The sequence below is a fragment of the Acetobacter orientalis genome (assembly GCF_000963965.1).
In the GTDB taxonomy this organism is placed as follows: Bacteria; Pseudomonadota; Alphaproteobacteria; order Acetobacterales; family Acetobacteraceae; genus Acetobacter; species Acetobacter orientalis.
The window spans coordinates 54,734-106,418 of record NZ_BAMX01000003.1 but is presented as its reverse complement, the minus strand read 5'-3'; the positions used below and the strand labels follow the sequence as shown (position 1 = coordinate 106,418).

47 protein-coding genes and 1 tRNA gene are annotated in these 51,685 nt (G+C 52.1%); 16 read left to right on the top strand and 32 right to left on the bottom strand.

The features are described 5' to 3' along the window. Positions 1–3 precede the first annotated feature (3 nt). The 5 genes from Abor_RS01610 to Abor_RS01590 all read right to left on the bottom strand — a co-directional run bounded on the left by Abor_RS01610 (position 4) and on the right by Abor_RS01590 (position 3,173). The gene (locus Abor_RS01610) at positions 4–333 is read right to left on the bottom strand and encodes an SLC13 family permease (RefSeq protein ID WP_048840080.1); all 330 of its coding nucleotides are present in this window, start codon (positions 331–333) and stop codon (positions 4–6) included. Further along, positions 330–1,616, bottom strand: coding sequence for an MFS transporter (locus Abor_RS01605; RefSeq protein ID WP_048840079.1), 1,287 nt, complete (start codon positions 1,614–1,616; stop codon positions 330–332). The genes Abor_RS01610 and Abor_RS01605 overlap by 4 nt, the downstream gene beginning before the upstream one ends. A gap of 191 nt (positions 1,617–1,807) precedes the next feature. After that, the gene (locus Abor_RS01600; protein ID WP_006560236.1) at positions 1,808–2,191 is read right to left on the bottom strand and encodes a type II toxin-antitoxin system VapC family toxin; all 384 of its coding nucleotides are present in this window, start codon (positions 2,189–2,191) and stop codon (positions 1,808–1,810) included. Further along, a complete protein-coding gene (locus Abor_RS01595) occupies positions 2,188–2,526 on the bottom strand; it encodes a type II toxin-antitoxin system Phd/YefM family antitoxin (RefSeq protein WP_181014192.1) in 339 nt (112 codons plus the stop codon). The genes Abor_RS01600 and Abor_RS01595 overlap by 4 nt, the downstream gene beginning before the upstream one ends. Positions 2,527–2,534: 8 nt before the next feature. Next, complete coding sequence (locus tag Abor_RS01590; RefSeq protein WP_048840077.1) at positions 2,535–3,173, bottom strand: tyrosine-type recombinase/integrase; 639 nt, start codon at positions 3,171–3,173, stop codon at positions 2,535–2,537. A gap of 866 nt (positions 3,174–4,039) precedes the next feature. Here Abor_RS01590 and Abor_RS01585 point away from each other — a divergent pair. The 3 genes from Abor_RS01585 (at position 4,040) to Abor_RS01575 (ending at position 10,341) form a co-directional block, all read left to right on the top strand. Further along, positions 4,040–6,070: an SIR2 family NAD-dependent protein deacylase gene (locus Abor_RS01585; RefSeq protein ID WP_186806682.1), complete on the top strand. Its 2,031-nt coding sequence runs from the start codon at positions 4,040–4,042 to the stop codon at positions 6,068–6,070. Positions 6,071–6,075: 5 nt separating this feature from the next. After that, positions 6,076–6,936, top strand: coding sequence for a hypothetical protein (locus tag Abor_RS01580; protein ID WP_048840075.1), 861 nt, complete (start codon positions 6,076–6,078; stop codon positions 6,934–6,936). 1,005 nt (positions 6,937–7,941) lie between these two features. Next, complete coding sequence (locus tag Abor_RS01575) at positions 7,942–10,341, top strand: DUF927 domain-containing protein (protein WP_158319710.1); 2,400 nt, start codon at positions 7,942–7,944, stop codon at positions 10,339–10,341. A gap of 1,221 nt (positions 10,342–11,562) precedes the next feature. Here Abor_RS01575 and Abor_RS01570 read toward each other — a convergent pair. The 3 genes from Abor_RS01570 to Abor_RS01560 all read right to left on the bottom strand — a co-directional run bounded on the left by Abor_RS01570 (position 11,563) and on the right by Abor_RS01560 (position 15,163). Then, complete coding sequence (locus tag Abor_RS01570) at positions 11,563–13,191, bottom strand: DUF6538 domain-containing protein (RefSeq protein ID WP_048840073.1); 1,629 nt, start codon at positions 13,189–13,191, stop codon at positions 11,563–11,565. Positions 13,192–13,736: 545 nt separating this feature from the next. Further along, positions 13,737–14,426, bottom strand: a complete 690-nt coding sequence (locus tag Abor_RS01565) for a TVP38/TMEM64 family protein (protein WP_048840072.1) — start codon at positions 14,424–14,426, stop codon at positions 13,737–13,739. Beyond that, positions 14,423–15,163, bottom strand: a complete 741-nt coding sequence (locus Abor_RS01560; protein WP_048840071.1) for a glycosyltransferase family 2 protein — start codon at positions 15,161–15,163, stop codon at positions 14,423–14,425. The genes Abor_RS01565 and Abor_RS01560 overlap by 4 nt, the downstream gene beginning before the upstream one ends. Before the next feature lie 151 nt (positions 15,164–15,314). Between Abor_RS01560 and Abor_RS01555 the strand changes: the two genes are divergently transcribed. Next, a complete protein-coding gene (locus tag Abor_RS01555) occupies positions 15,315–16,697 on the top strand; it encodes a hypothetical protein (protein WP_048840070.1) in 1,383 nt (460 codons plus the stop codon). Positions 16,698–16,933: 236 nt separating this feature from the next. Here the strand turns inward: Abor_RS01555 and Abor_RS01550 are convergent, their stop codons facing one another. The 3 genes from Abor_RS01550 to Abor_RS01540 form a co-directional block, all read right to left on the bottom strand. Next, the gene (locus tag Abor_RS01550; protein WP_048840069.1) at positions 16,934–18,307 is read right to left on the bottom strand and encodes a site-specific integrase; all 1,374 of its coding nucleotides are present in this window, start codon (positions 18,305–18,307) and stop codon (positions 16,934–16,936) included. Between the two features lie 252 nt (positions 18,308–18,559). Then, the gene (locus Abor_RS13090; protein ID WP_244877853.1) at positions 18,560–20,368 is read right to left on the bottom strand and encodes a hypothetical protein; all 1,809 of its coding nucleotides are present in this window, start codon (positions 20,366–20,368) and stop codon (positions 18,560–18,562) included. 24 nt (positions 20,369–20,392) lie between these two features. Continuing rightward, the gene (locus Abor_RS01540) at positions 20,393–20,746 is read right to left on the bottom strand and encodes a MobC family plasmid mobilization relaxosome protein (protein ID WP_048840099.1); all 354 of its coding nucleotides are present in this window, start codon (positions 20,744–20,746) and stop codon (positions 20,393–20,395) included. Between the two features lie 342 nt (positions 20,747–21,088). On the opposite strand from Abor_RS01540, the gene Abor_RS01535 reads away from it, so the two are divergent. Beyond that, a complete protein-coding gene (locus tag Abor_RS01535) occupies positions 21,089–21,769 on the top strand; it encodes a SinI family restriction endonuclease (RefSeq protein WP_048840068.1) in 681 nt (226 codons plus the stop codon). Here the strand turns inward: Abor_RS01535 and Abor_RS01530 are convergent. The 8 genes from Abor_RS01530 to Abor_RS01490 form a co-directional block, all read right to left on the bottom strand. Beyond that, positions 21,766–23,235 carry a DNA cytosine methyltransferase gene (locus tag Abor_RS01530; protein WP_219809786.1) on the bottom strand — a complete coding sequence of 490 codons (1,470 nt, stop codon included), beginning with the start codon at positions 23,233–23,235 and terminating at the stop codon, positions 21,766–21,768. The genes Abor_RS01535 and Abor_RS01530 overlap by 4 nt on opposite strands. Before the next feature lie 166 nt (positions 23,236–23,401). Beyond that, positions 23,402–25,027: a site-specific integrase gene (locus Abor_RS13085; protein ID WP_244877852.1), complete on the bottom strand. Its 1,626-nt coding sequence runs from the start codon at positions 25,025–25,027 to the stop codon at positions 23,402–23,404. 94 nt (positions 25,028–25,121) lie between these two features. Next, positions 25,122–25,204, bottom strand: a tRNA-Leu gene (locus Abor_RS01515). Positions 25,205–25,293: 89 nt separating this feature from the next. After that, positions 25,294–25,995: a M48 family metallopeptidase gene (locus Abor_RS01510; RefSeq protein ID WP_048840067.1), complete on the bottom strand. Its 702-nt coding sequence runs from the start codon at positions 25,993–25,995 to the stop codon at positions 25,294–25,296. 100 nt (positions 25,996–26,095) lie between these two features. Beyond that, on the bottom strand, positions 26,096–26,557 hold the full coding sequence (locus Abor_RS01505) for a YcgN family cysteine cluster protein (RefSeq protein ID WP_048840066.1): 462 nt from the start codon (positions 26,555–26,557) through the stop codon (positions 26,096–26,098). Between the two features lie 28 nt (positions 26,558–26,585). Continuing rightward, the gene (locus Abor_RS01500; RefSeq protein ID WP_126621191.1) at positions 26,586–26,993 is read right to left on the bottom strand and encodes a hypothetical protein; all 408 of its coding nucleotides are present in this window, start codon (positions 26,991–26,993) and stop codon (positions 26,586–26,588) included. 55 nt (positions 26,994–27,048) lie between these two features. After that, the gene (locus Abor_RS01495) at positions 27,049–28,119 is read right to left on the bottom strand and encodes an extracellular solute-binding protein (protein ID WP_052946334.1); all 1,071 of its coding nucleotides are present in this window, start codon (positions 28,117–28,119) and stop codon (positions 27,049–27,051) included. A gap of 45 nt (positions 28,120–28,164) precedes the next feature. Beyond that, positions 28,165–29,286, bottom strand: coding sequence for an ABC transporter ATP-binding protein (locus Abor_RS01490; protein WP_048840064.1), 1,122 nt, complete (start codon positions 29,284–29,286; stop codon positions 28,165–28,167). Between the two features lie 70 nt (positions 29,287–29,356). Here Abor_RS01490 and Abor_RS01485 point away from each other — a divergent pair, with 70 nt between their 5' ends. The 6 genes from Abor_RS01485 to Abor_RS01460 all read left to right on the top strand — a co-directional run bounded on the left by Abor_RS01485 (position 29,357) and on the right by Abor_RS01460 (position 33,462). Beyond that, positions 29,357–29,659, top strand: a complete 303-nt coding sequence (locus tag Abor_RS01485) for a hypothetical protein (RefSeq protein ID WP_048840063.1) — start codon at positions 29,357–29,359, stop codon at positions 29,657–29,659. A 39-nt stretch (positions 29,660–29,698) separates the two neighbouring features. After that, positions 29,699–30,124 (top strand): phage holin family protein, encoded by a 426-nt coding sequence (locus Abor_RS01480; protein ID WP_048840062.1) that lies wholly within the window; start codon positions 29,699–29,701, stop codon positions 30,122–30,124. 147 nt (positions 30,125–30,271) lie between these two features. Further along, the gene (locus Abor_RS01475) at positions 30,272–30,769 is read left to right on the top strand and encodes a MarR family winged helix-turn-helix transcriptional regulator (RefSeq protein ID WP_048840061.1); all 498 of its coding nucleotides are present in this window, start codon (positions 30,272–30,274) and stop codon (positions 30,767–30,769) included. 19 nt (positions 30,770–30,788) lie between these two features. Then, the gene (locus tag Abor_RS01470; RefSeq protein WP_048840095.1) at positions 30,789–30,983 is read left to right on the top strand and encodes a DUF1656 domain-containing protein; all 195 of its coding nucleotides are present in this window, start codon (positions 30,789–30,791) and stop codon (positions 30,981–30,983) included. Between the two features lie 29 nt (positions 30,984–31,012). Next, positions 31,013–31,924 carry an HlyD family secretion protein gene (locus Abor_RS01465; protein ID WP_048840060.1) on the top strand — a complete coding sequence of 304 codons (912 nt, stop codon included), beginning with the start codon at positions 31,013–31,015 and terminating at the stop codon, positions 31,922–31,924. A gap of 23 nt (positions 31,925–31,947) precedes the next feature. After that, positions 31,948–33,462 carry an efflux transporter outer membrane subunit gene (locus tag Abor_RS01460; protein WP_048840059.1) on the top strand — a complete coding sequence of 505 codons (1,515 nt, stop codon included), beginning with the start codon at positions 31,948–31,950 and terminating at the stop codon, positions 33,460–33,462. Positions 33,463–33,865: 403 nt separating this feature from the next. On the opposite strand, the gene Abor_RS01455 is transcribed toward Abor_RS01460, so the two are convergent. From Abor_RS01455 to hpnC, 8 genes are all read right to left on the bottom strand, one after another. Further along, positions 33,866–34,378, bottom strand: a complete 513-nt coding sequence (locus tag Abor_RS01455) for a RidA family protein (RefSeq protein ID WP_048840058.1) — start codon at positions 34,376–34,378, stop codon at positions 33,866–33,868. A gap of 1 nt (position 34,379) precedes the next feature. After that, on the bottom strand, positions 34,380–34,814 hold the full coding sequence (locus tag Abor_RS01450; RefSeq protein ID WP_048840057.1) for a c-type cytochrome: 435 nt from the start codon (positions 34,812–34,814) through the stop codon (positions 34,380–34,382). Beyond that, a complete protein-coding gene (locus Abor_RS01445) occupies positions 34,814–36,412 on the bottom strand; it encodes a flavin monoamine oxidase family protein (protein WP_048840056.1) in 1,599 nt (532 codons plus the stop codon). The genes Abor_RS01450 and Abor_RS01445 overlap by 1 nt, the downstream gene beginning before the upstream one ends. A 359-nt stretch (positions 36,413–36,771) precedes the next feature. Continuing rightward, complete coding sequence (locus tag Abor_RS01440; protein ID WP_048840055.1) at positions 36,772–37,476, bottom strand: phosphorylase family protein; 705 nt, start codon at positions 37,474–37,476, stop codon at positions 36,772–36,774. Positions 37,477–37,479: 3 nt separating this feature from the next. Continuing rightward, positions 37,480–39,450 carry a squalene--hopene cyclase gene (gene shc, locus Abor_RS01435; RefSeq protein WP_048840054.1) on the bottom strand — a complete coding sequence of 657 codons (1,971 nt, stop codon included), beginning with the start codon at positions 39,448–39,450 and terminating at the stop codon, positions 37,480–37,482. 57 nt (positions 39,451–39,507) lie between these two features. Continuing rightward, positions 39,508–40,806, bottom strand: a complete 1,299-nt coding sequence (gene hpnE / locus Abor_RS01430) for a hydroxysqualene dehydroxylase HpnE (protein ID WP_048840053.1) — start codon at positions 40,804–40,806, stop codon at positions 39,508–39,510. Positions 40,807–40,831: 25 nt separating this feature from the next. Continuing rightward, positions 40,832–41,722 carry a presqualene diphosphate synthase HpnD gene (hpnD, locus tag Abor_RS01425; RefSeq protein ID WP_048840094.1) on the bottom strand — a complete coding sequence of 297 codons (891 nt, stop codon included), beginning with the start codon at positions 41,720–41,722 and terminating at the stop codon, positions 40,832–40,834. Positions 41,723–41,795: 73 nt separating this feature from the next. Next, entirely contained in the window at positions 41,796–42,656 is an 861-nt protein-coding gene (gene hpnC, locus Abor_RS01420) for a squalene synthase HpnC (RefSeq protein WP_048840052.1), read from the bottom strand. A gap of 189 nt (positions 42,657–42,845) precedes the next feature. Between hpnC and Abor_RS01415 the strand changes: the two genes are divergently transcribed. After that, on the top strand, positions 42,846–43,181 hold the full coding sequence (locus tag Abor_RS01415) for a YegP family protein (RefSeq protein WP_048840051.1): 336 nt from the start codon (positions 42,846–42,848) through the stop codon (positions 43,179–43,181). 71 nt (positions 43,182–43,252) lie between these two features. Here the strand turns inward: Abor_RS01415 and Abor_RS01410 are convergent, their stop codons facing one another. Next, complete coding sequence (locus Abor_RS01410) at positions 43,253–44,473, bottom strand: glycosyltransferase (protein WP_048840050.1); 1,221 nt, start codon at positions 44,471–44,473, stop codon at positions 43,253–43,255. Positions 44,474–44,492: 19 nt separating this feature from the next. Continuing rightward, positions 44,493–45,488, bottom strand: a complete 996-nt coding sequence (hpnA, locus tag Abor_RS01405) for a hopanoid-associated sugar epimerase (RefSeq protein WP_048840049.1) — start codon at positions 45,486–45,488, stop codon at positions 44,493–44,495. Positions 45,489–45,697: 209 nt separating this feature from the next. Between hpnA and Abor_RS01400 the strand changes: the two genes are divergently transcribed. Then, the gene (locus Abor_RS01400) at positions 45,698–46,759 is read left to right on the top strand and encodes a lysylphosphatidylglycerol synthase domain-containing protein (protein ID WP_048840048.1); all 1,062 of its coding nucleotides are present in this window, start codon (positions 45,698–45,700) and stop codon (positions 46,757–46,759) included. A 6-nt stretch (positions 46,760–46,765) separates the two neighbouring features. After that, positions 46,766–47,695, top strand: coding sequence for a prephenate dehydrogenase/arogenate dehydrogenase family protein (locus Abor_RS01395; RefSeq protein ID WP_048840047.1), 930 nt, complete (start codon positions 46,766–46,768; stop codon positions 47,693–47,695). Positions 47,696–47,903: 208 nt separating this feature from the next. On the opposite strand, the gene Abor_RS01390 is transcribed toward Abor_RS01395, so the two are convergent. From Abor_RS01390 to Abor_RS01380, 3 genes are all read right to left on the bottom strand, one after another. Continuing rightward, positions 47,904–48,752 (bottom strand): tetratricopeptide repeat protein, encoded by an 849-nt coding sequence (locus Abor_RS01390; protein WP_048840046.1) that lies wholly within the window; start codon positions 48,750–48,752, stop codon positions 47,904–47,906. 3 nt (positions 48,753–48,755) lie between these two features. Then, the gene (gene ykgO / locus Abor_RS01385; protein ID WP_003625637.1) at positions 48,756–48,881 is read right to left on the bottom strand and encodes a type B 50S ribosomal protein L36; all 126 of its coding nucleotides are present in this window, start codon (positions 48,879–48,881) and stop codon (positions 48,756–48,758) included. Positions 48,882–49,041: 160 nt separating this feature from the next. Beyond that, the gene (locus Abor_RS01380) at positions 49,042–49,992 is read right to left on the bottom strand and encodes a hydrogen peroxide-inducible genes activator (protein WP_048840045.1); all 951 of its coding nucleotides are present in this window, start codon (positions 49,990–49,992) and stop codon (positions 49,042–49,044) included. Between the two features lie 213 nt (positions 49,993–50,205). On the opposite strand from Abor_RS01380, the gene Abor_RS01375 reads away from it, so the two are divergent. Both Abor_RS01375 and Abor_RS01370 read left to right on the top strand, forming a co-directional pair. Then, positions 50,206–50,748, top strand: coding sequence for a peroxiredoxin (locus tag Abor_RS01375; RefSeq protein ID WP_048840044.1), 543 nt, complete (start codon positions 50,206–50,208; stop codon positions 50,746–50,748). 311 nt (positions 50,749–51,059) lie between these two features. Then, a complete protein-coding gene (locus Abor_RS01370; protein WP_048840043.1) occupies positions 51,060–51,590 on the top strand; it encodes an alkylhydroperoxidase, AhpD family in 531 nt (176 codons plus the stop codon). Positions 51,591–51,685 lie beyond the last annotated feature (95 nt).

Below are 51,685 nucleotides of genomic sequence, written 5' to 3'. Positions count from 1 at the left end.
TGATTACTGAACAAATCTCTCTCCGGTAAACCCGGGGCAGTTCACTGCCGTTGAACCTGCGGCATGATTGACCGCCCAGGTCGCGATCCAGTCGAACAGCCCGTTTGCACGCGCCGTTTCACTGAGCAGCATCATGCCGATCAGAAACAGATAGACGTCGCCGCCCTTCAGGAGGCCGGTCTCCGCCATGGTCAGGGGGATCAGCCCCGTAAGCACGAGGGCTGCCGCCCCTATGACGGCCCATACCCACTCCGGGACCCGGAACGGTTGGATTATGACACCGGCCGTCGCCAGAGCCGCGATTGCCCAGATCGCCTCTTGGTGAAAGGTCATGCCGACACCTGATCGGCAGAGCGTAGGATCGATGCCGAGCCTATCCAGAGCCCCAGTGATAAGATTGCAAAACAGCCCAGACAATAAAACGCCACCGGATATCCGAGATCTTCGGCAAGCCATCCTCCCAGAGCCGGAGAAAGGCTTGCTCCAATGCCCTGCGCCGTCATGACCACACCCTGTCCGATATTGATGCGTCCGGTTCCGTTCAGCAGTCTGGCCACCAGACCCGGCACGGCGACACTCTGAAGCCCCGCACCGATCCCATCGAGGATCTGCACCGGCCACACCCCCCAATGCTGGATGAAGCTTCCCGCGATCAAACCACGCAGCGGTAGGGCGGCAAACGATATCAGCAGGACGATCCAGTACCCACGGTTCCTGACGACACGTATGGCCAGCAGGCTCACGACGATCATCACAGCCTGTGCGACCATCACAGTCATCGCCGTGAACATGGCGGGATTACCTTTGCCTGCACTGACGACCGCCATGCCGTAGAGCGGGAGCATCGCGGCATTTCCGAGATGGAAGAAACACAAACAACTCGCCAGAATGAGAAGAGGCTTGTGTCGCAGAAAGGATCGTAACCCCTCGGTCGTCCCCTCATCGTGAGCGGGTTCATCGTCCAGTCCGCGTGCAGCTTTATGATCTATGGATTTTTCCGGGATCAGGAGCACCGCAGAAATGGCGAACAGACCGAAGGCGACTTCAAGAAAGAAAATCGCTGAGAGGCCAAACTGCCATCCCAGCCAGCCGGACAGTCCGGCCCCGGCCATATTGCCGGCGTGGTTCCAGGCCTGGTTACGGCCAATTTGTGTGTTGAAGCCTTTCTGGCGCACGATCCCGAGCGTTATGGCCGCCATCAGAGGGCCAATCCCAGCTCCGGCCAAAGCAGTTGCAAGTTGACTGACCGTCACAACGAACGTTGCTTGCGAGCTTAGCAGAAGCAGTGAAGCAGAAATCGTGCAGAGCGCTGCCACAATGACGAGCAACCGCTTTTTCGTCGTGTGATCAATCAGCGCGCCCGCGGGAATGGTGGCGAGCATTCCGGCAACGCCACCCACGGTCATGACGGTTCCGATCGGTCCCGTCTGCCAGCCGTGACGCTGAAGAAAAACGCCCAGAAAGGGCCCTATCCCCGCCTGGACGTCCGCCATGAAGAAATTGAGAGCGCATAAGGCAAACAAGGCCCGATTGAGCCTCGGAATAGCAGGAGTTTCGTCAGTAATGCCTGTAGTGGTGCGGGGCGGGGTCATCACGTTCTCTTCGTTCAGCAGCAAACTTTAACTGCGTTCGAAAGAATAAGTTACAAAACTATTTTTCCCATGCTTTTTGTTGAATTTATTGACGTGATTATCGATGTTCACTCTTCGGATAAAGTCGTTCAATCAGGAAAATGTCCGCTCTCGGAAAATGCTTTTCTACGCTTTTACGTCTTGAGTGAGGGCGTGTTCTGACGGCAGTTTCTGCTTCACGAACAGCGTATTCTCTTGATGGGGTAATGATCCATTTGTCCGTCTTCCGAAAGAAATGTGGCGTGTTCAGCTTGCGCCTGCGCCATAAGGAGATGGTCAAACGGATCACGATGATGCAGAGGCAAAGACATCAGGATCTGCAGGTGTTCGGGCTGTATTTGTAATAGAGAGAAACCTTCTTCAGGAATGGCTGCCAGAATATCGTTCATATCCGCATCCAGCTTTCCGATACGGATTTTGATCGCAATTTCCCAGAGTGACACGATACTCACCAGAATATCGTGAACCGGGTCTGCGATGATTTCCCGTGCAGTCTCACCCAGCCGGTCGGAGTCCGAAAGCCACCACAGCAACGCATGCGTATCAAGCAGAACCTTCACAGGTCGCGTTCCATGCTTTCAAGAAGGTCCGTCGGTGTCTCATCAAAATCTTCGCTTATTCTGATCCGTCCGCGCAATGCGCCAGGTTGACGACGGGGGCGATAGGAAGAGGCTGGCGGCCGCAGTTCGGCTACGACCTGGTCATGAGACGTCACCAAGATCGTACTGCCCTGCCTGACCTGACGCAGATACGCTGTCAGGTTTCCCCGGAACTCCCGAACACCGATTTTCTGTGGTAATGGTGCGTTGTCTGAAAGATGCTGGCTCATGGCCTCCTCCCCATGTGTCATCATAACATGTACACATAGGGAGGAGGTAGAGAATTCCTGAGGCATATTCGATTTCAGAGATCAGTGGCTTCCGACAGTGCCAGAGCGTCCTCGACATCCACCCCAAGGTATCGAACCGTACTATCCAGTTTTGAATGACCCAGCAGGATCTGCACGGCCCGGATATTACCGGTTCGTTTGTAAATCATGGCAACCTTAGTCCGGCGGAGCGAATGAGTTCCATATTCCCCGGCGATCAATCCCACCGCCTGAACCCATTGATCCAGAAGCCGGGCGTATTGCCTTGTGCTCAGGTGAGCTTTGGCGCTGAGGCGACTTGGAAAAACATACTCATTCAAGCCACCACCTCGATGTTCCAGCCACGCCCGCACGCTTTCCCGCGTTGTTTCTGTAATTTCGAATTGCACAGGTCGCCGGGTTTTCTGCTGGACGACCATGGCTCGGTGGCGCACCTGACCACTGGTAACGATGTCGCCGATACGAAGGCTGACAAGATCGCAGACTCTGAGTTTGCTATCGAGAGCAAGATCAAACAAAGCTCTGTCTCTGACACGCTGTTCGCTCCCCAGCCAGAACCGAATAGCCCAGACGTGCTTTTCTTTGAGCGCCCGCTTGGCGCCAACCATTTTTCCTGCATTCCAAGGCACGGACGCCTTCAGCGTAGGCGATGGAAAACGCGTTTTCTTTTCCATGATACTTTCTCCTGATCAGCTGCACATGCAGCAATCAGAAGTCTGGAGGAGGACATCGGCGGATAACGAGAATTATTGCCGACCGTCCGCTTTTCGGAAACTGGAACGGCTCTTCTTTTGACCGAGATGAGGCGACTGCTGCCTGTCTGCTCCTGTATCATTGAGCAGACAGGCCGATCAGGGGGGGGTAAACGGAAGGTCGGCTTTGTGTCGGGTGATCGGTAAAACCGGACATTTACATGGACGACACTCGCGAACGCTTCACCCCATTTCAGGCGTTCAAATAGCCCATGAGACTTTCTGGAAGCCGACATTTTGCTCATAAAACTGCCAAGTACCAGCCAATTGATTCAGTGTAAGTGTTCGAGTCCTACCTGGTCCGCCGATTGCCCTCCATAGCCCGATATTGCCGCCGATCACCGTACACCACCGTTTCCGAGCTATTTTCCGATACTTGTGTGCCCAGGCCGACAGTGCAGCAGCTTTCGAGCAGAGCTGGTCGTTCATCGGCCTCGCCCGGCACGGTAGCTTCCGCCGGAACCTGCCACTCGTGCAGTACGGGGGTCGTCCGTAGAACCTTGTTCTGGGCAAACACCGGGGGCTGATTAAAGATAGGTGCGGGGCATGCCACGGAACTCACTTGCGGGTTGCAGCCCTAGCGTGGCATCCTCCAGTCGATGCCCAAAATTACAATCCCACCTGCACTCATCGACGCCGTAAAGGGAACTCGAGTTATCCCTTTTTTAGGAGCGGGAGCGTCAAAAGAGGCGGTTGACCTGCGCGGTAACCGCCCACCTGATGCCGACCAGCTCCGAGATGCGTTGGCGCAACATTTCTTCGGGAAGCCAATACCCAATAGAGATTTGATGACTGTTGCGGAGATGGCAATCCGCAACAGTGCTGGCCAATCGCTCGTGTTCGAGGAGGTGCGGAAGATCTTGGCGCCTTTTGAGCCGAGCGACGCGCATCGCGCTCTCGCCGACTTCAACTGGCGGATGATCGCGACGACTAATTATGACCTCTTGATCGAGCACGCGTACGCTGATGTGAAGGCGCGTCGGCAAAATCTCGTGAGATTTGTCAAAGACGATGAACCGGTGGAGGCCCGGCTCCAAGAGGCTGAGCGGCCTTTGGCGTACTTAAAACTGCATGGATGCCTCGATCATATCCATGACCGCGACATCCCCCCGATCCTGACGAAAGAAAGCTATTCCAGATACAAGGCAAATCGCACGCGGCTGTTTGGTAGGGTGGTGGACTACGCCCACGAGTCCACATTGCTGTTCATCGGGTATCGCCTCGACGATCCACATATCAGGAACCTAATTTACGACATCGGTGTAGAGAAACGGCCCCGTTGGTTTATGGTAACACCGGATGCCGAAGACTATGATGTAGATTATTGGGCCACGCAGAATGTTGGCATCATAAAGTGCCGCTTTGGCGAGTTCATGCACGCCCTCTCGGATGAGATACCGCCGCTTTTCAGGCAACTAGCCTCATCGACACAGACGGTCGACTTCCCGATCCGTAAACATTTTCAGAGTAACGAGCCGGAAAGTGAGAAGTTAAGGCAGGCCTTCGTCAAAGACCTCACTTATATCCACGCAAACATGGCGATTGAGGAGCAATCCCCCGAGCAGTTCTATCAGGGCTACGACACCGGCTGGGGTGGAATCGTGAACCGTCTCGATGTCCGACGTAAAGTCGAGGATGACCTCTTGTTCAAGACGCTTCTTGAAAACGAGAATCCTGCAGGGCCGAGTTTTATCATGCTCCGTGGTGCTGCTGGCGCAGGTAAGACGATCGCGTTAAAAAGGACAGCGTTTGAGGCTGCAACCGCGTCGGGCGCACTCGCCGTGTGGCTCGAGGAAGGCGGCGCGCTGCACTTCGACGTTATCGCGGAAATATACGATCTGAGCCGTCAGCCCATTTACCTGTTCATCGACCAAATCGGCTTCCGCGTGCATCAGGTCCTCTCCTTCCTCAGAAGCGCATGCGTGCGTTCGTTGCCGGTAATCGTGATCGGTGCCGAGCGTGATGCGGATTGGAACAGCTACTGTGGGGCGCTGGACATGGAGTTCCCCCCTGAATTTCTGAGGGTCAGTAATTTGTCCATGTCGGAGGTTGAGGGCTTGCTCGACCTGCTAGCTCGGCATGCCTGCCTAGGACTGCTTGGGAGGCTTTCGCGCGATGATCAAATCAGGGCCTTTATGGACAAAAATAGGGCGGATAGGCAGTTGCTCGTCGCCCTTCACGAGCTAACTCTGGGGAAACCTTTCGAGAAGATCATCCTTGAAGAGCACCAAAGGATCTTTCCGGAGCAGGCGCAGCAGCTATATCTAGACATCGCTACCATGCACCAGTTCTCGGTTAACGTCCGCGCTGGAATCATTTCTCGCATTTCAGGAGTTGCGTTCGAGGACTTCCAGGCTCAGTTTCTTGAGCCATTGCGGGGCATCGTTCGAGTGGAGAAGGATCCCTACTCGGGAGATCTTTGCTACAAGACGCGCCATTCGCGCGTGGCTGCGATCGTCTTCAAGGAGACCTGCCTGGATGACCAAAGCAAGGCGATGCAGTTGAAGCGCATCGTCGAAGGCCTTGATGTTGGGTATTCCGTCGACAAACGAGCGCTTGAGGAGATCTGTCGAGGTCGATCTCTCGCCGATGCCTTCGCATCTATCGACCAAGCTAGACAAGTCTATGAAGCGGCGATAACAGCCGCACCCAAGCAGGCATTCTTGTATCAGCAATGGGCGTTGCTGGAAGCGCATCATCGAGAAGGTTCTCTGACGGATGCCGACCGGCTCGCTGGCGAGGCGCATGATCTCGAGCCCCGCAACAAAACGATTATCCATACTCAAGCAGAGATCGATCGGAAGCGCGCGAGCGACTGAACGAAATGCCGGCGAATGACCGGTTTGCAGTGTCAAGTCGACTCAAGCTACTCGTTGACGAGGTCGTCGACTTGGCGAACAAGGCGGATGCCACCGGAAGCCCGCATGATGCGGTCGCTTATGCGGAGAAGGTTAAGGCCACGGAAGGTGCGATCCTGCGCGCTCAGCAGAACTTCCCTGATGACGCTGATATTGACCAGGTGGAGGCTCGCTTCCGTCAAGAGGTAGATGAAGAGGACAAGGCGTTGCGCGCGCTTGAACAGGCTTTGGCGGCTGGCGCCCGAGGCTCAAGCACGGCGATCAAAGTGGCGCGGTTGTATGATGCTCGAGGCCGATCTTTGGAGGCGTTTAAGACTCTTCAAGCGGCTTTGGGTCGGAACCCAGACGATAGGCCAACGCACCATGCTATGGCGATGCACCTCATGAACGGCGAAGCACCAGACTTGACGCAGGTCGAAGACCACCTCGGACGAAGCTTCTCCAGAGGAGATCGAAATTATGAAAGTAGATTCGATCTTGCTCAACTTCTATTTCTTAGCGGTAAGATTGAGGCCTGCGAGAATTTATTCTCCGAGATTGAGCAGGGTGCTCCGGATGATTTCCGCCGAGGGACTTCGCGAACCGATAATGTGTTTACCAAAAGACTGAACCGTCATTCTGGAAGAATTACTTCGCTTAGGCCAGGATATGCCTTTCTGCGGAGCTCCGCATACCCGAGCGACTTACTCGCGCATCGATCAATGTCAGACGCGGATGTGTTCGATGAGTTGATGATTGGCGACGAGGTAAATTTCAAAATCCGCTTCAATCGACAAGGTCCGACCGCGGTCGATATGCAAATGGGTCGAGTTGCGGTTCGAGCGTAACTAGCGGAGCCTTAGCTTTTCGCTAGATTCCAGTAATGCACACAACTCGGTGGCAGCCATAAGCAATCTTTGAACAAAGTCCCGCCTGACTGCTTCCAGCGCGACCCGTCCGCCGAGATTCGAACCTCGACAGGGTAGAATGTGTGCACAAGTCCGCTATCCGTCTTTCCGCGAGAACATCGGATGATTCATGTCAGCTTTCGGTAAACCCTCCCAACCGCCTAGATGACCGGCATGAGGCGAAAGCAGAGCTGTAGGATTAGGGAGAAGAGGGCGCACAGTTAGTTAGCGTCACTTTACTCTTATCTGTGCAGGTTGCCTTCGCGGCTTGGTCGTTAATGTAAACGTCACTCAGTTGATGGGCACATGACCCGACGACAGCCTTAAAGCACATTGATTACATAACGGTTAGTTTTTGCGTTCTGTAGAGTCTCAGGTGGGCAGCTGAGTTCACCGTGAGCAAAGCAACTTTTTTGCAGGCTTTACAAAAATAAATTTCAGCACTTTGGGAGTCCACGTGTTTAGGGGCTATGTAGGCCTCATTTTCAGTATTGGCAGGTAGTTGGGAAGACTGTTTTCGAGCAGATATTTTCACAATTGGAAAATATTTTCCTTGTAAAATCTATTTCGTTTTTCATAAGCAATTTGAACATGGTGAGAGCACTCTCATGAGGAGAAAGCTCACAAGACGCTCTGGAGGCAACATGATCTATGTGGTTTCTGACTTCGTAAGACGTCCCAGAATACGACTGTTCTAAAAACTCATTATTCTGGAAAGAAGAGTAATGGGGCAGAGCAAGATTTTGGAATGGAATAGCTTCAAGGTGCAAACTTCAAGCTATTCTCAATCAGCGATCTAAAAACTGAGCGAGAGCGTGATTATTCCAAAATCTTGAAGTGATCAAGACCTTATATTTTGGAAAACCGATGACACAACATTCAAAAAAGAGGCGCAGAACGCACTCTCCCGTCAATCTTGAGAGGGAGGAAGAGGGGACGCACCGCTTGACGCGCACTCATACAGTGGTCTCAATCACTGGTAAAACATACACACTGAAAGCAACAGACGAACAACCTGCTGGTTGTAGCGGTGAGCAGTATCTTTATCGTAACAACGCGAGCCGTTTGCTGGCGTTTGTGTCTGTGTTGCCTGATGGTCGGAAAGAGACGCGCTACCACTGCGAGTGCAGTGATGGCGACGCTGTCAGCACAGGCTGGTATCGGCAGGAAGAGATACTCCCTCGGCCACCTCGGTTCCTTTACGGTCTGGACAAACTTGCTGCGTCTCAAGACAAGCCTGTTGTTCTGGTAGACAATGAAGGGCTTGTTGAGAGAGCGCAGGCGCTGTTCTCAGAGGCCGTCATTGTCAGCTTGATGTCTGGTGCAGGCCGCGTGAATATTGAGCCGTTGGAGGGCCGGGAGGTGTATCTCCTTGGTCACGACATTGATGAGGCAGGCAGGGCGTTAACAGGCTCCTGTGCAAGCTTAAAAGTGCTGAACTGCTTTCTTGAAAATCTCAGTAACAGCAATAGTAGCAGAGTGTGGGGCATGTTGCAGGAAACTGCTCAGGACTACGTTGACCCCGGCGCTACAGTGTTCAAACGCGGCTATGAGATGCGCCCTGATGGTTTGTATTATGCAAGGCGTAACGAAGAAGGTGAAATCATTTCGGAAACAGAGACGCCGATCGCTTCACCTTTTAAAATTCTGTCGAACATCGAGTTCGAAGAATCTGGACGCACTGTTTATTACAAGCGTATAAGATTTTTAAACATGCTTTCTGGAAAACATGATTATAAAAACTATTCTTTTCCACTCAGGGAGAAAGCTACAGAAATTGTGAAAGAGCTTGCAGAGCAGGGGATGTTGATTGACTCTGAGCATGAGAAAAAGTTTGAGTCCTTCATGTCAACGGTTCAAGCCGGTGGTGAAAATGCTATCGGCTTTAAGAAAGCAGGCTGGCGTGAAGCCTCAGGTCACACTGTTTTCTTGCTGCCGAACGGCGAAGTAGTCGGCAGTGCAACGGGTCGGCGCGAGTATGTGCCCGTGCTTGATATGACTTGTTCTGACCGTTTTAAACAGCGCGGCACACTGGAAGAATGGCGGGAGCATGTTGCTAAAAAAGCTGTCGGCAATAAACGTTTGATACTCGCTTTGTGTGCAGCTTTTGCTTCACCCCTGATTAAATTCCGTGAAAGCTTCAAGAACCTAGGCGGATTTCATTTTGTCGGCCCGTCTTCAATCGGTAAGTCGACGCTGTTAACTGCTGCGGCAAGTGTATGGGGGCCGGGACGGGGTGGCACGGACGGACAAGTGCGGTCTTGGAAGTCAACAGGCAACGCTTTTGAGAATACGGCAGAAGCAAGCTCTGACACGTTTTTAGCCCTTGATGAGTTGGGGCAAGCACCGGCTCGGACAATAGGCGAAACGGTTTACGCCCTCGCTAACGGTGTTGGTAAAGAGCGTATGTATTCTGATACAAAGAGTAGAAAAGTAAAAGAATGGCACTTAATGTTTGTGTCATCTGGCGAGCTTACGCTTGAGGATATGCTGGAAAAGGCAGGACATAAAATCAAGGGTGGTCAAGAACTGAGGTTCACAAATATCGTTGCGGATGCTGGCGCTGGCTTTGGTGTGTTCGAGAAGCTGAATGGCGCTTTAAGCAGCAAGGACTTTGCTGAACAGATGAATGCAAATGCCGCTAAGTATTATGGCACGGCTGCACGGTGTTTTCTGAAAAGACTGGCTGCTGATGTTGACTCAGGTCGGATAGAAGAACTCATTGAAAGGCACGAAAGAGAGAGCGAGTCATTTTTGGCGCTGACAGCAGATCAGATCAAGATTGGTCAGCTTGCGCGGATTAAAAACAAGTTCATGCTTGCTGCAATCGCAGGCGAGTTAGCTTTTGAGTATGGCATACTCAGTCAGGATATTGGCTTTTACAAAAACGACTGTCTGCTGGCTTGCAGGGAATTGATGTTTGAATGGATAGAGAAGAATAACGTCACTTCAACATCTGAAGAGCGGCAAGCGCTTGACGCTATTTCTAACTATTTGCTGGCGAACGGATCACAGTTTCAAGACATCAAGGGGCCGGACGGTGATGAAGATAATCCGAGAATCATACGGGACTTGAACGGTTATTGCGAAGATACAGCGACATGTCGTCAATATCACATCTTCACTGATGTTTTTAAGAAGAAGATATGCGCTGCGAATTCTATCAATGTTGACTATGCGTTGAAAATGCTGGCTGACAAAGGTTTGCTTATAACAAGCAGTGATGGCGATAATGTTAAACGATTCACGAATAGGATTTCTGCGAAAAACGAATACTTTGAAAGCAAAAGAATGAGAGTTTACACGATCACAGACAAAATTTGCGATCCTGACTGCTTCGGGTAAAGGTTGGTAGACAAAAGGGGACTTCGGCTCCCTTTTTTGCGTCTGGTAGGGTGGGGTAGGCCAAGCCAAGCCAAGCTGTTAACAGGTGTGGTGTTTTGGCTAAAATGGTCGTTTTTTACGGTTCTTTCTCAATTTATCATTACGATAGCAAATCACTGGCCCACTCAAAGGCTTGCTGGCCCACAGGTTTTTTGGGTGTGGCCCAGATTTTTTGATTAAAAAATGGTGGTTTTCTGCGGTTTTTTTGACCTCTGGCCCAGATGGCCCACTTGGCCCACAGAAAAACAATAGGTTTAAAGAGATAGTGTAAAAAGAAGACATTTGGTGTCTCTTTAGGACATTGAATGTCCCTTTATGACAAGAGGGTAATAAGGTGACATGAATGTCCTTTTTTGCGGGAAAAGTCGCGCGAATTCTTAACCCCCTGTTTTTTCGTGGGCCATCTGGGCCAAGTGGGCCAGTGATGCGGTTTCGTAACGATTTTTATGGCGGGATTGAACCGGGGGAAATAGGGGAAAATGGCGGATTTCTGAGGTTATTTATCTATTTTACTTGAGAAAAATAATAAGAATAAGGTCTGAAAACTATGGCCCAGAGCGGTTAATTGCTGGCCCACAAGGGGTAAAAACTGGCCCACTCGGGGTGCGGATTGGCCCACTTGTGGGATTTTTTTTGGTTGTGGGGCCAGATTTTGGTCTCAGATGTGCCTTGCGGCGCAGGTGTTTCGCAAAGAGCGAAGGGGTGGCAGGCTCGCTCCGCATCGCTTTTTTGTGTTGTTAACAGGTTATTGGGTCGTTAACTGGCTGTTGAGTTGGGTTAAAGCGAGGCGGAGCGAGCCTGCCAGTCACTGCTTGCAGAGACTGCTGCGCCGCACGGCGTCTCTCGGTATCCTCGCCGTGTGGCGCTCTCCGGTATCCCCCACCGCAGGTGGCTTACCGGCTTCCTGTGTGGTTACTGGATTGGATACTATGGATAAGACCGGTCAAAAATGGCGGTTTCCGGGGGCGCACGCTTACTGTCGTTTATCTGGATCGAATTGGTTGTGCCTTGCTTACAGCCCTGCCGGTATCCAGTGCTCATCCTTACCTATTCCCCCGCCACAAGGCGTTCCCCGGCATTCCCCGCCGCAAGTGGCCGGTTGTATCCCGCTTACATAATGATACTACGACACATAACGCACACGCACGATAACAAACGCGACTAACACAGCGATAACCAAACTCACCACCGCAAATCCCCCAAGCCCTCATCGTAGCTCAGAGCATCAGCGACCCGTTTCAGATTCTTCACTTCAATGCCTGACATATAGCTGGTCGTACCCTGTGAGCGATGTGTTGCCTCATGACCAAGGAACGCATCTATCCAGAGTTCTCGTATGCCCGCTTCCTGATTACGCAGCTTGGTGGATACCGTGTGTCTGAAGGAGTGGAAGGACACTTCTTCTGGCATACCGAGACGGCGCTTATGCTTAGAAAAAGCCTGTGCGAAGTCGTTCCCGCGCACACCATGAGGCGCAATCGCCAGTTCATCAAAGAAGTAGAGTCCGCTGTTCTTGAAACTCAGGATTCCGGCCTCAAGCAGCTTGCTATGGATTGGCACAATGCGCTCACCGGCTTGCGTTTTTGGCGACCAGTCCCGTTTTGCTCCATCGACCGTTTCCGTGTAAGATTGGATATGGAAGCAGGGAACACCGTCGATTATCTCTATGTCCTTATTCCGCAGGTTACACAGTTCCCCAAGGCGCATACCTGTATAAAGGGCTGTAGCGACAATCCCGGCATAGGTTCGTTCTGACGTGGCTCTGCCTGTCCACCGGCTTGTCAGAAGGGTGTGAAGCTCAGCGCCAGAGAAGGCCCGTCTTTCGACCTTTTTGGAGGTGTCGAACTTCCATTTCTCAAAAGGATTCCGTGTGGCATAGTCGCGCTGAACAAGGTGTCGCCAGAGGGCAGACATGCGGGAGAAATGGTTCTTTACGGTCTTGCCGGATACGGTATCGAGCTCTAGTTCTGCCGCTTGCTCCACGGCTTCGCGCAAAGGCGGACTGACCTTTCCTTTGCCATGATTAGAAGGGAGTCCAAGCAATAGGTCGCGGAATTCGCCTGCAATCTGTCCTGTTACATCGGCAACTGGCATGTCACCGAAGGCTTCCACGAATAGGCTCACTGTGTTGCCTGTGTCTTTAATGACGCCCGCACTTTTGCTCTCGTCCTGATAGACGAACCGCTCAGTCATTTCGGTAAGCGTTGGGCTATGCCTCTTGGTAGGTTTCTTGGCCTTTGTGACCTCTTTAACAGTGGGTGTCCCTGCCTCTATGGCAGTCTCTGGCTCTTCAATATGGCTGACGCTTTTGATGATGCTGCTCAGGGTTTCGATCTGGTTCTGTAAGCCTTGCTTTTCGGCCTCGCTAACCTTGCTCTCTACCAGCAGGTTCACTCTAAGGCGCTCTAGGTTCTCAACAAGCCCTCGCATGGCGGGATTCATGCGCTGGAAGAACTCTTCCATCTGCTTTGCCATAGCCAGCTTCTCGTAGAGATGTTGAGCCTCACTGGCTTTACGCTTTGCTTCGGCGGCGGCGCGCTCAACATCACGCACGTTCTCGTGGTCTTGGATGATTTGCTCTTGTAAGGCGATCAGCGCCTCAAGTTCGGCTTTGGTCGGTTTCCCGTCTATATCCTTGGCCTTATCGAACAACTCGCCAATCCTTCCATAGAGTAACCCTGCGCGTTCGCGTGCGATCACTCTATTGCTGGTTTTTAGGGCTAAAGAAAACTCTTTTCGGCCCAAGATGGCTTGGATGTCGCGTGGCACTGCACGCCTGAAATAATACCTTGTTCCTACCGTTCTAATCATCCCGCACTCTCATCCCGCACGCTCATACCGCTGGCAAGACTGATGGTAAAAAACCATCATCACAGTGTCGAAACGAATAAATCCTTATAAATCAAGGACTTATGGTGCGAACTGCGGGACTCGAACCCGCTCGCTTTGGTCGCAACCAATCAGATAAGCCATTGAAAAAGAACGATAATTTCAGAAGAAATCATCCTTCAGATGGTGACTGCGGGTTCATTGTGCGTGCAAACCCGTGGGGCAGTCAAGGTTATTGGTGCTGGATACAGCAGGAGGTTTATATCGGTTGGTGCTTGTGGCAATTTGTATGAGGTAAGCGGCACCTTTGGTTGGGTGTATTGGTAAAGGAATAATATGACGCAATCGATAATGTCGTAATAATAACGAGGTATAAGTTATTTCAGTCAGAAGGGTGTGCGAACGTAGGGTTTTATCTCAATTTATGAAAGGTTATTGGAGGTGTTGAGGTTGTATTAGAGTGTTTTCTCTAGTCTACTGGATTGGAAAAATTTAAAGGTATTATAAATAAATATTGAATATTAGTTCTATATAGATTCAATGTATTTTTTAAATAACTGACTAATATTACGAATTAAAAAAAGCGTCCCTACGATTGCGACTAAAGATATAGCTATTTTTATATAAAATATACTTCCTGTGTCGGTTTGACTAAAACCGTTCTGCGTAAGGGTACCAATAAAGACATACCCTAAGAGCGCGGGCAATGACGCTAGTGTGCCTAAAATATAATCAGCGGTAGATAGTTCGGTAAAACCAAGCACATAGCTTGTGACAGCAAAAGGTAGAATGGGTGATATTCTTAAAAGGCAAACCATTTTCCAGCCTTGCTTCTCTGTCATTCGCTCTAACATTAAGAAAAATTTGTGCCTGTTAAGAAAAGATTGTATTGGACTCCGAAAGATAGATCGGCTTAGCCAGAATGCTATCAAAGCTCCGACGAGGGTTGTGGTCGAAGCGATTAAAAAGCCATTCTGTAATCCAAATATCATGCCTGATGTCACTGCACCTACAGAAGCAGGTAATACACCACACACAGCTATAAGTATTTGAAGAATACAAAACACAATCACTCCTAAGAATGGAGAAATTGTTTTTATGCGATGAAAATATTCGACAATATTTTGATTTGTATTCCCATTATTTAAGTAAAACAAAAACAAAACAGGCAACAAAAAGAGAATTATTGCTGTGGATATTATAATAATTTTTTTCATTTCTTAAATATAGGGAAGCTTAAAATTTTCCATTGATGTAGTCTGTATTGTGTAGATGTTTTAAGGCAACCTAAGCCATACACAATGCTACGTTGTAGGTTGATTGAAGATGCCTCAGGAAAATACCGTGTAGGGCAAGAAATTTCGCCTATACGAAAACCTGAATTGATAGTCATAGCCATCATTTGATTATCGAATACAAAATCGTTAGAGCAGGCGTCTAGCGGCAAGGCCTCCAAGACTTTTCGTGTCCAGCCACGGTAGCCAGTATGATATTCAGAAAGCTTGGCATTCAGAAGAATGTTTTGTGCTAACGTTAAACATCTGTTAGCAATATATTTATATAAAGGCATACCGCCAGCGAGAGCGCCTTTCCCGAGTATACGCGATGCAATAACAGCATCGTAGTGCCCAGAAGTCAACATGGTACACATTGCGTAAATAAGGCGCGGCGAATACTGGTAATCTGGATGCAGCATAATGACAATATCTGCCCCGCGGCTAAGCGCGGTTTTGTAACATGTTTTCTGATTGCCACCATAACCCTTGTTACGGTCGTGTTCTACAACATATAAACCGAGCGTCCTTGCTAACGTCGATGTATTATCCTGACTGCAATCGTCTGTTAAAATAATATCGTCAACGACATTACGAGGTATTTCCGAAACTGTTTTTTGGAGCGTTTTTTCGGCGTTATACGCAGGGAGAACAACTGCTATGCGTTTTCCATCAATCACGTTTGTAACCTTTGTGTAATCGTAAAAATTAAAATCTCATATATTTCTATTGCGTTCTTATAAGAAATTTGCTCGAATGTCTACTTAATATTTTTCTTCAAAATAAATAGGTAATTTTTATTTTAATATCGATTAAGTGGGATTTTTTTGAATGAAAAAATTTTCTATTATTGGAAGTAATAAAAAAAATATTGTAATTATTCTTCTATTCGCTCTTTTTGTTGTTTTTCGATTACCAAACGTTGTCCTTCAAGGGCGCTTTCTAGCAGAAGAAGGCGCTGTTTTTTTTGCATATGCATGGCATTTTCCTGCTTGGAAAGCTGTGTGGCGTCCATTTGCTGGCTACCTCAATTTAGGGGCCAATGCCTCTACTGCTTTGGATGCGAGCCTTGTGAAAGCCGGTTGGGTATCTTTAGAGAATGCGCCTTACGTAACAACAGGGATTGCATTTTTCTTTCAAATGCAGGCGGCTGTAATAATTTTATGGGGCAAAGCTGACTGGCTTTGTGGTAAATATATTAAGCCTGCCTTATTGTTTGTGATAGCCTTTTGCCCTTTTAGTGAGGAAGTTTGGTTGAATGTAATGCACATTCAATATCAGCTTATACTGTGCTGTGGTTTGATATTGGCGATCAATACCCCAAAAAATTTCTGGGTATGGTTTTATCAAGCTTTACTTCTTGTTCTTGCGCCACTTTGTGGTCCTGGGGCTATTGTATTGGGTCCTTTATTTTTGTTGCGTAGCATCATTGATAAATCGGTCAGCCGTATGTGTCAGACTATATTTTTGGGCTTGGGTAGCATAGTTCAGTTATTTTTGTTTTTTTCTCCAAGTGTTGTGCGTGGTCATTTCTTAAATCCCTTGACACTTTGTTCTATCCTGTTTGTAAGGACGGGAGTATATCCCATTTTAGGTTCGTCAATTTCTAGAAGAATAGGCCAGATTATTATACAATCTTACAATGAAAATGGATTGTTGTGGTATTCCTTTTCTTTGATTTCAGTGTGTTATTTTTTATTTTTATTGTATATATCTTGGCGGTATCGTAATATTTCTGCCGGTTGGCTTCTTGTTTCTGGGTTTTTGTTGGCTGTCGTTTCTTTCGGTGGAGGGATGATCTCCTCAGATGCAAATTCTTGGTTCGATGGTAAAGATGGGGAGCGTTACAATTTCATTCCGTTAGTTTTTTTTGAAATGGCACTGCTGATTATTACTAGCAATGTATCAAAAAATTATAGAACCATTTTGAAGGTTCTATGTGTTGTAATGCTATTGGTCTGTGTGAGCAGCTATATCAAACCAATTGGTATTGTGCGTTCTGGCCCTGATTGGAAACAGCAGGTTCAATTATGGCGTGGCGACCATATGCGTCCCTTAGAGATATGGGGGTGGCCTATATCTTGGGCTATGAATCTTTCAGATATTACTCTGAGCTGTCCTGCTGTGTCATTGAAAGCTGCATCGTATGAAGACCCCACTTATTGCGAAACAAATTGGATTGCACATGTTCTTGGATTGCCGCACAATAAATAACGTTAAAATATAGCCAGCCGTGCAAACCAGCGGACACGTTGTGTTCCGATGGTTTGCAAACTGGTCAGAGGGAGAGCAATGCTCTCCCCCGTGAACCCCCTCTTTTCCATATATGTACTGCCCTGCAAGGTGCAGGTTAAAAGGACAGGTTTCTGTGCTTTAGGGGGTCAACGGGGGAGGTATCTTCCCCTTGCCAGATGTCGAATGGGTAGCCATTCGACACTGCTGGCTCTCTTTTAAATCATCTGGTTTGCAAAGGCTGTTTCTGGGTAGCTTATGGCCTCTACGGTTTGTTGCAGATTGGTTGTTGAAATGCCTGTCAGATAGGTTGTGGTGCCCTGACTTTTATGGGTAGCTTCATGACCGAGTAAGCGGTCAATCCAGACCTCCCGGATATTGGCATCTGCGTTTCTGAGTTGGGTTGATACGGTGTGCCGGAATGAGTGGAATGTAATTTCAGCGGGCAGACCAATGCGGGTTTTGAGTAACGAGAAAGCCCGGCCCAGTGCTGCGCCCCTGATACCTTGCTTTGAAGTTTCCAAGCCGGGAATGAGGTGGGGGCCTTCCGTGGTCTCTGTCAGCATCAGCACACCGGCTTCAATGAGTTTTGAGTGGACAGGAACAATACGGTTGCCTGCTTCTGTTTTCGGTGCCCAGCCGGTTTCGGTATGGGGTCTGATAAGAAAACAGGGGATGCCGTCGACAGTCTGGATGTCTTCTTTCCGCAGGGTGCAGATTTCACCCAGTCGCATTCCGCTATAAGCTGCAATCAATGTAACCAGCCTGAATGTCTCTTCTGGCACCGACGTGCTGTGCCATGAGGCGGAGGCCAGCAAAGCGAGTTCCTTTGTCGTCCAGCTTCTGCGTATGGTCTTCTGTCCGTTCTCGAAATTCCAGCCCGTCCAAGGATTGCGTGTGACCAGTTCCCGCTGATGTAACTGGTTCCATAGGGCGGAGAGGCGCATCATATGGTTTTTAACGCTCTTGCCACTCAAAGTTGACAGACCTTCCTCTCTGGCCCGCTGAGCTTCTTCTTCAAGGGTAAGACTGCTTTTGCGTTTGCCAAGTGATGCTGGAAGGGAAAACAGCAGGTCACGGAAGGCTCCGGCCTTCTCACCACCAATAATGGACACGGGGGCATCTCCAAAGGCTTGCAGGAACAGGTCTACAGCCCGCTGGGTCGCCTTTTTCGTATCGGCGCTGGCGTGGGGATTATCCAGCACAAAGCGTTTCAGGGCACCAGAGAGCATCAAAGGTTGGGCTTTGGGTGCTTTGGCCGGTTTCTTTGCTGTTCGGGGTTTTGGCATCGGTGCTGACACCGGCACGGACCCCGTTTCCTGAGTAGATGAAGGCAGGTTCACGCTCTGCAAATCCCGCAGTGCAACCCGCAGTCCCTCAAGCCTGCTTAAAGCGTCTGGTTCAGAGAGGGCCAGATGGGCCTGAGAAAATAATTCTGTGGTTCTGGCGTGAAGCAGAGAAGCGCGTTTGCGGGCTTCATTCTGGTAGCCAGTTTTTAGGGAAACCCAGATTTCCCGCCGGTTTAAGGCTGCTCGCAGGGCAGGGGGAACGATACGGCGGAAGTGGTAAGTGGTGCCTCGGACACGGAGCATAAAATCTTCCCTCGGTGGGGAAGGACGATGGAGCAAAGACAGCCTTTGCCCCTCATTCAGCCGAAAAATCGTGCTATTTCAGGTGTCTGTGGTGCGAACTGCGGGACTCGAACCCTGAGATGCGGGTGAGTTGCGTTCAAAACCTTGCTGATTTCATCAAGGAAAACGCTAAAAGACGTCCTTCTTGGTAACGATTTATGAGAAACACTTTGGAGAAGAAACAAGTTCTCGTCAAGAGACTTCCCAAAACGTTCAAAAAGGTGAGGGGGTGACAGAGGGGCGGCGGTTGGTCTGCGGGTTCGGTGCGGGTTTTTGTCGAGTTGTGGCTTCTGTTTCCGGCTTGAAAAACTTGTTTTGAAGTTGGTCTGTTTTAAGGGCGTATGTTTGTAAAATCTTGAGGGCTTGTTCGAGCTGTCCTGTATGCTGGGCACGGAAGAGGGCTTTCCGTGTGGTTTTATCAAGGTCTTTGTGCAGGCCGGGGAGTTGCCTGAGGTGGTGTAAGCGGTTTTGAGCGGCTTCGAGGGTAGGTTTGTAGGCAGTCTCAGCATTCTTTTGCTCTTCTTTCCTCTGCGCCATGGATTTTTGATAAAGGGTCCTCAGTAAAGCGAGGGTTCTTTCTTTATCAAGAAGAACTGAGATGTATTTCTTCTTCTGGTCATAGTAGTTTTCCAAATCCCGTTCCCGTGCTGTGGGCACCGGCAAGGTCAGAGGATGGGGCGGCGTTGCTCTCAGGCCAAACAGGTAAAGTAAGGTCTCAATGAGGTAACGGAGTATCTCAGTAAGGATAAGCAGGGCTTTTTCAAAAGCCTCATCGGCCTTGTGCCGTCGTCCGGTTAAACCTCCCAATAAGGAGGCATAAGCGGCTTCACGTTCCTGATGTGCTAAGTCGAGTGTTTCCTTAGCCTTTTTCAGTTTTATCCGAAGGGGCCTTATTTCGCGTAAGATATTTTGGAAGACTTGGTCGCGTGTTGGGACTGGCCCATACAGCGATAAAGGGTTCTGGCGGATAATCTGTTCACATCGTGTCACCTCTTTTTTCCAGTCTATTAGGTAATGGGCAAAGCCGGGGTTAAGGTTTTTGGTTTGATGGAGAGAAGTCACGGTAGGACGAGACCTTGGCCCTCTACGCAGTGGGATAATCATGGCATCCGGTGGCAAGACGCGGGGCGGTCTGGCGCTGAGCGGGCTTAACCGGCAGGCACGGGCGGCAACTGGGCACACAGGGTGGGGCTCTTCTGCTGGCAGGGCCTCCTGCATCAGAAGCGCACGGAAGTCTTTCATGCGTATTTTGGTCAGGCGGGTAAAAGAACCAATCAGAGTGCCGTCCGCTGTTTCAATGATATGGGCACCCGGTCTGGTGGTGCTTCTATCGCCTTCACGCATCACAAGGCCCTTTTCTTGTAATAGACGGCGGAAGGCAGGGAGTTTTTCGCCGGAACGCTGCCAGAGGGCGGCAATTTCTTTCTTTAAAGCCGGTAAATCCAAAGCCTGTCGTTCTGTCATGCGGCGTGCCTGAGAGGTGTACGCGGCACGGGGAAGGGGAGCACCATCAGGTATGAGAACTTCCACCAGTTGGGCTTCGCGATGCTTGCCCTCTTTGTGCAAAGCATTGGCAATAGCGGTATCATGACGCCCAGCCGTTAAAGGATGCCCCAGCCTGATTTCTTCCAACCGGGCGACCTTCTCCAGTCGCATATAGGAGAAGCGGCTACTCAACACATGGTTATGCTGCCATTCAGGCAGAATAAGATGTCCATGCCTCTTACCGTCTTTTTGGTGAAGGATAAGGGCGCGAGAGGCTTTATCGGCCTTGAGTTCCTCACAAATCCGGTCAGCAAACTCTGACAATTCATTGTCTGACATGGCCGGTTCGGGATTGAAGGCGATGTGACGGAGGCCATAGGTCAGGCCTTCACGTTTGGCTTCCTTAACCCAGTCTTTAAGCCAGTATTCGCTGCCTTCACGCACCAGAATGGCTTCGTTCTTCTCACCCCGCAAGACATGGGCGGCAAGGGCTTTATGGCCACTGCTTATCTTGATGCGGGTTTCCTTGACAATCATGGCCACATAGTTGTGAGGGCAGGGTCAATGTATCGTCTGCCGGGAAGCGGGGCGGATACGGCGCAACAGTCTGTCCGTCCGGTCTTTCAGGGCGTCGACGTCGTCCAAAGTGGCGGCACAGGCCACCGCTTCGCCACGATTGGCAGCGTGGGCCAGTTGGTTGAGGTTGTTGCCAATACGGGCAAGGTCTCCTCGTAGGCCTCTGAGTTCAGCAAGGAGTTGGTCACCCTCTTGGCCTGCGAACTCGGCATCACGCAAGAGAGCGCGTATCCACCCGGCGGTAGTATGGTGCCCGGCCCGTCTGGCGACAACTTGCCAGCGGTCGAGTTCGTCGGGTCTGGCCCTGACGGAGAGGCGGGACGTTCGGATTTCAGGCATGGTTTCAGTCTCCTTATTTGCGGGGGTCAACGGGGGAGGTACTCCCCCTTGCCAGCTTGTCCAAGGCACCCAACGGGTAGCCATTGGACACTGCTGGCTCCTGACACAAACCCCATGGAGATTAAGGTAATCTATTTCCATGCAAAGAACGAAAAAAGAACAAGCTATTTGGTAGACACAAAGATAATTTTTTATGATATAATATCTAGAAGGATATACCCAATTTAGTTTTTCATTTTTTGTAAAATCTTTAGCTTAGAGTTGAGTGTAAGGGGCTTATGGGGGAGGGAAGGCTTGTTCTTTTATTTTCATAGTGTATTTTTTTAATATAAGGAGAACGCTATGAAATTTGTAGAAAGTGCTGCTCATATTGCCGCTGATGAAATGAGCAAAGTTAATAACGATTTGGTATATGCATATGTTCAATTAATTAAGTTTCTTTCTCTTTACCCAACAGCTGCATCTACTCCACGTGGGTGTTCTTCTGCTTCGATAGGATCGGTCGAATATATTCGGAAACAGGCACGAGTCTTTTCTGAAGGGCGAGTCCCTAAAAAGCCAAAGCCTCCTAAAACTATACCTGATGAGATGGTCTCAGTTATACTTGTTTCATACTTTGAAATATCCGAAGCAGATACCGGACGTATTCAGCGTGAACATGCCCTATCGATGGGAGCTGAGAATATTGTTGGGGATTTACTAGAACGTTATATTGCCTCTATTTTAGAACCAAGGGGATGGATATGGTGTTCTGGAGCAATAGTTAAAGCAGTAGATTTTATAAAGCCACCATCAGATAGGGAGGAAGTATGGACTTCATTGCAAGTTAAAAACAGAGATAATTCTGAAAATTCTTCTTCAAGTGCAATTCGATTGGGAACAGATATTAAAAAATGGCACAGAACATTTTCAAGAAAAATCGGTTCAAATTGGGGGGCCTTTCCAGACCCCACGTTAGCATCTTTGCTTTCTGAAGAGGGTTTTAAGGAGTTTGTAACAAAATACTTGCAGTCATTAAATTAAAGGGGCTCATGGGAGAAAAGATTTTTTTGTAATGTACTATGTTGGGTTTCTATATTGGTATTCATTTTATGCGCCCATGAAGTGTCATTAGTGTCTTTGTAACGACTAAATGGAAAGTTAGCTGGAGGTCTTTTTTCTTGGCCTGCAATATGGGCTAAAATGGTACGTCCTATAGCTTCACCAAGTCCGACAGGAACGGCATTACCTATTTGTCTATATTGATCAGTAATGGAACCACAAAAAATCCAACTATCTGGAAATTGTTGAATACGCGCATACTCTTGCACAGATAGTGGACGATTTTCAACCGGGTGACATATGTCTGTTGCTGGCATAATAGGAGAAGTGACAAGGGTGCAGGAAGGTTTTTCCCAGTCTAGACGTCTCAAAAATCCGGTTTTACCCCCGCCTGAGTCTAGTGAGTTACCTAGTGCTGCACGATGCAGCTCTTTAGGTAAATGTTTCCAATATTGCCCAGGCTTTAAAAGTTTATAAAAATTCACTCGTGACTCTGGGAACTTCGCGTGGTCACAGTTTTTGGGGTCAAGGTCTTTCACTGCTTCTGCAAAAGTTCTCCATTTAGGTAAACCAAAATCACCTTTTTGCGAGTGAGTCGGCGTTAAGTATGGTAGTTTTTTACCATCTCGTGAGCAGATTAAAACTACTCGTTCCCGCGATTGTGGCACCCCAAAGTTGGCTGCGTTATAAAGATTGAATGATACTCCATAGCCTGCGCTTTGTAGAGTTTTGAGAATATGCATTAAAGCCCCACCGGATTGTTCTTCCGGGGTTGGCTGCCAATTTGATCCTCTTTTTGCGTGGGGGGTATGCACCATGGGAGCGGAAAGTAAGCCGCGTACATTCTCAATGACGGCAAACTTAGGTTTTAGCTCTAAAATTAAGTCGATATACTTAAGCAAGGCGTTTCCTCTAGAGTCATGAAAGCCTCGACGAGTTCCTGCTGTAGAGAATGTTTGGCAAGGTGGGCCACCAACTATAACGTCAATGTCTTCTGTGGGACTTAAACCAGAGAATTCACGTATTTCTTTAGCTGTGTATTCCCAAATATTGCCTATAAGACCAATATCTGGTCGATTCTTTATAATTGTTTGTCGGCATAGTTTATCGATTTCACAAGCCATTCGGATAGGTATGCCAGCGTTCTCTAAGCCAAGATCCAGTCCCATTGCTCCAGAAAAAAATGATAATGCTTTAATGCTAGAATGGTGGGGGAAGCGGCATATTTGATCTGCTACAGGTTCACGAGTTCTATTCTTCAAATAGACTTTTATGGCATCCTCTGTGGTCAACCATTGCTTGCCAATTTGTTGACCTTGTAAATTGCCTGAACGCATTAATGAACGTACTCGTTGTTCCGAAATCCCAATTTTCTGTGCGGCATCCTTTGTGGTAATGAGGTGGGGTATCGTGTCCATTTTCCGTTCCGAAACTAAATTAATACCCATTTGATATCATGTTTGCGTTAAATCGGAAACCCTATAAAATATTCATGCACCAATACTAAATTAAAAATAATAATTTATGATATATTTACCATTATAAAATAAATAAATAAATAAATAAATAAATAAATAAATAAAAAATATTTACCATTTTTCCCACATAATAAAATTATTTTTTGATTAAACAGAGTGTCGGATACCTAATGACCTCCACGGTATGCTTCAGATTTTCGGTGATAATACCTGAGAGATAGGTGGTGGCTCCTTGACTTTTATGGCTCGCTTCGTGACCGAGTAGGGCATCAATCCACAGTTCTCTCAGGTCTCCTGCCTGATTACGAAGACGGGTAGACACAGTGTGTCGGAAACTGTGGAACGTGATGGCGGCAGGTAGGCCAATCGTTGTTTTGAATTTTGAGAAGTTCCGGCCAAAGTCTGTACCACGTGGGCCGCTTTTTGGGGTTTTCAGTTCCGAGAATAGGAATTTCTCACTGTCTTTCTTGAAGTCTAGAATGCCCCATTCCAACAAAGCACTATGGATGGGCACATTCCGGGTGCCTGCTTCTGTCTTGGGTGTCCACTTATCCTCGGGGTGGGGGCGGAGAAGGAAGCAGGGGATACCATCAACCTCCTGAATATCCTCATTCCTCAGGTTGCAGATTTCTCCCAGTCTCATACCGCTATAGGCAGCAACCAGTGTAATGCCTGCAAAGGTTGCTTGCGAGATGGTGTTGCATGTCCAGACTGAAGACGACAGCAGGGCCAGTTCATCATCTGTCCATGCCCTGCGCGGGTTCCGTTTAGTCAGGTCAAAGTCCCAGTTGCTCCAAGGGTTCTTCTCTGCAATCTCACGACGGATAAGCTGGTTCCACAGGGCTGAGAACCGCATGAAGTGGTTCTTCACGCTTTTGCCACTGAGGGTCGGCAGGTCAAACTCCTGTGCCCGTTCGACCTCAGCGTTTAAATCCAAGTCCTGCTTGCCTTTGGCGTAGGAGGTCGGGAGGGAGAAAAGCAGGTCTCTAAACTCCCCAGCGACGCGCCCGGTAATTTCTTTAACCGGCTTATCGCCAAAAGCCTGCACAAAGAGTGCTACCGTGCGGGCGGTTTCTTTCTTGGTAGCTTCACTTTTCTGGCTGTCTGCCAGCAAGGCAAGCTGAAGGGCTTCCGTCAGGCGTGGGGAGGTTGGGAGAACTGGTGCCGGAGACGGTGTAGGGGGTGCCAACTGATGGGACGGTGGCACTGCACCGGGAGCCTGAGAGAGGGCAGGGCCAGTCTGGAACAGTTTGACTAGAGTGGCATGAAGCCGCTCTATCTCTTCGGTCTTGCGGGCAAGGCTGGCCTTGTCTTGCATCGTGCCCGTTATCATGTCCTTGCGCAGTTTTATCATGTTCTGGTTCAGACGTTCCAACGCCTCAGAAGAATAGGCAATGAAGGCTCTTGTCTTGAGCAGGTCTGCATAGCGGGTCATGCTGGCACGGTAGCGCTCAAGTTTGAGTTGCCCTGCGGCAGCGCGTTCGCTGTTTTCTATGACCTTTTCCTGCTGTTTGATGATGTCTTCATACAGGGCCAGAAGGTCGTCTTTGGTGATGGGTTTCTTCTGGGCTGGGTCAGTCATGAGGCGGGCCGTTCTAAATAGCGCACTGGTCTGGGCATGGAGGGCCATGGCAGAGAGGCGGGCTTCTGATTTGTTCCCCGTTTTGAGGGAAATCCAGAATTCAGTTTTGCCGAAGAGGGGCCATAAGGCAACGGGGACGACGCGCCGGAAATGGTAATGGGTGCCCACGAGAGCCAGCATTGAGAACTTCTCCAGTTTGGAGAAGGACTATGGAGAAGCGGGTTTACACTTCACCGCTTTCAGGGTTTCTCAATAAAATCAACACCTTAAGGTATGCGAACTGCGGGACTCGAACCCGCACGCCCTTACGGGCTGGAGATTTTAAGTCTCCTGCGTCTACCATTCCGCCAAGTTCGCTTAGGGCATAATCCAGTAGGTGGATTGTGCGTGGTGGGCGTTTAGTGAGGTGGGTTTTAGCATGTTGGTGCGTTGCGGCAAGAGGGAATTTACTGCGCGCCCAAGAGAGCGGGGCCATAAAGCTTTAACCATGCCTCTGCTTGCTGGCGGTAAGGGGTTAAATGGTCTGTATAAGCCCAGAAGGCAGGGCTGTGGTTCATGTGTTTTAAGTGGGCGAGTTCGTGGGCAATCAGGTAGTGGCGCACAGGCAGGGGCGCCATGACCAAACGCCAAGACAGCATGATGCGGCCAGCACTGTTGCAACTGCCCCATCGGCTTGCGGTATCTCTAATGTCGAGTTTGCTCGGGCAGAGGGCTGCTGCATGGGCTGCGTGGTGCAGTTCTTGTGTAAGAAGTGCGCGCGCACGTTTTTTTAGAAAATCTATGACCCGCCTTGCAATAAATTCGCTTTGGCCACTCACGCAAAGTGTATTGCCCTCAACCCAGACACCACTGCGTGCGTTGGGCTGGTGCGTAATGGTATAGGGTTTGCCTTCAATGGGAATAATGCCTTCGTGGGCAAAAGAAATTGTTTGTGACGAGAGTTTTTGAAACCGCTCTAGAATCCATTTCTGTTGGGTCTGTAAAAAAGCGAGAGCGGCTTGTTGTGGATAATGGGGAGGGCAATTGACAATAAGTGCCCGCTTTTTGGGGTCTAGGCGGGCAGAAAGGCGACGTGCACGGGGTGAGGTGCGCCAGATAAGGGGCACTTTGAGAGAGCCAATAAGGAGTTCTGCTGGCGGTGGGGTCATGGCTTGCTGAGGGGGTGCCTAGAACCGGGTGAGGGTCGGTTGGTGGGTGCGTCGTGTAAAGCACTGCAACCGACTTATGTTTTTAGTAGAGAGACACACACTAAGGCGTGTGTGTAGGTTGGCCGGGCCATGCCACAAGATAGTCTTCTAGGTCTCCGGCTTTGCGCTCACTTATGCAACGCCCTGCGGCAGAGGCGCCAGACGTTTTAACGCTCTCATAGGTGCCAGTAATAAGAGGGTGCCATTCAGGAAGGCCCTTATTTTCTGAAAGGCGACGGTAGGCACAATCTGGTGGTAGCCAGTCGAGCTCTTTTACCATGTCGGGTGTGAGTGTAATGCAGTCTTGCACTTTGCGGTGGCGCTTGGCGTAATCTGTGCAGCGGCAGGTTGCTGTATCAAGCAGGCGGCAGGCAACAGACGTGTAATGAATTTCGTCTGTTTCTTCGTCGCGGAGTTTATGTAGGCAGCAACGGCCACAGCCATCGCATAGAGATTCCCATTCCTGAGTCGACATCTCAGAAAGCGGTGTGGTTTCCCAAAAAGGTAAAGGGGGTGTGGTCATGTCGCCTATGGTAAACGACAGTTCTGGTTCAGGGAAGGGTCGCGCGCATAAGGGCAAAAGTGCCCAACAAGCTTAGCAGGAGGGCAAGAAACAAACCAATTGCCAACGCTGTGCCGAGTAACGGAAACCATAAAAGCCGAAACCGTGCGCTTTTGTTGGCGCCCAGTTCCTGTGCGGTGGTGGCCCATGTGCTGGGTGTATTTTTAAGGCGTGTGAGAGGGGCCAGAGAAATAATTGGCCCGATGAGCACACCTTGTAAAAAGGACAGAAAAAAGAGGCTACCAGCCGTGTGCAAACCACTAAAAGGGAGCACTAATGCCGCGAGCGTTGCGGGTACAACACTAAGCAACAAAAGGATATGCAGCCTTTGCCCCTGACGACTTAGAAGGGCAAGGCTAAGCACCGCGGCGGCAAGCACAATGCCGCTGGCCGCCATGAAAAGGCTATGGAATAGGAAAAAAATGGGTGCGGGCACGGGTTTCTACTTTGTCTTAACGTTCTGTTGCCCAGTGTTCGAACCGTGTGCTCAGCTCTGCCAAATGGGTGTCCCAGAATGTGTCATCGACTGAAATGGCGGAGGGGAGGTGTTGCAGGTCTGCTGGGCCAGACGCCATTTCAGTTAAAGATGGCAGAGACGGCCACGCATTGGCAAAGGCTTGTTTTTGGGTGGGGTGTTCTAGCCATGCCACTAAGGCAAGGGCGCTTGCGTCTTGTCCCGCAGTTTTAGGGATACCCCAAGCGTAATTAACGGCCAGCCTTTGGCTCCAGAAAATACCAAAATGCTCGCGCTCTGTGGGCGGTAGGCTGAGGATTTCTCCGGTTGGTACGCTCCCCATTAAGGCTCCACCGCTTTTTAAAATGCGGGCGGCTTCTTCTGGGGTAGACCACCAGACAATATAAGGGCGAAGCTGGTCGAGTTTGCGAAAGGCGCGGTCTATGCCGTCTCGGGTGTTGAGTACGCGGTAGAGAGCCTCTGATGGTACGCCGTCAGCTAGCAAGGCAATTTCTAGCGTAGTGCGTGGGTCTTTCCGTAAGCCACGGCGGCCGGGGTGGCGGGCTACATCCCAGAAATCTGCCCAGTTGGGGGGCGTTTCAAAGCGGGAGTGATCCCACGCCATGGCGTAATCTATGGTGGCGGAAGGCTGGCCACAGCTTGCGTTAGAGGTGTCTGTAGGGTCGCGCACCAAAAGCCCAAGCGAGCAACTGACTTGCAAGCTGCTATTTTCCATCATGAGGGCAGCCCACCGTTTGGGGTTAAGGCTTTCTTGCTTTTTTAAGCTGTCGAGCGTGCCGTCCCATGGGGTGGCGCTAATGGTGTGTTTTTGGGCTTGTTCGTAAGGGGTAAACAAAACCTTTTGCTGTGTTGCGGCAATAGCCCCCCCGAATGTGAGAACTTTGAGAGAGGCAGGCAGTACCGCATGGCGCACCCGGTGGTAGGTACGTGCGTGTGCCCCGCCAGCTAGGCCAGAGAGCAATGTGCAGGCGAGCGCAAACGCCCCGAGAGTGCGGCGGGTCTGCTTGGGTGCGGCTGTATGCGGTGCAAAGGCATGGTGCAGAAGCAAAAGTAGAGCGACCTCATGCGCGGGGGTTAAACCTGATTGTCTATTCTAGCCTGATTTTTGATCCATCGGAAAGGCTGTAGCGCTACCAGCTTGCCACGCTACAAGTGCAAGCCGCCCTGGTTCAAGTTCTTTGGGGAGATGAACAGGGGGGCGGTGGGCAAGTATTTCTGTGCCATCATGTAAGCGAAAGCGCAGGTGAATGCTGGTGCCAATGTGGCGAGCGCTGACCAAAGAGCAGACAAGCATACCCGGTTCTGCGCTTTCTGTGGGGGCTGTGCGCGGAAACATAACAGACAGCCGGTCTGGGGCGATGCAGATGGTGGCAAGGTCGTTCTCTTCCAGCCCTGCGGCGGCCATGGCCTCAACGACTTCGCCGGAGGGTAGGCGGAGCTCGGCGCAGTCATCTTCTAAATAAAGCACTTTGCCCGTTAGGGCGTTGGCCTCTCCAAACGCTGTGGCTACGGCTTCGGACGTAGGGCGTTGGAGCAAGTTTGCGGGGCTGCTGAGCTGAAGGAGGGCGCCGTTTTGCATAATGCCAAGCTGCTCACCCAACAGCAGGGCTTCGGTACGGTTATGGGTAAGCAGCAGGGTGCTTAGGCCAATGGCGCGTTGTAGCTTTTCCAGCAAGGTAATAAGCCGCATGGTGCTGCTGTGATCCATGCCGGTAAACGGTGTTTCAAGTACGACGGCGCTAGGCCGTACCACCAGCAGACGGGCGAGCTGTGCACGAAATGTTTGCTCAGCGTTAAGTGTGGCTGGCGTCGCATTGCGAACAGCATCTAGCCCCATAAGTGCCAGTATTTCTGCGGTGCGGTAGGTCATTGCGGCTTGTGACAAGCCGCCTTCTGCCTTGAGGGGGAAGAGAATATTTTGCGTAACCGACAGATGGGAGAAAAGGGGGGAGTGTGGGCTGAGTAACCCCAATTTGCGCTGACCAACCGGCGCAGTGGTCACATTTTGCCCGTTAACAAAAATTTGCCCAGATTGTGCTGGGGTGTGGCCCGCTAATGTGCGCGCAAGGGGGGCAAAGTCTTGCAGGTTTGGCCCGATTCCCAATAACGCAACGCATTGGCCGTGGGGTACTTGCACGCTTAGGCTTGGCCCACTCGGTTGTATGGCCAGATTTGAAAGTGTGAGTGGCAGTGGCAAGCCATGCGCGGTATGCATGCAACGATATCCTGAGTTTGGCGTTAAGATAGGGTATCTTCACTTATTAAGAGCAAATAGGACTTTTGAAATGTCTTCTGAAAAAATCAAAGAAGTAAAAGCTGCTAGCGAAGACGCCGTAGAAACTGCTCGTGATGAAATTGAAGCGGTGAAAGCGCATCTGGAGCGTCTTATTACCAAGCATATTGTGCCTGCACTGACCAATGCTGGCAGCAAGGCAGAAAATTTGACAGATCAGGCGGTTGCCAACGCAAAAGAACTGGCCAATCATGCGCGCCAAGACATTTCCAAGCAGACGCGTGGGCCGTCCTCTCTTGTCTCCATCGCTATTTCTGGCGTTGTAGGCTTTATCCTCGGTCGGTTGTCACGCTAAAGCATTAACGTGCTCTGAACGAAGGTAGCCCTGGAGACCATGCGTATTTTTGAACTTGGCAGGTCAGCCCTGCATGCTCAGTCCCACCTTATGCAGCAGATGGCCATTCGTCTTGGCCGTCAGGCTGCGTTTTTGGTGGTTGCCGCAGTGTTTGGCTTTTTTGCTCTTGTTTCTGGGCATGGCCTCCTGTGGGCTTTGTTCTTGTTTGCCTTTCATTGGGGGCCGGTAACTTCAGCTTTTGCTGTGTTTGCCCTAGACCTGATTGTGGCGCTTATTTGTGTGCTGTTTGGCCGCCGGTCTTACCTGACCACGGCTGAGGTCGATGCCCGTATTGCCCGTAACCGCTGCATGACCCAAATGCGCGAATCCGTAACAATGGCGGCTGTTACCGCTACGGTGGCAACCTCTGTTGGGCGGCACGGTACGCGCAAAATTTGGGACGTGCTGCGCCGTAAAAAAGGCTGAGTATTGAGCCTTTTTAAACAGCCCTGCTTTTGCTGATAGGTTCCATTCCAAATTTGCATTGGCAGGGTGGTTTTTTTTCTGTGAATGATGGCCCCCGCAATTTGTAAGTGTGCAAACAGTTTGCATGCTTGCTAGCATGGGCTTGTAATGAACTCTCACGAACACTCAGCACAGAAGGCAGACATCCGCCGGTCTTTCGGGTACCGGCTGGCACGCCTTGCGGCCGTCTGGCGCCGCGAAATTGATGCTGACCTGCGTGAGTTCGGGCTGACAGATGCAACATGGCGCCCGATTTATTACCTTACCCTTTCTGCTAAACCTTTAAGGCAGACCGACTTGGCGCGGTCTCTCTCGCTTGAAGCCCCGTCTTTGGTGCGTTTGTTAGACGTGCTGGAGAAACGGGGCTTTATTGTACGCGCCATAGATGAAGAAGACCGCCGCTCCAAGCTGGTGAGCATTACAGAAACCGGACGTGAGATTGCCACGCTGGTCAGCCGTGCAGCAGATCGTGTTGCAGCAAGGCTAACTGCTGATGTAACCGCCGAAGAGATGGTTGAATGCTGCCAGATATTTGATCGTGTTGAGCAGGCGGCTACGGCCCACAAAGAGCCTGCACCAACCGAGCGGGACTGTGCCCGGTTATGAGAGTAACGAGAATGGCGTCATGCTGACGGAGTTCAATCTCTTTGGTGTCTTTATGGCGCCTGTGGTGGTGTATGCCCTCGCGGCTTTACCACTGACTATGCTTGTTCGGTTTGTACTGTGGTGGAGCGGCGTGCTGGGCTGGTTCTGGCACATCGCTTTATTCGAAGTTTCTTTATACGTTTGTATCTTCTGCCTGCTGATCCTGTACGTTTGATCCACCATAAAGGCTTTTGAGTCTCTGCAATGCCCCTTCTGCGCACCCTGATACGAGTTATCCTGACCCTTGCGGTCGTCTCAATGGCCATTGTTCTGGGGGTCACCCTCTGGAATGTTTACATGATTGCGCCATGGACCCGAGACGGGCGCGTGCGCGTGTATGTGGTTGACGTGGCCCCTGAAGTGCCCGGCACAGTGGTGCAAATTCCGGTGGTGGATAACCAGTACGTGCATAAGGGCGACCCGCTCTATGTGCTTGACCCGGTACGTTTCCGTCTTGCCATTCGGGAAGCGCAGGCCCGTCTGGATGGAGCACTGGAAGACCTGAAGCTAAAACGCAACGACGCACGCCGCCGTATGGGGCTGGGTGGCATTGTGTCTGCGGAAGAGCAGGAAGTGTTTAACTCTAACGTTGCAACCCAGATTGCCGATGTGGACGCAGCCCGTGCAGCGCTTGATCTGGCAAAGCTGAACCTGCAACGCTCTGTGCTGTATTCGCCCGTTAATGGCTACGTGACCAACCTGAACGTGCGGGTGGGTGACTATGCGCCAGCAGGCCAGCCCCGTATGGCCGTTATTGATGCCGATTCTTACTGGGTTTATGGCTACTTTGAAGAAACAAAAATGTGGGGCGTGCATGTGGGTGATGAAGCCCGTGTGAAGCTGATGGGCTACAAACCTATCCTGACCGGCCACGTTGTCAGCATTGCCCGTGGTATTAACGATACCAACGGCACACCAGATAAGCTGGGCCTGCAAGACGTAAACCCTATCTTTACATGGGTGCGTCTGGCGCAGCGTATTCCGGTTCGTATTCATCTTGACCATGTGCCAGACAGTGTCACGCTGGCGGCAGGTATGACGGCAACAGTCAGTGTGGGGCCTGAACCACGTGGGCGGCGCGGTAAGCTGACCACATGGCTGCAAGACCACCTTTGAGCGCAGGCAGGGTGCTGAAAACAATGAAGTTTCGTCATCGCCTCGGCTTATTTATGGCCTCGACCATGCTGCTTACGGCGTGCACTGTTGGGCCAAATTACCAGCCAGACCGCATGAAGGTGTCTGCGCAGTTTAAAGAAGCCGCAGAAGAGCACCCCGCAACGCCAGAAGAAGTGGCGCGCACCAACAAGGAAATGACAGAGTGGTGGGCGGCCTTCCATGACCCCATTCTAACCCGCCTTGTTGAGCAGGCCATTGAGAGCAACTACGACCTGCAAATTGCTGGCCAGAATATTCTGGCAGAGCGTGCCATTCGTGATCGTTCAGCCTCGCAATGGTACCCGCAGATGGATGCCAATATGGGTGGGGGCGATGTACGCTACTCCATCAATATTGATAACTGGCCCATTCGCCCCGGTAACCCGTCTAACAGGCCGCAGGCTTCTATGCTCACCTACGGTGCTACGGCATCTTGGGAGCTAGACGTTTTTGGGCGCATTCGCCGCGATGTAGAAGCGCATGAACGCGCTGTTGAGGCCTCTATTGAAGGCCGCCGCGCGTTGTTAATGACGCTTTTGTCTGAACTGGCGTCTGACTACATGCTGTTGCGTGTTACCCAGTTGCAGATTGGTATTGCCACCAACAATATTCGGGTTGCCAAAGAAGGCGTTGACCTTGCCAATAAGCTGTATCTGGAAGGGGTAGGTAACACCTTACAGACAGCACAGGCGCAGGCAGAGCTTGATGCCCAGATTGCTGCGCGTGAGCCGCTAAAAACCCGTGTTTCGCAGGTGACGCACGCTATTTCCGTGCTGTTGGGCAAAATGCCCGGCGAACTGGAAGATGAGCTTAAGGTGCCGCGCCCTCTGCCTACGGTGCCTGCTTTCCCTGCGACTATGCCTTCTATTGTTATGGCGAACCGCCCAGATATTCGTATGGCAGAGCGTAAATACGCGTTGGCCACCGCCCAGATTGGCGTAGCTGTTGCCAACCTGTACCCACACTTTGTTATTCCGCTGACCTTTAACCCTAATGCGTCAGCCATGTACCAGCTCTTTCAGGTTAACGGTATGAGCTGGCAGTTTTTGATGATGGCCAGCTTGCCCCTGATGCATGGTGGTAAAATGACGGCCGAAATTAGAGCTGCGCAGGCCTCAGCTGAGGCCGCGCGCCTAACCTACCGGCAGACAGTGTTAACGGCCTTTAAGGAAGTAGAAGATGCCATGGCAGCATGGCATGACGATATTGAATATGCCGAGCAACTGCATAAGGCCGCAGAAGACAGCACTTTAGCGAGTGAGCGCGCCCGTAAGCTGTATGGGGCAGGGCTTGTTGGCTTTTTGGAAGTGCTAACCACCGAGCGTACAACCTTAAATGCCCAGAACATGGAAGCCTTGGCCAAACTGGAACGCCTGCGTGATGCTGTAAACCTTTACACAGCCCTTGGTGCAGGGTGGAAAGGTGTGCCGCTTACGAACACAACGTTGCCCGTTTCTCTTGAAACACAAAACGTGTTAGCGCGGGCCTTTAAGCAATAACGCTAATGGGTGCGACATATATAGCCTAGCCCTCTGCCTATACGTGCTGCCTTATGAGGTAGATTTGGCCGAGAGTTTTGCTGTGTGCTTAAGTGGCTGAGCCATGGTGGTTAATGATAGCCGCCATGAGGAAATTCTGGCGCCCAGACTGTGCTGGCTGCCCATTACTGGTGGGATTGGGTGTATTAAGTATGGCCGGGTTTTACTGGCTATAAGCCCCAGTTTAGCACAGCCCGGCTAAATTTTTGAGAGCACTGATAGCGAATAAAACCAACGGCTTTAAGGTGCCGAGCAGCCGAGTGTGCTCAGGCGTGGCTTTCTGTGCTGTGTGTAGCCGCATAGGGGGCTGCAAGTTGTGCTGGTGGTTCTCCCTCCTGCTGTAGGGCAAGAGGGAGTGTCCTGCTTATTTTTTGACAGGCCGTACAGCGGTTACTTCAATTTCAATCAACCAGCCGGGGTTAGCCAACTGTGCAACCGCAAAAGCGGAGCGTACTGGCAGGTTGGGCTGTTTGGCGGTGCCAAAATACTGGGTGTAGGCTTTCATCATGCCCGGAAAGTCGAGCTGTTTGGTGCGTGGGTCAGCGACCATGTAAATGTGCATTTGCACGACATCGCCCATGGTCAGGTTCAGCTTTTTCAGTTCGCCTTCAATCCGTTGGAGAGAGGCCAGAGTTTGTGTCTGGGTATCTCCGTAGGCTTCAAGGCTTTTGGCTGGGGCTGTTTTGTCCTGCACGGGGGCACCCATACCGCTGAGGTAAATGGTGCTGGCCCCAGCGGGTACTTCAACCGCTGTAGAAATAGGGAAATGGTCTGCCGGGTGGCGAATAATGCCGTCTTCAGCATGTGCTTTCAGGCACGGTGCCAGAAGGCCTGCGCTCATAAGGCCAGCAAGAAGCAGAGATTTGGAAAGCTGCATATTATTGATCCTCTACGGTCAGAGATGGCCGCATCTCTTTCACTTCGTCGGGTTTTAGTGTGTCAGTATAGTGGTTGCCAAAGTGTGTACGAATATAGCCGACAACATCAACCACCTGTTTGTCGCTTAAAAGCCCAGCAAACCACGGCATGCCGCCATACCCGTTAAGAACAACATAGGCGGGGTAACTTGCGGTTTTGAGTTTAGCGTTGCCAGCCAATGCCGGAAAGCGCGCACCAGCCCCTACAGCGCCTTTACCATCTGCCATGTGGCAGCTTTGGCAGACATGTTTATACACAGCCGCGCCATCTGGCATGGCCTGCATTTTACCAGCGACAGCGCTTGCGCTATCGGCATATGCGGCTTTGTAGGGGGCAAGCGGTGCCACTGTTGCAGCCGCAAGAACAAGGGCAGAAAGGCTATGGTAATACCGCATTAGGCTGCTCCCAAAGCGCGTTTATGCAAGCGGGTTACGGCGTCTAGGGCAGAGAGAATGGCCCCTTCCTGCCAGCAGCCAATGTAGGAGGCATGCTCACCGGCCAGCACAACGCGGTTATCAACACCGCACAGCGTTTTGTAGTGGGTCTTGCGAGACTCTTCTGTCCACATGGCGCAGCAGCCTAGTGTCCAGGGTACGCGGCTCCAGGCAAAGCTGACACCGTTTGAAAACTCTTTGCGGTATTGTGGGTGAATGGCCATGCCTTGAGCCAAGGCCCGTTCAAGCCTTTCTTGGGGTGTCATGCCGGCAAAGTCGTAGGCAGAGGGGCCAAACATATAGCCGCCCAAGAGCACGGCTGGGCCTTTGCTAAAGTAGCCATGGCTTGGGTAAGAGATTTGGCTGATCTGCTGGTCTGTAAAGCTGATCCCACCGTAAATCTGGTCATCTTCTTCCCAGAAGCGGCGTTTGAATTCGAGACCCATTTTAACAGAAGAGGCATAGGGCACAGCCTGAATAGCCGCCTTCATGCCATCGCTCACTTGCACATCAAGTTGGGAGAGTACCGAGAGGGGAATGGTGCAGACGCAATAATCTGCTTGTGTTTGGCGCACAGCCCCACCGTTGGCCATATCGTTATAGGTAACGGTTACACCCTGCTCGCTCTGGTGCAGGGCGGTTACCTTACAGTTGAGCGTGATGAGGTCTTTGACCTGACGGGTAAAGCCTTTACCAATTTGATCCATACCGCCAACGGGCTGGAACATGGTGGTTTGCATGTCTAGCCGCTCGTGAAATGCCATCCATGTCCATAGGCCGGATTTAAGCACTTCTTCACGCGCAAAGGGGCTGGATGGAATAGGAGCACCATCAATGCCGCCACCTTGTGGGCGCTCAAAACCCCGGCGGAGAGAGCTGATGTCACCCTTGGTATAAGCGCCATTTTTGTCGAGAGCACCCCAACTTTTCATAGCACTTTGTAGGTGTGCGCGTTCATCTGGGGTCGCAAAATCGTCCAGCTTATGCTGGTCAATGGCTTTAGAGAGCAGCTCTGCTGTAAAGCCCGTGAAGTCTGAGGCAAACTCGCGGTAGCGCACGGCTTTGCCACCAAACGCGCCAGAACTATGCAGCCAGCTATTGTGGTTAAGCTCAACAAACGGTTCTAGCTCAACACCAAATTCCTGACAGTAATGCAGCAGGCCTTGATGATGGTAGGGAATACGCCATGGGCCGGGGTTGATATAGTTACCTGCCGCAAAACCCACTTTTTGCGTGGCGCCACCTAGCTCTTTTACCGTATCGCCGCCACGAAGGCTGATGTTACGGCCACCACTACGGGTTTGGAATTCCAGAATTTGGACATCATAGCCCGCTTTGCGCAGTTCATAGGCAGAAAGCATACCCGCAAGGCCTGCCCCCAAAACCAGAACTTTGGTGCCTTTTTTGGCCCCTTTCAGGTTGGGTGCGCCCTTAAAGTCTGTGCCTGCGGCGTGGCCAAGTGTGGTCATGGCTTGGTACAGGGCAGCACTCCCGGCCAACGTACCAATACGGGTTAAAAGTTGCCGCCGCGTAGGGGGAAGGGAATGAGCATGTGGCATTCAGTGATCCCGCAATATTCTTGAAAAACAGTCTGTTAAGCGCAGGCAATGCAGGTGGCCAGACTGTGGTGCGCCGCACTACCTAAATGTTCCTTATTCAAAACAATAAGTCAGATGTTTCGATAAGGCAACATATAGAATGGGCGCAAAAACGTATTTCAAGGCACGCAGCTATAAGGCTGGGTACAGCGTGGGCTGTATGGAGCCGTAATACGGTTTAATGCGTAGAATGAAGGTTCTGAGGGGGGAGGAGGAGAGGCTATAACTTTACGTACACTAAGGCAGGGTTATAGCATCTGCCTGTAAGAGCTGTGCGCCTTGGTGCCCGTTTTTGCAAAGGGCCACCAAGGGGGCAGTGCCTAGTTTGCTAAGCGCGCAAACGCTTGCAAGGTGCGTTGTTGTTGCAGAAAGTTCTGCATGGCTTTGCGGGCCAAGCTTGCATCTTTACCCAGTGCCATAAGGGCCGGAATTTGCGTAGGCTTACGCAACAATGAGCTGAGTAACGCCTTAATATTCAACCCACCATCTGGTGAGAGCACGGCCCCGGCAACTGGTGGGAGTGTACGGGTTGCGGGGTCGCACACCACACGCAGTACGGCAAAGGGTAGCCCCGCATCTGCTGCTGCGCGGGCAAGAAAGCCGCTTTCCATATCTAAGGCCGTACTGCCAGATTGTGCAAAAAGGGCGGCTTTTTCTCCAGCATCTAACACCACGTGGCCGCTGTGTAGCAGGCTGCCGCCTACGCTGCTGGCTTGGCCAGACCCCAAAATATGGCGCAAGGTTGGGTCGCACACATATGTGGTACCCCAGGCCAAGACGGTTTCGGGCACAATAATGGTGCCAGCGGGCAGGGCAGGGTCTAGCCCTGCGGCTAACCCAAAAGAGAGCAGGCAATCTGCGCCGCACGCTGCCAGCCGTGCGGCCTCACGCTTGGCACCGGCACTGGTGGCCCCGCTGGCCGCAATAGCGGCATGCGGGAAAACCTGCCGGATAAACTTGGCTTCTGCCGTAAGGCCAACCAGAATGCCCGGCTTGGTGGGGGTAATATGTGCCGTTGCCGCCATGGTTTAAAACCCGAAAGCTACGCGGCGGGTATTGCTGCTTTCAAGGTTACGGTAGCGGGCCAACGCCATAAGCGGGAAGAACTGCTTGTAACCGTGGTAGCGTAGGTAGAAAACCTTGGGGAAGCCGACAGCATTATACGGGTCTTCGTGCCATTCGCCGTTGTCGTCCTGCTGGCTAGCAAGCCACGCAACACCTTTGGCGACGGCGGGGTCATCGCGGCGGCCAGCAGCCATAAGGCCCAGCACGGCCCATGCGGTTTGAGAGGGCAGGCTTTCACTGTACGTGCCGTGTGCACCGCCTTCGTAAGATTCGCAGCCTTCTCCCCAGCCACCTTCTGGGCGTTGCACCGAACGGAGCCATTCAACGGCTTTTACAACGGCGGGGTCATCGTGGGAGATGCCCGCTGCATTAAAGGCGCACAGCACAGACCATGTGCCGTAAACATAGTTGGTGCCCCACCGGCCAAACCAAGAGCCGTCTTGTTCTTGGTCTTTACGCAGGTACTCAATGCCGCGGTCAATCACCTGTTGGTCTTCTGGGTGGCCAAGCTGCGCCAGAAACGAAACGCAACGTGCGGTTACGTCTGCTGTTGGGGGGTCGAGCAGGGCGCCGTGGTCTGAGAAGGGAATGTGGTTGAGCAGCTCTTTATTGTTATCAATATCAAAAGCACCCCAGCCACCATTGGTGCTTTGCATGCCAATAATCCACTGGCGGGCGCGCTCAAGGGCTTCTGCATTGGCTTCGTCCCCCTCACGGTGGAGCAGCATGCCCACAACGGCTGTGTCATCTACGTCTGGGTAGTAGTCATTACCGTACTGAAAAGCCCAGCCGCCGGGCGCTAGGCCGGGTTTGTTAATGGCCCAGTCGCCCTCAACGTTGAGAATTTGCTTATCCCGCAACCATGCACTGGCTTTGCGTAGCTCGGTAAGGGTTTTTTCTGGTTCTATGCCGTTAGGGCCAGAAGCGGCTTCTATCATGGCATGGCCAGACAGCCCCGTATCCCAAATAGGGGAAACGCACGGCTGGCAATAGGCTTCATCGTCTTTAATAACCAGCAGCTTTTGCACGGCTTTCCATGCTGTTGCTGCGCGGGGGTCTTCATCTGGTACGCCAAGGGCGCGGTACATCATGACCACGTTGGCCATGGCTGGGTAGATGGCACCAAGCCCGTCCTCACCGTTTAGGCGGGGTTCAATGAAGTCTATGGCAGCTTTAAGAGCTTTTTCGTGGGTTGTGGTTGGAATAAGGGGCAGCAAGGGGCGCAGCACCGTATCCAGCCCTTTAAACATACGCCCCCATACAGAGCGGTAAGGGCCACGGATCCAGTCTTTTACCTGCTCTGGCGGAGTGACAAACAGTTCGGGCACATGAATGCGGCGGGGGTTAATGGCAACGGGTTTAAGGGCTGCCAGCACCAGCAGTGGGGCAATAACCGTGCGCGACCAGTAAGACATATTCCAGACAGAGAAAAACGCCTTACGGGGTAGCAGCATGAGCTCGATCGGCATAACCGGTGTGGCGCGCCATGGGGCATCACCAAACAGGGCAAGCTGGCAGCGTGTAAACACGTTGGTGCGCTCTGCACCGCCGTGGTCTAAAATGGCCTCACGCGCGCGGCGCATATGAGGTGCGTTTATGTCGTCCCCAATGGCTTTGAGCGCAAAATAGGCTTTGACCGAGGCAGAGATATCGAATTTGCCATTATGGTAGAGCGGCCAGCCGCCATGGTCTTCGCTTTGGGTGCGGCGCAGGTAATTGCCGATCTTTTGTTCCAGAGCGTCATCAATGCGGTCGAGATAATGTTCCAGCAAAACATATTCGGCTGGAATAGTGGCGTCGGCTTCGAGTTCGTACACCCAGTGGCCGTCTTGTTGCTGATGCTTGCCCAGAGCGGTGTGGGCGTTTTTTACCGCACGATCCAAGTTCTCCCGAGAGAGGGGGGTATCGGAAAGAGCGCTGCCATCAGCGGCCATGGTGACTATTCCTTTCTGCTTCTGTGCGTTTGGGGCCAGAAGGCTCTGGCCAGGGTATTAGGTTGGGCGGCGTAGCCCAAGGGTATAAACAGCCTGCACACCGGAGCGCATGGCCCCTTCGAGTGTGGCGGGCAAACCGGTTGCCGTCCAGTCTCCTGCCAAAGCAAGGTTAACGAGTGCGGTGGCAGGGCCGGGGCGTAGGCGGTTTTGTGCCGGTGTGGCAGCAAATGTTGCCCGTTTTTCCCATACCACACGTTGGTGTGCGGGGGTGGCGGGCAGGGCGGTTTTGAGCACCGGGTCACAGGCACGGCGTACATCGTGCCAGATGGTGCGGGCTAATATGTCTGGGTCTTGCGCGGCAAAGCGGTTGGCGGCACTGACTGTAACAGACAGAATATCGTCTCTGAGAAAGACCCATTCTGCAATGCTGCCAACCAACCCAATAAAGCCGCTTTGGGCAAAGCTGCCCAAAGGCTGTGGGGCCTCGTTTAAGCGGAAGTGCAGGTTGAGAATGCTCTCAAACTCATCTGGTGCGCTAAAGCCGGGCACACGGCCTGCCAAAAGGCTGCTGGCCACGGGGGCGGGTACTGCCAGAATAATGGCGTCATCTGCGCTTAGGGGCAGTGGGCCTTCTGGGGTATGGAGGGCCGTTACGCGGCCACGCTCAATATCTAGCCCGGCAATACGGCTTTGGGTGCGTACGTCAACTTGCATAAAGCCAAGGTGCTTTAATGCAGGGTCTACCAGAGATTCGGATAGCCCTTCTTTTGCGTACCACGGAATACAGGCGTTACCGCCCTGCGAGAGAGATTCGCGCACAACGGCACCTAGCAGGGCCGCACTACCGGTTTCACACGCGGTATTAAGGGCAGAAATAGCTAAAGGTTCAAGCAGGCGGCGGGTGAGGGCACCGGGTAGCAGGCACTCTGCAACCGTTGTATCCCCTTTGGCTTTAATGAGGTTTTGCAGGCTGCGGAGTTCAACAACCCGCATATCTGGCACACGCTTGTGCGGTTGGAAGACCCACCAAGGCACCTTGCCGCGCGAGAGGTCGAGCGTCCAGCGGGCATCTTCGGCTAAATCAACAAAGGGGAAAAGCGGTGCACCGGGGCCGGTTAGGGTGTCTGTGCCGCCGGTAAAGGCCAGATACCTAAAAACGGTTTTGTTGGCAGACAGCAGCATGTGGTTGCCGTTATCAATACGGCAGCCTAATTGGCGGTCTTCGTAAGAGCGGGCGCGCCCGCCGCAGGCGCGGCCTGCTTCGTGCACGATAACGCGCTTGCCACAGCCAGCGGCCTCAACCGCGGCGGCAAGCCCAGCCATACCGCCGCCAATAATATGCAGAGTGCCTGCCATAGACTCGGTTACCCTTTACTCAAAGTTATGGAAGGTAAGAGGCTGCAAGCCAGAGGAGTTTAGTGGCGGTAGAGGTCTGTGGGCGTGCCAGCAAGACGTTGTTTGCCCACCCTCTTTTACGCAACGCAACCAGAATAGCCTCGTAACTAGCCCCCATAATACGGGCAGGCAGCATGGCTTTGGGCTGGCAGTTGCGCATGGTGGCAAACGCCTTACGGAAATGGTCTTGCGCACGGGCCGCCAGAATGCGGGCGACATCTTCCAGCCCCGGTGCAGACAGCGCCTTAACGGGGTCTAGGGGTACGTTAAAGCGGTTAAGCAGGTCTGATGGGAGGTAGAGGCGGCCACGGGCGGCATCTTCTGCAATGTCGCGCAGAATATTGGTAAGCTGCAATGCACGGCCAAGGTGCAGGGCCACTTTGTCGGCCTCGTCTGAGCTATCTCCAAAAATACGCACAGACAGGCGGCCTACAGCAGAGGCTACGCGGTCGCAGTATAGATCCAGCGTTTTTTCGTCTGGGGCAACAATGGTGTTTTCGGCATCCATAATCATGCCGTCAATCACGGCATCAAAATCTGCCTGACGGAGGGAGAAGAAGCGGATAGTTGCCAGCAGCACGCGCTCTAGCGGGTCTTGGGCTTCGCCTTCGTACAAGGCGGCAATGCGGGTGTGCCATGTCTCAAGCGCTGCTTTGCGTTCTGGCATGGGGGCTGAGCCATCGGCAATATCATCGACTACGCGGCAAAACGCATAAATGGCATACATGCCGTAGCGGCGCATGGGGGGCAGAATACGCATGCCAGCCGCAAAGGACGTACCGGCCTGTTTTACAGTGCTTTCAACCCATGCCAGATCGGCCGGGTCGCACCCAAGCGGGGTTGGCTTGTCATGCGTCTGGATGTCTTCAGCTGTCACGCGTTTTCCACCTGTTGGTTTATTGTCTATCAAAGTTGGGTCTTTTTTACAGAAGTTGCCGCGGGGGGAAACCTCAAGACCATACGCGCAGGGCCGCAAGGGCTGCATGCGTGGCATCTGTTTTGGTTAATGCTACACGCCCAGCTAGGGGGTCTTGCCGCCTAAGGCGTAGGGTTAGGCGGTGGGCCAGTTCTACAATGGCTGCGCATTCCATACGAAAACGGCGGCTTTTCATGTAAGCGGGCAGCGTTGTGGCCTGCTTGTTCAGGTCATCTACCGCATCAAGCAGGTTATTAAACACGCGGCGCAGGCGCGGGGGGGTACGGCCATCTTCCAGATCAGATTCTGAAGCGCCAGCCAGTTTAAGCATGTCTGTTGGCAGGTAGCAGCGTTTAAGTATGCGCAGGTCTTTTTGGCAGTCTTGCAAGTGGTTGAGCACTTGCAAAGACGTACAGAGCGCGTCAGACGCTGCGTAAGATGCTGAGGTTTCTTTGTGCAGGTCTATGAGAAAACGGCCCACAGGGTTGGCTGAATATTTGCAGTAATGCAGCAGGTCTTGCCAGTTTTTGTAGTCTGTCCCGCGAGAGTCGTCGCGAAAGGCGACTAACAGGTCTGTTGCGGTTTCAAACGGTACGCCGGTTTGCTGCAGGCTGGTGCGTAGTGTGGCGGCACTCATGGCGTCTGGCCGGTTAATGGGCTCGCGCGTGCCCAGCAAGACTTCTTCCATGGCGTTAAGGCGCGCCAGTTTGTCTTCTGGGCTTAGGGTTTCGCTGTCTGCAATGTCATCAACCGTGCGGGCATACGCATAATAGGCATGAACGTGCGGGCGCAACTCTTTGCTGAGTAAAAACGAGCCAACCGGAAAGTTTTCGTCCGAAGCGCCTTTCCCGGAGGAGGCGTCGGCTTTGCCCCATACAGATACTGTTTCAGTCATGCCTAACTCTATGTGGTGTGGGCGGTCATTTGACCGCTTCCTTTACACCCTCTTCTGGCTGCTGCCTACTCCTGCCGTTAGTGGGCTGATATATGGTAAGAATTTATAGTGTCTTCTTTAACTGATTTCTGACACTATTGCGGTGTTAACTGGTTCTGTATTGGTAAACAACGCAGGGATTCTCGTAAAATGGCTGCAAAATTCGAAGTATTCAAAGATAAAGCAGGTGAGTTCCGCTTTCGTTTGAAAGCCGCCAATGGCGAAATTATTCTGGCCAGCGAAGGCTACAAGCAAAAAGCCAGCGCCGAGCATGGTATTGAATCTGTGCGGCACAATGCCCCAGAAGATGCCCGCTTTGAGCGTAAGACCAGCCACGCTGGCAAGGCGTTTTTTAACCTAAAAGCCCGCAATGGTGAGGTGATTGGCACTAGTGAGCAGTATGAGAGTGAAGCCGGGCGCGAAAAAGGCATTGAAGCCGTAAAAAAAGCCGCTGCCGAAGCCGTACTGCACGACCTAACGCACTAAGGCAAGCAGCACGGTGTTTCGCTAAAAAAGGGAGCCATTTTGGCTCCCTTTTGTTCGGTGGGCTGGGTGTTTTAGTTGGACTGTGTTTTTTGGTGGTGCGGCTCTTGGTCTGCCTGCACATCAACCCTGCCAGCATTGGGTATGGCCTCACGGTAGGCACGGTTTTTCCAGACGACACCACGCCCACGGTAGTGGTTTATGGCAGAACCAATGGTGGCGGCTGTATAGAAAACTGCGACAAACGGGAGTGTTAACGCCCATAGTGGCGAGAGCCGAAAACGGCGCAGGGTTGGTAAAAAAGAGGCCACAGAGACAGCCCATGTTACAAGCCCCACCCAACGTGCTGGCCCATGCCCAAAAACCGCCAAAAGGCTGGGCATAACCCAAACAACCCCCATGGCTATAACGGTTAAAACCAACAAAATGGGTGAAAAATGCAACTGCACATAGGCTGTGCGGGCAATCATGTTCCATACATCTTGGGCGTTGGGGTAGGGGCGTATGGATTTAGCGAGGCAGGAATGCCCAAGATAGAGCCGCCCGCCCGCTTGCTTAACGCACGTGGCTAGTGTGCAGTCATCAATTAACGCACCGCGTAAGGCTTCTATGCCGCCAATTTCTGCCAATGTGTCGCGCCGCAGTAAAATGGTGCCGCCTGCGGCACCGGCCGTGCGGCTGGCTGGGTTATTGACCTTGGCAAAGGGGTAAAGCAGGGCAAAAAAGAACACAAAAGCTGGCACCAGCGCGCGCTCAGCGAGGCTTTCGCATTGAAGTTCCACCATTTCAGAGACCATATGCAGGGCATCGGTCTGGGCTTTGGCGACAAGGGTGGAGATATGGGCTGGGGCATGCACAATATCGGCATCGGTTAGCAGTACATATCCATTTTGTGCGGGGCTTTGGCGGTTGGCTTCTGCAACGCCTTGAGAAACCGCCCAGAGTTTACCACTCCAACCCGGCGCGGGGTCTGCGCCGTCTAGTACGGTTAGGCGGTTAAGGGGGTCTGGCAAGGCCCGGGCCAAGGCGCCGGTTTCATCTTCGCTGCGGTCGTTGACTAATATAAGCGACAGCTTGCCGGGGTAATCTTGTGTGAGGAGAGAGGAGAGGGCGGTTTCAATCGCTTCTGCCTCATCACGGGCGGGAATAACAACCGTGACCTCTGGTGCAATATCGGCCACGTTGGGGGTAGGCGGTGCAGGGCGCAGAATAGGGCCGCCCTGCCAGAATTTGCCGTGAAAAAAGATAAGTCCAACCCAGATAAGGGCAGAAAAAATGGCCAGCCCTAACAGCATGGGACACTTCTCCGTAATTTTATTTTAGCATACCGTTATTGCGGAACCAGGTAATGGCGTCTTCTACCGCTTTGCGGGCTGGGCGCGGGTTATAGCCAAGTTCTTTTATGGCTTTGTCTGATGAGAAAAACATTTTCTTGCGTGACATAGCCAGCATTTCACGCGTGACACGGGGCGAAAAGCCAAAAGAGCGTGAAAGCCATTCAGACGCCACAGCAACCGGCCAGATAACGCCTTGCGGCAGGCTTATGCGCGGCGGCGGCACATGTGCAATTTCGGACACCATGGCAAACAGGTCGCGCAGGAGGTAGTTTTCGCCACCCAAAATGTATTTCTCACCAATGGTGCCGCGTTCAAGGGCGAGAGCGTGGCCTTCTGCTACGTCATCAACGTGCACAATGTTAACCCCGGTATCAACATACGCAGGCATACGGCCTGCGGCGCAGTCCAGAATCATCTGCCCGGTGGGGGTGGGTTTAATATCGCGCGGGCCAACGGGGGTAGAGGGGTTAACAATAACCGCGGGTAGCCCCTGTTCTTTCACTAACCGCAGCACTTCTTGCTCGGCACGGTATTTAGAACGTTTGTAAATGCCAATAACGCCGTGTTCTTGCACGGGGGTTGCTTCATCAGACACGCTGCCATCACCAATAAGGCCCAGTGCTGCAACAGATGAGCAATAGACAATACGCTCAACCCCTGCTTTTTGGGCGGCCAGCATAAGCAGGCGCGTGCCTTCTACGTTGGCGGTCATCATGGGGGCGGGGTCTGGCACCCATAGGCGGTAATCTGCCGCCACATGAAACACATAACGGCAACCTTCAACAGCGCGGGCAAAGGTTTCTGGGCGGGACAGGTCGCCTTCTACCAACTCAGCGGGAATATCGGCAATGTTGCGGCGGTCACTGCCTTCGCGCACCATGAGCCTCAGCGTATGGCCGCGTTCCAAGAGTGTGCGGGCCACGGCAGAGCCTACAAAACCTGTAGCACCAGTTACAAGTGTATGGGCGGTCATAGTAAAGTGCGCTCCCGTAGGGGTATGAATGATAGGGCGAAAGAAGCCCGAACGTCTGGTCTGTTTCTTTATCCTGCTGCCTGAGGTGGCGCCAGACCCCGTGCTAGTGTAAGTGATCGAACTCGTAAAAACACACCCCCCTGTGTACGACCCTTTACTAAGGGACACAGGTGCTTAGGGGGCTAACTCGGGTAGACAGAGCTTAGTCATTGAAGAAACTCACTTTTTTCCTAACTTTGCTTGGCCTGGTGGCCATTACTGCAGCCATGGCATGGAGCGGCTTTGGCTCTGTTGTGCATGCTGTCATGCGTATTGGTCTAGGCGGCTTCCTTCTTATGGTATGCTGCCAGTTGGTGGTAAACGGCGTGCTGGGGCTGGCTTGGCACGCGGCTGTACCGCAAATTCATTATTTACGCCTGCTCGGTGCCCGCATGGTGCGTGATGCTGCGGCAACATGCCTGCCGTTTTCGCAGCTTGGGGGCATTGTTATTGGTATAAGGGCCACATGCTCCGGGCATGGCCTGCATACTCGTGCCTCTAGGCAAGTTGACCTGCCAGAAGCTACTGCCGCTAATTTGGTTGATATTACCACCGAGGTTATGGGCCAAACTGCCTTTGTGCTGCTTGGTGTGGCCTTTTTGGTGGCCCACCAGCGTAATAGCCCCTTTGTTGTGCCGGTTATTATTGGTGCCGTGTTTTTAATGTTTGGCACAGCCGGGTTTATTTGGACACAGCGCCATGGTGGCAATTTATTTCGCAAACTAGGTAAGAAATTTACCAGTAGCCTTGCCGCGCAATGGCACGAAAACCTGCTGAGCGGGGCCGATAACCTGCAAGAGCGTATGGAGGCTGTTTGGAGCCACCCGCTCCGTATTTGTGGCTCTGCCGCCTACCATCTGCTGGGGTGGTTGGGTAGTGCGTGCATGTTGTGGTTAACCGCAGGCTTTTTGGGAGCGCACCTGACCTTCCCCAATGCTATTGCGGTTGAAGGGGTAACTTGTGCGGTTATGTCTTTAGGGTTTTTGGTGCCTGGTAGCCTTGGCGTGCAAGAAGGGGCCTATATTGCCCTAGGCCATGCTTTTGGTATCGACTCGTCTGTGTCTTTGGGGCTTTCGCTGCTGCGCCGTGGGCGTGAGTTGGCTATTGGTATTCCGGTACTGTTGTTGTGGCAGTTTATGGAAATGCGCGGCTTACGCACTGCCGAGCAAAAGGGGCCTGTTAACGCGCCAGAAGGGCCTTACACGCCAGCCCCTTCAGTTGTGAAAGAATAACCCGCCGTGACCCCTGCTACCCCCGTACCTGCTGTAACAGAGAATGCGGCTTTACCCCCAGTGTTTGACACATTGGTTGTTGTTGGGCCGGGCCTTATTGGGTCGTCTGTCTTACGCCGCGCAAAAGAGCGTGGGGGTTTGGCACGCCACGTCATAGCGGTTGATATTGACCCCGCAGTGTGTGCCCGCGTGGCAGAACTTGGCATTGCTGACGAGGTTATGGAAGACGCCGCACAAGCCGCTGCAAAAGCAGATTGCGTGATGCTGTGTGTGCCTGTGGGGGCCATGGGGCCTGTTGCGGCCAGCGTGATACCCGCCATGAAACCCGGCGCTATTTTAACAGAAGTTGGGTCGACCAAGGTGTCGGTTATTGAGGCCATTAAGCCCTTTTTACGGCCAGACGTACCCTATGTGCCTGCACACCCTATGGCCGGAACGGAGTTTTCTGGCCCCGATGCCGGGTTTGCTACTTTGTTTGAAGACCGCTGGTGCCTGCTCACGCCATTAGAGGGCACACCAAGTGCCGCGGTAGAAGCCATACGCACCCTGTGGGAGCGTTGTGGCGCCCGCTTGCGTGATATGACACCCGCCCACCATGACCGGGTGTGCGCCATTGTAAGCCACTTACCGCACCTACTGGCCTTTACCATTTGCGGCACTGCCGATGATTTGGCAGACGAAACCCGCTCTGAGGTGCTGGACTTTGCAGCCTCTGGCTTTAGAGACTTTACGCGTATTGCGGCTTCTGACCCCATTATGTGGCGTGATATTTTCTTGCTAAACCGAGAAGCCCTGCTGGAAATGCTGGCGCGCTTTATGGAAGATGCACAGGCTATGGCACGCGCTATCAGGTGGGGTGATGAAGATTACATTGTTGACCGCATTGAGCGCGGTCGCAAAATACGCAAAAGCCTGATTGAAAACCGGCAAGCCTGACGGACGTGCGAAGCAGTATGCAGGCATAGGGCAATGCTTAGCTGCACCCTTACCGGCCAGCAGCATTGTTGTGTTTGGATGCGGTGGTTTCTGGCTGACAGGCTGCACAATTGTGGCCCAGAAAGAGCGGCTTTGATAACAAAGCGCCTGCTCAGCCGCCTATAGAAAGCCTTTAGAGCAGCTTTTTCATATTTTTAGAAATGAGCCGTTACGTGGGCTGGCCAAAGGCTTTGATGTGTAGGGCATCGAGTCGTTTATGGTTTTTATCGGCCATAGGGTTAAGCTCAAGCACCTTTTGCCACGCTTTTAAGGCGGCGGGGCTGTCGTTACGGTGTTCTTCTACTGTGGCCAGTAAAGACCAGCTTTGGCTGTCTTTGGGGTCGCGCTGTAGGGCGGAGCCTAGGTCTTTAACGGCACCGTTCAGGTCTCCGGCTACAAGGCGCATCTGGGCGCTGGAGCGCCATAAAATGGCTTTGTCGGGCTGTAGGGCCAAGGCATCGGCCATTGCGTCTACCGCGTTGTCTGGCTTGTTGTTGGCAACGTCTTTTTCTGCCCGCCGCAGGAGAAGGTGCGTGGTAGGTGTAAGGTTGGCTGCCCGTAAGGTCTCTAGCATGCCCTCAAGCCTGTGGGCTTCTTCTGGCGTTTTGGCGTGGGCCAGTTGGTCTGCCAGTTGGGCTATCTGTTCTTCTGCGCGTAAGGGTTTAGGGGTGAGCGTGCTTGCTGTGGGAGCACCCGTTGCGGCACTTGGTACTGCTGTGCCGTTAGGGGGGCGCTGTTGTTGCGCCCCTGTGGGCGGTGTTGCAGGGATAGGCTGTGCTGCGGCAGGTATTGGGGGCGGAGGAGTCGTGCTGGAAACTACCGGGGCCGCCTGCGCCACAGTGCATAGCGCAGCAGCGCTACAAACGCTTACACCAAGCACTAAAGCCCCGCATATTGCCTGAGCGTAAAAGCGTAAGGGGGCTTTTAAACGCAAAAACCCGTTTCTCCGGCAAGCGGAAAAACGGGTTGCGCACATGTCATGCGTCTTTAACCAGCCGGAGTGGGCCGGGTAAGGCATAGATTAGCCCTGACGAGCTTTCATGCGGGGGTTCTTTTTGTTGATAACGTAAACCCGGCCGCGACGCCGTACGACACGGCAATCTTTATCGCGCACCTTGGCCGATTTCAGGCTGTTTCTGATTTTCATGGCCCGTTTTTCTCCGCCGATGCTTAATTGAACTGAAACAAGTTGTGAGCGCACATACCGGGCCGGGTTATCGGAGTCAATGTTTTCAACCCCACGCGCACTATTTTCTTTTGGTTTTGTGCCGTTTTCGGGTCTTGAGTGTGCTTTTTTCTCATCAGGTTTACTCTGGCGTTAGGGCTGTATGCTCCTTATGGGGGGCAAGAGCGCTAAAGGCTGTGGCCAGTGTATGGAAGTCTGCTGCGCGGGGGGAGCGTGGCCGCCATGCTAGGCCAATTGTGCGCCAGACCGGTCCGCCTGAGAGGGGGCGCATAATAACCTTGTGGTTTTGCAAAAGCCCACCTTCTGTTGCCAGCGCGGGCACAACCCCTATGCCAAGGCCAAGCTCAACCATGTCTGCCATGGTGTGGAGCGATGTGGCGGTGAAGGTGGAGTCTCCTTCATCTTCAGCGCTGTCCCACCCACGGCCTTGACGGCAGACTGCCAATGTTTGCTCGCGTAGGCAGTGGCCGTCTTCCATCATAATCATACGTTGGTCTTCCAGCCGCTCTACGGGCACGTGCGACAGGCTGGCCAGCGGGTGGCCTTCTGGCATGATAACCTGAAAGGGGTCGCGCCATAGGGGTATGGTCTCTGTGCCGTCGCACAAGCAGGGCATGGCCAGCACCAAAATATCGAGCCGCCCCAGCGCTAGTTTTTCCAGCAAATGCTCGGTGGTATCTTCCGTGATGGACAGCGTGATTTGGGGAAAGCGCGTGCGAATGGTTTTAACCAACGGTGCCACCAAAAATGGCCCGATGGTAGGAATAACCCCGAGTCTGAGCGGCCCTGTTAGGGGTGTACGGGCGGCTGCTGCCAGTTGTGGCACAGCCTCTAGGGCTTCAAGCGCGTGCCTGCCTTTAGCGGCAATTTCATGCCCTAAGGGGGTAAATACCACCTTTTTGCCCACCGTGCGGTCAAGCAATTGGGCGTCGAGCTGGCGTTCAAGCGCCATAATGCCTGCAGAAAGAGTGGACTGCGTAACAGCACATGCTGCGGCAGCCCGCCCAAAATGGCGCAGTTCGGACAGGGCAATAAGGTAGCGGAGTTGCTGGGCAGAGGGCAGGGGGAGCATGGTCAGACCTCAAAATAAAGCAGGGCTGGTAGGCTGCGTCTTGAGTTAGAACGAGGTGTGAGATTTCCCTTTTTCTCACAATCGATCATTTCGATGGTTTTGATATAAAATATTCATTGGCATAAATGGTTATGCCGCGCCATACATACTTACCGTAAGCAACAACACAGATGTGCGGTTGCGGTGTGAACCCACCATGAAGGAGTTAAATTCATGCTGACAGTTGGCGATAAATTTCCAAGCTTTGACCTCACTGCTGTTCCGGGCGGCCCGGAAGGCCTGAAAGGTGAGTTCGTGCAGATTTCTGATAAGTCTGACGCTGGTAAGTGGAAAATTGTTTTCTTCTGGCCAAAAGACTTCACGTTTGTTTGCCCCACAGAAATTGTGGCTTTTGGCAAACTGGCAAAAGACTTTGCAGACCGTGATGCCGTTGTTTACGGCGTGTCTATCGACAGCGAATTCGTGCACCTGAACTGGCGCCTGCACCATGAAGACCTCAAAGGCCTTCAGATTCCGATGCTGGCAGACATCAAGCGCGAGCTGACCGAAGGCACTGGCGTTATGGCAAAAGACGCAGGTGTAGCCCTGCGTGCAACATTCGTTGTCGACCCACAGGGCATTATTCGCCATGTGTCTGTTAACGACCTGTCTGTTGGCCGTAACCCACAGGAAATCGTGCGTATTCTCGATGGCCTGCAGAGCGACGAGCTGTGCCCATGCAACTGGAAACAGGGCGACGACTTTATTAAAGTCTGATCCTTACTCTGGTTGATGTACTGGGCCGGATACCAAGCAGCTTGCTTGTGGTGCCCTGCCCGGTACCGCTTTTTGCAAGTGGGGTTAAACCACTTGCAGAGGGTGCCTGTTAGGGCACGCTCCCGCTGTTACGCAAAGCCCCTTGAATGCTTTGTGCTCTGCCACACCATGTGGCGTGTTGGGCCAGCATACTGGTGGCTTAACTTTCCTGCATAAAAGAATACCCGCCTTGGTCAGTAAGGTGGCGCGTGTGGCGCAGGTGCAAACCCTGTGGTGTTTTTCTGTTCCCTTTTTTTCGTAAGGATTATCAGATGTCCATTGATGCCCTGAAAGACCGTCTTCCCGATTATGCAAAAGACCTGCGTCTTAACATTGGCTCTCTTGTGAATGACGTAACACTCACGCCGCAGCAGCTTGCTGGTACGTTTGTGGCGTCTGCCATTGCGTCTCGCAATGATGACGTTACCAAAGCGATTGTTGCTGAATTTGCTGATAAGCTGACACCAGAAGCCTTGGGGGCTGCCAAAGCTGCTGCTGCCATTATGGGCATGAACAACATTTACTACCGCTTTGTGCATATGGCCGGTGGCGATTACGGCAAAATGCCTGCCCAGCTCCGTATGAGCGTTATTGGCCGCCCCGGCGTTGATAAAGCCGATTTTGAACTGTGGTCTTTGGCGGTATCTGCCATTAATGGCTGCGACCTGTGTGTAACCAGCCACGAAAAAATTGTGCGTGAAGCCTTGGGCGCAGAAGCCGTGCAAACTGCCGTGCGTATTGCCGCGACCGTGCATGCTGTTGCCGTTGCCCTACAAGGTGCTGCTGCTTTGGGTGATGCATAAAAGCAGCCTACAAAGAGCAGTAAAGTCTATGGCCCGGACGGTGTTTCCGGGTCATTTTTTTAGGGTTTACGGTGTCACCTTAACACAGCAGGCCG

Bases quoted from the DNA above. Each gene is read 5' to 3' on its own strand.
- Abor_RS01610 (WP_048840080.1), bottom strand. From the start codon at position 333: ATGACCTTTCACCAAGAGGCGATCTGGGCAATCGCGGCTCTGGCGACG.
- Abor_RS01595 (WP_181014192.1), bottom strand. From the start codon at position 2,526: ATGCCTCAGGAATTCTCTACCTCCTCCCTATGTGTACATGTTATGATG.
- Abor_RS01590 (WP_048840077.1), bottom strand. From the start codon at position 3,173: ATGGAAAAGAAAACGCGTTTTCCATCGCCTACGCTGAAGGCGTCCGTG.
- Abor_RS01585 (WP_186806682.1), top strand. From the start codon at position 4,040: ATGACTGTTGCGGAGATGGCAATCCGCAACAGTGCTGGCCAATCGCTC.
- Abor_RS01580 (WP_048840075.1), top strand. From the start codon at position 6,076: ATGCCGGCGAATGACCGGTTTGCAGTGTCAAGTCGACTCAAGCTACTC.
- Abor_RS01570 (WP_048840073.1), bottom strand. From the start codon at position 13,191: ATGATTAGAACGGTAGGAACAAGGTATTATTTCAGGCGTGCAGTGCCA.
- Abor_RS01565 (WP_048840072.1), bottom strand. From the start codon at position 14,426: ATGAAAAAAATTATTATAATATCCACAGCAATAATTCTCTTTTTGTTG.
- Abor_RS01555 (WP_048840070.1), top strand. From the start codon at position 15,315: ATGAAAAAATTTTCTATTATTGGAAGTAATAAAAAAAATATTGTAATT.
- Abor_RS01550 (WP_048840069.1), bottom strand. From the start codon at position 18,307: ATGCTCCGTGTCCGAGGCACCACTTACCACTTCCGCCGTATCGTTCCC.
- Abor_RS13090 (WP_244877853.1), bottom strand. From the start codon at position 20,368: ATGATTGTCAAGGAAACCCGCATCAAGATAAGCAGTGGCCATAAAGCC.
- Abor_RS01540 (WP_048840099.1), bottom strand. From the start codon at position 20,746: ATGCCTGAAATCCGAACGTCCCGCCTCTCCGTCAGGGCCAGACCCGAC.
- Abor_RS01535 (WP_048840068.1), top strand. From the start codon at position 21,089: ATGAAATTTGTAGAAAGTGCTGCTCATATTGCCGCTGATGAAATGAGC.
- Abor_RS01530 (WP_219809786.1), bottom strand. From the start codon at position 23,235: ATGGGTATTAATTTAGTTTCGGAACGGAAAATGGACACGATACCCCAC.
- Abor_RS13085 (WP_244877852.1), bottom strand. From the start codon at position 25,027: ATGCTGGCTCTCGTGGGCACCCATTACCATTTCCGGCGCGTCGTCCCC.
- Abor_RS01510 (WP_048840067.1), bottom strand. From the start codon at position 25,995: ATGACCCCACCGCCAGCAGAACTCCTTATTGGCTCTCTCAAAGTGCCC.
- Abor_RS01505 (WP_048840066.1), bottom strand. From the start codon at position 26,557: ATGACCACACCCCCTTTACCTTTTTGGGAAACCACACCGCTTTCTGAG.
- Abor_RS01500 (WP_126621191.1), bottom strand. From the start codon at position 26,993: ATGGCGGCCAGCGGCATTGTGCTTGCCGCCGCGGTGCTTAGCCTTGCC.
- Abor_RS01490 (WP_048840064.1), bottom strand. From the start codon at position 29,286: ATGCATACCGCGCATGGCTTGCCACTGCCACTCACACTTTCAAATCTG.
- Abor_RS01485 (WP_048840063.1), top strand. From the start codon at position 29,357: ATGTCTTCTGAAAAAATCAAAGAAGTAAAAGCTGCTAGCGAAGACGCC.
- Abor_RS01480 (WP_048840062.1), top strand. From the start codon at position 29,699: ATGCGTATTTTTGAACTTGGCAGGTCAGCCCTGCATGCTCAGTCCCAC.
- Abor_RS01475 (WP_048840061.1), top strand. From the start codon at position 30,272: ATGAACTCTCACGAACACTCAGCACAGAAGGCAGACATCCGCCGGTCT.
- Abor_RS01470 (WP_048840095.1), top strand. From the start codon at position 30,789: ATGCTGACGGAGTTCAATCTCTTTGGTGTCTTTATGGCGCCTGTGGTG.
- Abor_RS01465 (WP_048840060.1), top strand. From the start codon at position 31,013: ATGCCCCTTCTGCGCACCCTGATACGAGTTATCCTGACCCTTGCGGTC.
- Abor_RS01460 (WP_048840059.1), top strand. From the start codon at position 31,948: ATGAAGTTTCGTCATCGCCTCGGCTTATTTATGGCCTCGACCATGCTG.
- Abor_RS01455 (WP_048840058.1), bottom strand. From the start codon at position 34,378: ATGCAGCTTTCCAAATCTCTGCTTCTTGCTGGCCTTATGAGCGCAGGC.
- Abor_RS01450 (WP_048840057.1), bottom strand. From the start codon at position 34,814: ATGCGGTATTACCATAGCCTTTCTGCCCTTGTTCTTGCGGCTGCAACA.
- Abor_RS01445 (WP_048840056.1), bottom strand. From the start codon at position 36,412: ATGCCACATGCTCATTCCCTTCCCCCTACGCGGCGGCAACTTTTAACC.
- Abor_RS01440 (WP_048840055.1), bottom strand. From the start codon at position 37,476: ATGGCGGCAACGGCACATATTACCCCCACCAAGCCGGGCATTCTGGTT.
- shc (WP_048840054.1), bottom strand. From the start codon at position 39,450: ATGGCCGCTGATGGCAGCGCTCTTTCCGATACCCCCCTCTCTCGGGAG.
- hpnE (WP_048840053.1), bottom strand. From the start codon at position 40,806: ATGGCAGGCACTCTGCATATTATTGGCGGCGGTATGGCTGGGCTTGCC.
- hpnC (WP_048840052.1), bottom strand. From the start codon at position 42,656: ATGACTGAAACAGTATCTGTATGGGGCAAAGCCGACGCCTCCTCCGGG.
- Abor_RS01415 (WP_048840051.1), top strand. From the start codon at position 42,846: ATGGCTGCAAAATTCGAAGTATTCAAAGATAAAGCAGGTGAGTTCCGC.
- Abor_RS01410 (WP_048840050.1), bottom strand. From the start codon at position 44,473: ATGCTGTTAGGGCTGGCCATTTTTTCTGCCCTTATCTGGGTTGGACTT.
- hpnA (WP_048840049.1), bottom strand. From the start codon at position 45,488: ATGACCGCCCATACACTTGTAACTGGTGCTACAGGTTTTGTAGGCTCT.
- Abor_RS01390 (WP_048840046.1), bottom strand. From the start codon at position 48,752: ATGCCTTACCCGGCCCACTCCGGCTGGTTAAAGACGCATGACATGTGC.
- ykgO (WP_003625637.1), bottom strand. From the start codon at position 48,881: ATGAAAATCAGAAACAGCCTGAAATCGGCCAAGGTGCGCGATAAAGAT.
- Abor_RS01380 (WP_048840045.1), bottom strand. From the start codon at position 49,992: ATGCTCCCCCTGCCCTCTGCCCAGCAACTCCGCTACCTTATTGCCCTG.
- Abor_RS01375 (WP_048840044.1), top strand. From the start codon at position 50,206: ATGCTGACAGTTGGCGATAAATTTCCAAGCTTTGACCTCACTGCTGTT.
- Abor_RS01370 (WP_048840043.1), top strand. From the start codon at position 51,060: ATGTCCATTGATGCCCTGAAAGACCGTCTTCCCGATTATGCAAAAGAC.